The following is a 57,236-nucleotide window of genomic DNA, read 5'->3' as shown; positions in this document are numbered from 1 at the left end:
CGATGTAACCGATCTTGCGGGCAGCCTTGCCAACATTGGTATCGTTGAACTCGATTTTGTAGATGCGCTTGACCTTTGACGGAACGGCAAAGCAGTTAGTCTCAGGCTTCTTCGGGTCGGCGCAGGCCTTGTCGGCAGTACCGGCACCATTGTCACGCTCAATAACCAGAGCGGTGGTTTCGTCGAGCATGTTGAAGTCGCCGATCGCTTCGCCACCTTCGGCCAGCGGGTAAAGCCATGTGCGGCCTGTCCAGGACTTCGAGGCAACATCCAGCTCGATGATACGAAGGCCGGTTGCTCCGTCTTCGGTTTTTTCCACCTGGCCATCAGCGGTGTAGAGTGGGCCTTCCAGCATGCCGTACAGCTTGGAGCCGTCCTTGGACATGGCCATGCCTTCATAACCGCCTGAACGCTTCAGGTTGAAAGCAGGCATTTTCTGTGTCGGGTTACCCGGCAGGGTCAGGGTCGGATGGTCAGGCGACTTCACGTCGATCTCGCCAGCCTTGGTGGCGATGACATCGGTCAGCTTGCCGTCACGGGAGAACTTCAGGATATAAGGTCCGAATTCTTCACCAATCCAGAAACCGTCTGCAACAGGCTGGATGGACTCAACGTCAAAATCAGCGCCGGTCAGGTAACGCTTGTCGGAACCTTCCATGACGATTGGGAAGGGAGCCTTTCTGTCCGGGTCGGACAGGAACACGGTTCCAAGCGCATTCACCTTGCCTGCATCCCAATCGAAGGAAAGGTGGTGCAACATCAGCATGGAATCGCTGGAGTTGATCTTCGAACCGAAACCATTGTCGGAAAGGCTCCAGAAGGTGCCATCTTCCATCGCCTTGATGCCGGAAAAACCCTGCATGGCCTGACCGTTGAACGGCATGGAAAGGCCGGTTGGCCGCACGCCGTCCATGCCCGGAACCGTGTTAAGACCTTCAGCGCGCTTGCGGTCTGCTGTCGTGAACTTGGCAGATGTCTTGAGATGTTCAGGCGCATCTGCCGGTGCTGGGATAATGGTATTGGCAGGCAGAATGGCATGCGAAACGAGCTTGGCAGGGAATTCTTTTTCGGCGGCAATTGCCGAGAAGCCGGAGATCGCAAAAATAGCAACAGAAGTAAGAAGTATTTTGGTCATTAAATTCACCTGTCGGTTTGCACTAAAACTATGCTGTGTCGGGTACGCAGAGTTTGTGAAACTGAAGTGATGGGTGATTGAAGCTTTGGTGAAAGTTTTATGATGGCAACGTTATCATCGCCAAATGATGCGCTTTTAGTAAGCTGCTGGTTCTTTTAATAAAATTTATGACTTCACCAACGAGCAGACACCCAGTGTCTGGCCGCGGCCCTTCACGGCATGTTCGCCCAGATACTCGCTTTTGATGCCCTTTGGCAGCAAAAGGCGGTGAATGAGATCGGACGAGATCAGGATCGGGTGGCCAAGCATCTTGCTGAGGGATTCAAGACGGGCGGTGGTATTCACCGTGTCTCCGAAATAGGTGATCTTGTGATGGTCGACACCGATTTCAGCCGTGATGACAGGACCGCCATGCAGGGCAAAGCGCAACTTTGGCATGACGCCGAAGGTCTTCATCCAGAAGTCCTGCCGTCTTTCGATAGCGACCAGAATGTCGAAGACACATTTGATGCAGGCTGACTTCTTGATGGCATCCTGAAACGGCCATGTGATGATGGCGGCATCGCCGATGTAATCATCAATCGCCCCGTTATGCCGACGCACGGGTGCGGCATAGGTGGCGAAGATCTCGCGTAGGAATTCCTGCGCTTTCATATCGCCATGGGTTTCGGCAAATGTCGTGGAGCCAACAAGGTCGATAAAGATGAAAACGCGCTCTTCGCGCACGGGACGGCGATAACGGCCCAGCAGCAGATCCGTAAAAATGTCGCGGCCGAGCAGTTCTCTCACCCGCATCACGAAGACGATGATGCTGCAAACGATGCCTGTGAAAATCAACGTCTGCGGTTCGGCATGAACCGCGCGTTGCCAGTCGACCTTCAAAATGCCGGTTGCCCAAAGCAATGTTCCTCCCACGGCAAATCCGCAGAAAACCAGAACCGCATAGACGATCAGGCCTATTGCTATGTAGGCCGGCGTTGGCAGGAAACTGATGCGGTGCGAAAGCCGGGGCAGGATGTAGCCGCGCTCAAAGGCAAGAATAGGCGCACAGGCAAAGAGTGCATAGGTCGCGCCGATGAACGGACCGCCACCATATTCCAGAAAGGCATATGCGACGCCGCTGCCGGCAACTGCCAAAAACAGCAGCAGGTAGTCCAGCATTAAAAGGAGCTTTCGCATATGGTTCCGATACTTTCGATGAATTGCAGCCGCCGTCGAGGTCGGCGCGTTGGCTGCCTAGACTGCAACCGAGACTTTAATGTGGAAATCGATTTGCCAAAAGTGACGATTTGGAAAGGTGTTTCAAACGCTTTTTCACTGTTGCCGGATTGCACGTTTGGCGGGCTATCTTGGCCGGTTGGGCAATGACGACAAGACGTTTAACCCGTTTACTGGAAATGGCTCGCGCCTTTAAATCCGGTCTCCTCAGAGGCCGGATGGAAAAAGGGCGACGAGGAGACAGTCGATATTATTCAGTCGGCAGTTCGACCGCTTCAACCTTCTTGCCGGCAAAACGCAAGGCTACACCGCCATTGATGAGCTTCAATGCCACATCACCGAACAGTTCCTTGCGCCAGCCCGAGAGAGCGGCAACCTGGGCCTTTTCACCTTCGGAGGCAATCCTGTCGAGGTCATCGCTGTTGGCGATGATCTTGGCAGCGACGCCGTGCTTGTCTGCCGTCAGTTTCAATAGAACCTTGAGGAGTTCAACGGCGGCTCCTGAGCCTTCCGGCGAGTGGCTGTGACGTGGCGCTTGTGGCATCTCGGTCTTCGGCAGGGCAAGAGCGGCGTTAACGGTTTCGATGATGGCGGTGCCCGACGACGAGCGCTCCCAACCCTTTGGAATGGTGCGCAGGCGCGACAATGCCTCGCTATCCTTGGGCTGTTGCTGGGCAATCTCGAAAATCGCATCGTCTTTCAGAACGCGCGAACGCGGCACATTGCGGCTGCGCGCTTCACGCTCACGCCATGCGGCCACAAATTTGAGAATGGCAAGTTCGGTTGGCTTGCGCAGGCGCGACTTCAGACGCAACCATGCATCGTCAGGATGCAACTCATAGGTATCGCGCGACTCGAGGATGTTCATTTCCTCGGTCAGCCACAGCGAGCGGCCTTCGCGCTCAAGCTTGGCTTTCAGCGCCAGATAGACGTCGCGCAGATGGGTCACGTCGGCCAGCGCATAGTCCAGCTGCTTTTCGGACAGCGGACGACGGCTCCAGTCGGTGAAGCGCGACGACTTGTCGATCTGAACGGATTTGATTTTCTGGACAAGCTGGTCGTAGGAGATCGAGTCGCCGAAACCGCACACCATCGCGGCAACCTGCGTGTCGAAGATCGGGTGTGGAATAAGTCCACCAAGATGGTGGATGATTTCGATGTCCTGGCGGGCGGCATGGAAAACCTTCACCACATCAGGGTTTGCCATCAGTTCGAACAGCGGCGAAAGGTCGATGTCTTTCGCCATCGGGTCGACCAGCACTTCCAGTGTTGGGCTCGCCATTTGAACAAGACACAATTCAGGCCAGAATGTCGTCTCTCGCAGAAATTCCGTATCGATTGTGATGAAGTCCGATTTTGCAAGTTCCTTGCAGGCGTCGGCAAGTGCTGCTGTCGTTTCGATCATGTTCTTCTGGCCAGTACTGTAACGTATGCGTCTTACTTTCCCTTTGAGCACCGTATGTCAATACAAACTCGCCATTTCCCAGCCTTTGAGGGGCTGTTTTCCAGCACTCAGACGGCATCCTTGTCGTTTTTGTCACGACTTTTCGGTGGCTGTGCCGCCAGTTTGCTGAAATAGGCCGAGGTCCGCAAAAGGGCCCGAAAACGCCAGTTACGCTCTTCAACAGGCACGCCTGGACGCATCTGAAGGCGGTAGATGGTGTAGATGATAAACACGACCTGCACCGCGGCCGTATAGATAAATAGAGCCTTCGGCCCGTAGATATCAATCAGCACCGAGGCAAGCAACGGTCCGATGGTGGCGCCCAAGGACCAGAAGAACAACAGGCCGGATGCGACCATGGCATGTTCGCCTTCCTTGGCGTGGTCATTGCCGTGCGCCGAGCTCAGCGAATAGAGTGGCAGGGCAAAGGCACCAAAAACGAAGACGCCGATAATATTGGTCCATTCGTCCGTTCCACCGAAAAACACCAGGAACAGGCCGGTGATGACAGACCCGGCCGTGGTGGCGAGAATGACGATGCGGCGGTCATAACGGTCGGAATAGGCACCCAGCGGATATTGCAGCACCACGCCGCCAATAATGCCGGCACTCATGAAGGTGGCGATGGCGGTGACCGACATGCCGATCTGTTCGGCATAGATCGGACCGATATTTCGAAATGCTGCCATGCTGAGACCGACGGCCACGCAACCGACCACCGCCAAAGGCGAGATACGCCAGACGGCGGCCGGGTTGAACTTCATGGCATTGGGCGGGGCAGGGTTAGACTTGTCGGCCAGTGAAATCGGCACAAGCGACAATGTCAGTGCCATGCCGATCAGCGAAAATACCGTCGGTCCTTCAACGCCGGCCATCGGAATAATGTATTGCGCCAGCGTGACGGAGCCGAGGTCGACCAACCTGTAAATGGACAGGGCACGGGCACGGTTGGAATTGGTGACCTGTGCGTTGATCCAGCTTTCAATGATGGCAAACAGACCGGCAACCGCAATGCCGATGAGAAAACGCATCGCAAGCCAGAATAGCGGATGCGTGACCAGTGCCATGGAAATGGAGGCGGCTGATGAAATCGCGGCAAGGGCCGCGAAGGCCCTGATATGGCCAATTTTTCGCAACAGGCTGGTGACGTAAATGCAGCCGATTGCAAAGCCTAAGCTGTAACCGGCGCTGATCAGGCCGATGGTGCTGGGTGAAAAGCCCTCAGAGAGACCGCGCAACGCAATAAATGTGCCTTGCAGACCATTGCCACCGATCAGAATGCCGGCAGTTGCGAGAAGGGGAATCAGCGGGCGGATCTGGCTCATGGGGACGAATCATCGCAGGAGAATGAAAAAAGCGTCTAACGTTCCACAGTCTTAGTGGCATGTCGGCTTGAAGGACAGACGAGAACACGACATTCTTGTGCTTTGCCTTGACAAATCGGGCGAGCCATGCGCTTTTCCGGCCAAATTTGATCGTGCGGCAACAAGGCCGCAGCATGTTTCAGGATAACAAAATGCATCGTTACCGCAGCCACACCTGTGCCGCTCTTCGCAAGTCCGACGTCGGCGCGACTGTCCGCCTTTCCGGTTGGGTTCATCGCGTGCGAGATCATGGCGGCGTCTTGTTCATCGACCTTCGTGACCATTACGGCATCACGCAGGTTGTTGCCGATCCAGACAGCCCGGCGTTCAAAGCCGCTGAAACCGTGCGTGGCGAATGGGTCATCCGCATTGACGGTCTGGTCAAGGCCCGTTCGGAAGACACCGTCAACAAGGGCATGGCCACTGGCGAGATCGAACTTTACGCGCAGGAAATCGAAGTTCTCGGCGTTGCCAAGGAACTGCCGCTGCCGGTGTTTGGTGAACCTGAATATCCGGAAGACGTGCGCCTGAAGTACCGCTTCATTGATCTTCGTCGTGAAACACTGCACAAGAGCATCGTCAAGCGCACGCAGATCATCTCCTCCATGCGCAATGGCATGGCTCAGGCTGGTTTTGCCGAATACACCACACCAATCCTCACGGCATCGTCGCCGGAAGGTGCACGCGACTTCCTCGTGCCAAGCCGTATCCATGAAGGCAAGTTCTTCGCGCTGCCGCAGGCACCGCAGCAGTACAAGCAGCTTCTGATGGTTGCCGGTTTCGACCGCTACTTCCAGATCGCGCCTTGCTTCCGTGATGAAGATCCACGCGCTGACCGTCTGCCGGGCGAGTTCTACCAGCTCGACGTGGAAATGAGCTTCGTGACCCAGGAAGATGTCTGGGAAACCATGGAGCCGATGATGACGTCGGTGTTTGAACAGTTTGCCGAAGGCAAGCCAGTTACCAAGCAGTGGCCACGCATTCCTTACGATGAATCGATCCGCAAATACGGCTCCGACAAGCCGGACCTGCGTAACCCGATCGTCATGGAAGCCGTGACGGAGCATTTCGATGGCTCCGGCTTCAAGGTCTTCGCAAACATGATCGCCTCGAACCCGAAGGTTCAGGTATGGGCGATCCCGGCAAAGACTGGCGGCTCCAGAGCATTCTGCGACCGTATGAATGCATGGGCACAGTCACAGGGTCAGCCAGGCCTTGGCTACATCTTCTGGAAGGAAGAAGACGGCAAGGTTGGTGGTTCCGGTCCGCTCGCCAAGAACATTGGTGAAGAACGCACCGAGGCGCTGCGCGTGCAGCTCGGGCTCGAAGCTGGTGATGCCTGCTTCTTCGTGGCAGGTGACCCGGCCAAGTTCTACAAGTTCGCTGGTGAAGCACGTACCCGTGCCGCTGAAGAACTGAACCTGATCGACCGCGACCGCTTTGAAATGTGCTGGATCGTCGACTTCCCGTTCTTTGAATACAACGAAGAAGAAAAGAAGATCGACTTCGCGCACAACCCGTTCTCCATGCCACAGGGTGGTCTGGAAGCATTGGAAGGCCAGGACCCGCTGTCCATCAAGGCTTATCAGTATGACGCAGTCTGCAACGGTTTCGAAATCGCCTCCGGTTCCATCCGTAACCAGTCGCCTGAACTGATGGTCAAGGCGTTTGAAAAGGTTGGCCTGAGCCAGGCAGACGTTGAAGACCGCTTCGGTGGCCTTTACCGCGCGTTCCAGTACGGTGCACCTCCACACGGCGGTTGCGCATTCGGTATCGACCGCGTTGTCATGCTGCTCGTTGGCGCAAAGAACCTGCGTGAAATCACGCTGTTCCCGATGAACCAGCAGGCACAGGATCTGTTGATGAACGCACCGGCTCCTGCAACGCCAACACAGTTGCGCGAATTGGCACTGCGTGTTGTTCCAACACAGAAAAAAGACTGATTAAGTCTAAGATGTGCGGACCGTCACCCGGTTCGCACCGATCATTTGCAACGGCAGCCCTCGGGCTGCCGTTTTGCGTTTCAGCCTGTCTCAGGTCCGAATAGTCACTGAAATACTATGATGGGTTGATCGCTTAAAATTCGATTCAATTGCCTTTTGTGCGTCGCAAAAAATTCACGCGATTGTCACGCTGATTTCGGCATTTCTTAAACTTTGCAGGGGATTCCGTAGGCCAACGAAAGGGTCCCCTATGCCAGCTTTTTTTCCTGTTGCCTTGCGCATATCGCACCGTATTTCTCTTCTTGTCCTCGTGGCGCTGCTTGGGTTGGCGGTTGTGGTCGGCACGTTTCTGTTCCAGCGCCATCTTGAGGCCGGTTACAAACAATCAGCAGAGCGGGTGGAGGAGCGGCAGATCGTCGTTTCCGAGATCGTCTCGGACCTGCACGTCGCACAGCTTGAGGAAAAAGATTTCCTGCTGGCAAAACAGATGGCCGCTATCGAGCGTTTTGATAGAGTGGTGAAGGACACCGGCTCGCGGATCGAGACGCTGCGCGCTGACAACGATACCGGCGCGACCTCGAAGTTGGAAAGCCTGACCAATGCGCTTGGTATCTATTCCACCGCAGTTGCAAGTCTGGTTGCGAAAAACAAAGAGCTGGGGCTGGTTCCGTCTGATGGTCTTGAAGGCGCAATGCGCCGCGCCGTACACAATATCGAAAACCTGGTGTCAGGACTTGAAAACTCCAATATCCGCGCCAGCATGTTGATGATGCGTCGTCACGAGAAGGATTTTATCCTGCGCCAAGACCCTGCCTATGTGGCGAAGCACAGTGACGAGGTCGAAACCTTCAAGGCGGAAGTGAAGAAGGAGTTCCGCCCCGGTGCCGAACGTCAACGCATCATGGATGCGCTGGATATCTACACGGCATCTTTCCGCTTTTACGCCGAAGCGACGATTGTGGAGCAGGGGCTGCGCAAGGACGTCGATAACGCTTACGTCGCCATGCAACCTTTCGTCAGCGATGTCATGGCCTATTACACGGCTGAAAAGTCCCGCAATGCCAGCGACAATGCTGCGGCAGAACAATGGACGATCCGCATGGTGACGGGGCTGATTGCGCTAACCGTGTTCAGCCTGCTGGTCAGCGTCTATTTTATCGGACGGTCGATCAGCCGCCCTGTCGCTGCTATGACCGATGCGATGCGCAATCTGGCCGATGGTCAAACCTCGCTGGCCGTGCCGGGGCTAAGCCGCCGCGATGAATTCGGCGCCATGGCCAAGGCACTGGAGGTTTTCCGTCTGGCGGCGATCAGCAAACAGAAGCTGGAAGAAGAAGCGGCTCATGCACGCGCCCGTTCAGAGGCAGAACGCAAGCGCCTGCAGGAAGAGGCTGAAAGCCATGCACAGGCACGGCTGATGGAAGCGACGCAGGGGCTGGCATCGGCGCTGCAGCGTCTTGCCAAGGGTGATCTGTCCTTCCAGTTGACGGTTCCATTCTCGCAGGATTTCGAGGCGCTGCGTCATGATCTCAACCAGACCCTTTCACAGCTGAATGGTGCCATGGGCGGCATCGCCGAAGCTGGTTATTCGATTGACGGCGGCGCCCGTGAAATCAGCCAGAGCACCGACGATCTGGCGCGTCGGACAGAACAGCAGGCAGCCTCGCTGGAACAGACGGCCGCCGCACTGGATGAGTTGACCGCCAATGTGCGCCTGTCTGCGCAGCGTGCCGCACAGGCGCAGGACATCGCCACACAGGCTGGCAGTGAAGCCGAACAGACTAACCGCCTTCTCGAAGATACAATTAAGGCGGTTTCCCGCATCGAGCGGTCCTCCGAGCAGATTGGCAGCATTATCTCTGTCATCGACGAGATTGCCTTCCAGACCAACCTTCTGGCGCTTAATGCCGGTATTGAGGCGGCGCGTGCCGGCGAGGCAGGACGCGGTTTTGCTGTCGTGGCGCAGGAAGTGCGCGAACTGGCGCAACGCTCCGGCAAGGCGGCCGGTGAGATCAAGGCGCTCATCAACAACTCCGGCAGCGAGGTGCGCGAAGGCGGGCGTTTCGTGCGCGAAACCGGCGAAGCCCTGTCACGTATCGGCGGTTCGATTGTCGATATCCGTGAACACGTCAACGCCATTGCTGCGGCATCGCGCGAGCAGGCGATCGGTCTTGGTGAAATCAACAGCGCCATCAACCATCTTGATCAGGCAACGCAGAGCAACGCCGCCATGGTGGAAGAAAACAATGCAGCCGGTGCGGTTCTGTCACGTGAAGCTGGCCGCCTGAATGAACTGCTGCAAATGTTCCAGTTGCAAGAACAGACATCACATCAGCATGAGCGTGCGGTACCTCGCCGCGTCGCCTGATGACGCTTGGATCGGCATAAGTTCAGATCGTAAAAAAGCCCCGGCAAAACCGGGGCTTTTTGATGCTTGTCTCCAGAAGGTACTCGCCGCTTCAGGAGGCGAGGGCACGTTGGCAAGATTGAACCGCGCAACGTGCCGTGCAGGCAAACTTAGTCGTTTGCAGAAACCGTCACGCCAAGAACGGTTGGCAGCGTGTTTGGCGCACCCATGGCCGCACCGATGATCATCGGGAACGGAACCGGGTTCTCTGGAGCCGCAGAAATCGTAAAGTTCTTGGGGTCATCGACATAGGCGTTGACTGCGGCTGATACGGCGTTCTGCAGCTCAGGCAGGTTCAACTGTGCCATCATCAAAGGCGCCATGCCCTTGATGGTCTGGGCAAGCTGGTCGCTTGTCATGCCCTGCTTCTCGGCTGCAAAATCAAGTGCACGCTTGCTGATGCTGTCGTCGGTGAAGCTGATTTCGGCGTTGACGAAGCTAAGCTGCTGGGCAAGGCCGAGCATTGCAAGGCCAGCGGCCTGATCTGCCTGTTCCTTGTTCGGGTTTTCAGCTTGCGCCTTGACGGTTTCCTGCATCGACTTGATGAAATCGAGTGTGTAACCGGAGAAGCCAAACGCAAGGCTAAGGCTGCCGATATCATCCAGCTCCAAGGTGTAGTCGCTGATATCGACTTTGCCGGATGCCACTTCCCAGGTGCCTTCCATGCTCATCTGGCCGGCAAGAGACTTGATGGCGAGCTTGTCCAGAGCTTCTTTGCTGGCTGGGTCCTTGACGTCGCTCAGGTCGGCCTGGAAGCCGGTTGCACTCATGTCAAAGCTGATTTCGTTCTTGTCTTCGCTGATGTTCATGGTTGCGGTCGTCTCTTCGAGAGTGACCACGTCCTTGCCGTCAACCTTGACCTTGACTTCACCGCTATGGGCTTCGTCATAGAACAACAGGCCATCAATCGAGCCGGCGTTGGCCGCAGCAGGAATGGTGATGCCCTTCATGTACATGTCGGTAACGGTGATTGTTGTTTGTTTTTCGGTGAAGTTGATGTCGTCGAATTTTGCGGTGCCGACGTGGTATCCGCCATTGTTCTCTTCAACATCTTCGAACGTGATGTCGCCCAGAGGGAACTTCTGCTCTGCAACAGCTGTCGAACTGAATGCGGCGCCCTTGAAAACAACCGTCGAGCCGTTCGTTTCGACCGCATCGGCGGTGAGGCCTGCACCCTGCGTCTTATAGGACTCGTTGATCTTCTTCAGAAGGTCGTTACCGTCGAGCGCGAAAGCCGTACCGGAAAATGCCAGAACCGTTGAACTGGCAAGCAAAAGCGCCCGAAAATTGGTCTTCATGGTTGTTTCTTCCCTTTTGTGGTCTACTTTGAATCTAACGTTCGTCGCATTTATAGGTGCTTGCGGAATGCTGTCCACTCCCCAAACTCTTGGGGGGGTGAGGGCAGCAATGTCATTTCTCAATCAGCCTTAATGAATTGTTCAGATTTGGGCATCGCGCTTCAACGATTTTAACGCGGACTGTGTTCCATGTGCCGAATATCGATTGTTCTTCCCTTCATCCACAGGCGAAAGCCCCCGGATTCCTTGCTGGGAATCAGCATTTCGGCTAGTCAAGCAGCATGGGAAAAAATCTTGTTCCTCCGTCTGGCGGAGATGATAACATTCATCCGGTCGATCTCAAGGCTGCGCTCGAAGAGCGTTACCTTGCCTATGCGCTGTCGACCATCATGCACCGCGCGCTGCCGGATGTGCGCGATGGCCTGAAACCGGTGCACCGTCGCATCGTGCATGCCATGAGCGAAATGGGCATCCGCCCGAACTCGGCGTTCAAGAAGTGCGCACGTATCGTCGGTGACGTGATGGGTAAATTCCATCCGCACGGCGACGCCTCGATCTATGATGCGCTGGTTCGCCTGTCGCAGGATTTTGCGATCCGTTATCCGCTGGTCGATGGTCAGGGTAACTTCGGCAACATCGATGGCGATGGTGCAGCGGCGATGCGTTACACCGAAGCGCGCATGACCGAAGTCACCGCGCTGTTGCTGGAAGGTATCGACCAGGACGCGGTTGATTTTCGTCCCACCTATAATGAGGAAGACGAAGAGCCGATCGTTATGCCCGGCGCGTTTCCCAACCTTCTGGCAAATGGTGCGTCCGGTATTGCCGTGGGCATGGCAACGTCCATCCCGCCGCACAATGCCCATGAGATCTGTGATGCGGCGCTGCATCTGATCAAGCATCCCGATGCGCCCGTTGAAAAGCTTTTGGAATTTATGCCAGGTCCGGATTTGCCGACCGGTGGCATTATTGTCGAAAGCCGCGAGAACATTCTCGACGCCTACAAGACAGGTCGTGGTGGTTTCCGCGTTCGCGCAAAGTGGGAAGTCGAAGATCTTGGCCGTGGCGGCTACCAGATCGTCATCACCGAAATTCCCTATCAGGTGCAGAAATCGCGCCTGATTGAAAAGATCGCAGAACTGTTGATTGCCCGCAGACTTCCATTGCTGGAAGACATCCGCGACGAGTCTGCAGAAGACGTGCGTGTCGTGCTGGTTCCAAAGAACCGCACCGTTGACGCAACACTGCTGATGGAATCGCTGTTCAAGCTCACCGATCTTGAAAACCGCATTCCGCTTAACATGAACGTGTTGTCGCTCGGCAAAATCCCGAAGGTGATGGCACTGAATGAAGTGCTGCTGGAATGGCTCAGCCATCGCAAGGACGTGCTGGTCCGTCGTTCGCGCTTTCGTCTGGCTGCCATTGATCGCCGTCTGGAAATTCTCGGCGGCTTGCTGATTGCCTATCTCAATATTGATGAGATTATCCGCATCATCCGCGAGGAGGATGAACCGAAGCCGATCATGATGAAGCGCTTCGGGCTGACGGATATCCAGGCCGAAGCCATTCTCAACATGCGTTTGCGCTCCTTGCGCAAACTGGAAGAATTCGAAATCCGTACGGAATTCGATGCTCTGAGCAAGGAAAAGGCCGAGATCGAAGCGCTGCTGGCATCTGATGACAAACAGTGGCAGGTCGTTTCCTTTGAAATTGGCGAAGTGAAGAAAAAATACGCCAAGGCAACCGAACTCGGTCGCCGTCGTACGCAGTTCGCCGATGCACCGGATGCCGACCTCGAAGCCATCCATCAGTCCATGATTGAGAAAGAACCTGTCACGGTTGTTATCTCTGAGAAGGGTTGGATCAGGGCTCTGAAGGGACACATTTCCGACACGTCGTCGCTGACCTTCAAGGAAGGCGATGGTTTGAAGCTGGCATTCCCGGCACAGACCACCGACAAGTTGTTGCTGGTCACCACCGGCGGCAAAGCCTACACGCTGGGCGCTGACAAGCTGCCGGGTGGCCGTGGTCACGGTGAACCGGTTCGCATCATGGTCGATATGGAGAATGATCAGGACATCCTGACCGCCTTCGTACACGACCCGGCGCGCAAGTTGCTGCTGGCATCCACCGCCGGCAATGGCTTCATCGTCACTGAATCGGAAATGATCGCCAATACCCGTAAGGGCAAGCAGATCATGAATGTGTCGATGCCGGATGAAACAAAGCTCGTCGTGCCGGTTCCAGCCAACAGCGACTATGTTGCTGTTGTCGGCGAGAACCGCAAACTTCTGGCTTTCCCACTGGCACAGATGCCGGAAATGTCACGCGGTAAAGGCGTTCGCCTGCAGCGTTACAAGGACGGTGGCATTTCCGATGCGAAATGTTTTGTCTTTGCCGAAGGTCTGGCATGGGAAGACAGCGCAGGGCGCAGCTTCAGCAAGGTTGGCGACGAGCTCACCGAATGGATGGGCGACCGCGCAACCGCCGGCCGCACCGTGCCTAAGGGGTTCCCACGCAGCGGCAAGTTCAGCGGCTAAGTCGGAATTGAAAAACAACAAAAGCGGCGAAACAGACATCTGTTTCGCCGCTTTTTTATATCCGGACTTTGCCTTTAAAAACTGACGGCGGCCTTAAGGTTTTTCCGCACCGTCGTCCTGCTTGTGATCATAAATCTCCCAGCCGCGCGGCGTCAGATGTTCCTGCGGTTGGTAACGCGTCTTGTAGCCCATTTTCTGGGAGCCATTGACCCAGTAACCGAGATAGACATGCGGTAGGCCAAGATTGCGGGTGCGGGCAATATGATCAAGGATCATGAACGTGCCCAGCGACCGGCGCTCCATCTCGGGATTAAAGAACGAATAGACCATGGATAGGCCGTCACTCATGACGTCGCTCAGCGCCACGGCCAGCAATTCGCCACGCTTGGTGCTGTCAATGCCGGAACCGGGAACCCGCACGCGATATTCAATAACGCGGGTGTTCACATGGGTGTCTTCCACCATAACTGCATAATCCAGCGCCGACATGTCCGACATGCCGCCATCATGGTGGCGGCTGTCGAGGTAACGGCGAAACAGCGCAAACTGTTCGGTTGACGGTTCCGTCGTGTGGATGCTGGAGACAATATCGCTGTTGGTTGATAGAACCCGGCGCATCGAACGCGTCGGGGTAAAATGTTCGGCCAGAATACGAACGGACACGCAGGCGCGGCAGGTTTCACAGGCCGGGCGATAGGCAATGTTTTGCGAACGGCGAAAACCACCCTGGGTCAACAGGTCATTCATTTCGGCAGCACGCGGCCCGACAAGGTGTGTGAACACCTTGCGTTCAAGTTCGCCGGAAAGATAGGGACAAGTGGCCGGTGCCGTCAGGTAGAACTGCGGGGAAGGCGTTGTCTGGGTATTCATCGAACCTTGGTTGCTCCCTTCGCCTGTCGCATATTGTGACAGAATGGCAAAAACCGGAAAAACGTCAACTGGCCGATTATACTACCGTGTCATTTACTACTGAACTGTTTGCAACCGAACCTCGATTATGAGGTGCGGATCGCAACAGTGCCAAGCAAAAGGTCGTGGATCAGGCGTGAGCGATCGGTAAACAGGCCCACCAGAAGAATAAGTGGCGTCAGTACCGAGTTCAGCACCCAGAACAGCACGATGTGCGCAGTCGCAATCAGGAAGTCAATTTGACGGCCATCCGTGCGTGCCATGGCAATGCCCATGGCTTTCATGCCCGGAGATGCCTGCGATGAACCGCCAAGCGTCATGCCGAAATAGAGCAGTGCGACAATAATATAGAGGGCTGGGTAGAGGATCCACGCCAGACCCAGTGTGATAACGCCAAGGAAAAACACCAGGACCGCTGCTGGCACCCACAACACGGCAATCAACAGGTAGTCGATGCAGAACGCAAAAACACGACGGCTCAACACGCCGCTATAAGCGCGCCAGTCCTGCGGCACTGCATAGGTGTTGTTTGGCTCAATACTCATCGCGTTTCTCCTGTTTGCTTTTGATATGGTGAGAAACGCGCGAGTTTCAATCTGTTTCCCTGGCGTTTGCGTCATTTCCCTTTGGCGAGCGCGCGAGCGACTTCAACGGCGAAGTAGGTCAGGATGCCATCGCAGCCAGCGCGTTTGAAACACAGAAGCGTTTCCATCATCACCCGGTCGCCATCGATCCAACCCTGCATGGCGGCAGCCTTGATCTGGGTGTATTCGCCAGACACCTGATACGCGAAAGTCGGCAAACCGAATGCCTCCTTCAGACGCCAGCAAATATCGAGATAGGGCAGACCCGGCTTGACCATCAGCATATCGGCGCCTTCCTCGACATCGAGGGCTGCGTCACGCACCGCTTCTGTGCCGTTGGCCGGGTTGATGTAATAGCTGTTCTTGTCGCCCTTCAGCAGACCGCCGGTGCTGATCGCTTCGCGGTAGGGGCCGTAAAAACCCGAGGAGAATTTGGTGGCATAGGACATGATGCCAACATTCTGGTGACCGGCGGCATCAAGGCCGCGCCTGATAGCACCAATACGTCCGTCCATCATTTCCGAAGGGGCAATAATGTCGGAGCCGGCATCGGCCTGCAGAATGGCCGCCTTGACGACATGATCTACTGTCTCGTCATTGACAATATCATTACCGCGCAAAATGCCGTCATGGCCGTGGCTGGTGAACGGATCAAGCGCCACGTCAGTAATCATGCCAATATTTGGCACGGCTTTCTTGACGGCGGCAGTTGCCAGATTGATGAGGTTATTGGCCTCAAGAACCTGGGAGCCCGTTTCGTCACGCAGGTTCATTTCTATATTCGGAAAGGTGGCAATTGCCGGAATGCCGAGATCGGCCGCTTCACGTGCAGCCTCGACAAGACGGTCCACACTCATGCGGTTGACACCGGGCATGGCAGGGATCGGATCGGTAATGCCGGTGCCCGGCACCACAAATACCGGCCAGATGAGGTCATCAACGGTCAGTCTCGATTCCTGAACGAGACGGCGTGTCCAGTCTGCCTTGCGATTGCGCCGCATGCGGCGGTGTCCGGTTACATCATCAACGAGGTGTGTCTTGTCATTCATAATAATCGTCCTTCCTGCCTGCCATCAGCGGATGGCAGGTATGATGAGAGCCTCATTAACATGCTTGCCCAGACTTGACGAATGTACGCTTCGCCGCACCCTCGAAAAATATGCGATAAAATTCTTGGATAGGACCAGTGACCGGAAACAAGCCGCTGGTCGCTTGCAACGGTTCGACGTATCGTCCCGCCATGGAACATGATTCTTCGCCCGTGCTGAAAAGATCGCTGACGGAAATCCTTTTCGTGGGTTTCCTGCGGCTGGTCGCCATCTCCTGTTTCTGGTTCGGTTTGCAATATTGGGCGATGTTGACTGGCTATTCGTTGGGTGGGCGCGGGCGCTTTGATATGCTCAACCTGCCATGGCGTGTTGCCGGCAGTGGTCTGGCCGTACTGTTCCCTGTTGCCGCACTTGGATTATGGGTCGGTGCATCCTGGGGTGCCGTCATCTGGGTTATCGGCGCCGGTGCGCAGGTTGCCATGTATCGGATTTGGCCAGATATCTTCGGACACAACACAATTGTCCCAATTATGCACGGGCTTGTTGCGGCCGTTTATGCCCTGTTTCGGGCCTCTTTCTGGTTCGATAACCGCCAGAATGAGGATCGGGTAAGGTCTGATTTACCATGATAATAAAGCTTTCAAGGCCGAAATCGTTCAAATTTTAATGTTTAGACCATTGATTTAATTGAGTTATTTTTGGATGCCCTGCTATTGGTCAAAAGGCCATCCACAATGGGAAATGTTCGGTAAGGATTTGTTAAGCCTGCATTTTAAGTAGAATTTTATGCGCATTCGATAGGTTCTCACTCAAGGCGGAACACAAAACAAAAACCGCCAAACAAAAACAGTGAGGCAGTCATGATCAATAGCAAAGTAAAGCCACAGGCAGCAGTTTCGGATGTACAGGAAGAATCAATCCGTTCGCTCTACATGGAATCGCTGCACCTCGTAGAACGTCTTCACCGTCGTCTTCTTGATGTTATCAAGGACGAGTTCGACCGTCAGGGTCGTGATGACGTCAATGCCGTTCAGGCACTTCTGCTCTTCAACATCGGCAACTCTGAACTGACCGCCGGTGAGCTGCGTTCGCGCGGTTACTACCTCGGTTCCAACGTTTCCTACAACGTCAAGAAGCTGGTTGACCTTGGCTTCATCAACCACCAGCGCTCGCGCATCGACCGTCGTTCGGTTCGCATCAGCCTGACGGACAAGGGCCAGCAGATCGCTGAAACCGTTGCCCGCCTCTACGAGCGCCACATCGGTTCGATTGAAAAGGTCGGCGGCATCGGCACCGGCGAGTTCTCTGAAATGAACCGTCTGCTGCAGCGTCTGGACCGTTTCTGGAACGACTCGATCGCTTACCGCCTGTAACAGGTCTCAAAAATTCTGCACTCAAAACCGGATGCGGCTGACGTCGCGTCCGGTTTTGTCGTTATTGGCGTGTTGCAGCAACGCCTCGCCACAATTTTTGCTTGTCACACAGCTTCGTGAGCAAAGGGTTGGTGACACGAATTGGCCATATTGATATGAGACCGCAAATTCACACTAAACCGGTGGTTTGTCTGGCGTTGCGGCCCTTTTGGTCCAGCGATTTCGGTGAGCGTATTTGCCGACCGGTTCACGCTGTGAGCGTGTTTGTTAAACATATGGCTTTAGGCATTGTTCATAGTGCCTCTAGAATGGCTGGTAGGGTAAATATGACAAAGAAGATCGGAACTGAAGTTCTCTCCCGCCGTACGCTGCTGCGTTCGGCTGTTTCTGTCGGGGCGGCGGCTCTAGCTGCACCAGCTCTGGCGCAGACCGCAATCGATGATCTGATCGGTGCACCGCGTCGCGGCAATTGGGATGATCAGTTCGACGCACAGGCATCGCGTGCGTCAGTTGGTGTTGTGTCCAACAGCCCGGTCCTCGGCCTTGATGCGCCGATGAATATCCAGCAGGCCATTCTTGTCCACCAGAACATCGTTTCCAATGGTGGCTGGCCGCAGGTCAATGCAGGCCAGCAGCGCCTTCAGCTTGGCGTTACCGACGCTGCGGTGCAGGATCTGCGTCGCCGTCTGGTGATCTCTGGCGACCTTGACCAGTCTGCCGGCATGTCCAGCTCCTTCGATAGCTATGTTGACGGTTCTGTGAAGCGTTTTCAGGCTCGCCATGGTCTGCCGGCCGATGGTGTGATTGGCGAGTTTACGCTGAAGGCGATGAACGTACCCGCCCAGACGCGTCTTTCGCAGTTGCAGACCAACCTGGTGCGCATCCAGTCCAGATCGGGTGATCTTGGCCAGCGTTACGTGATGGTCAACATTCCGGCTGCCTATATTGAAGCGGTTGAAAATGATCGCGTTGTTCTGCGCAACACGGCTGTCGTGGGTCGTGCAAGCCGCCCAACGCACGTCATCAACTCCAAGATCTATGAGGTTATCCTCAACCCTTACTGGACCTCGCCACGCTCCATCATCGAAAAGGACATCGTTCCTTTGATGCAGAAGGATCCGACCTATCTTGAGCGGAACAATATCCGCCTCATCGATGGCAAGGGCCAAGAGGTTTCGCCGACGACAGTTGACTGGTTTGCGCCAAAGGCACCGAACCTGATGTTCCGTCAGGACCCGGGCAAGAACAACGCAATGTCCTCGACGAAGATCAACTTCCATAACCCGAACAATGAATATATGCACGACACGCCGCAGCAGGGGCTTTTCAACAAGCTGATGCGCTTCGAATCGTCAGGCTGTGTTCGCGTTCAGAACGTTCGCGATCTGACGAGCTGGATGCTGCGTGACACGCCCGGTTGGTCGCGTCAGGAAATCGAACGGGTTATTTCCACCCGCCAGAACACGCCGATCAAGCTGGCGCAGGAACTGCCGGTTTATTTCGTTTACATCACAGCATGGTCCGCAAAGGACGGCGTTGTGCAGTTCCGTGATGATATCTACGGCAATGATGGCAATGCGGAACTGGCGCTGAACACCACCAGCGGCATGGAACAGCCATCCGGTTCGATCGATGACGATCTCGTGCCGCGTAACTGATCGGTACTGAAAGCCTTAAATGAAAGCCGCGTTCTTCATGGACGCGGCTTTTTTGTTTTCCAAAGAATGTCTCCTCAAAACAGCCGCCGATTTTGAATGAAAAACGCATCATGCAGCAAAGATTTGAAGCGCATTGTATGAGGGTGATTAAGCGCGACGTATTTTAATGGCAGTACGTGACGATTTTTTCGTCAAACGTCGCAGTTTGACGGGCAAATCTCGTTGCCTGTATTGCTCTTGAAAGGGCAGGGCGTTAAGACGCCATCGCATTACTGTTTCAGGAGCTTCCATCATGTCGAACACAGATGCCTTCTTCTCTCGCCCACTAGCCGAAGTCGATCCGGATATTTTCGGTGCGATCGAGAAGGAGCTTGGTCGCCAACGTCACGAAATCGAATTGATCGCCTCGGAAAACATTGTTTCCCGCGCTGTACTTGAAGCGCAGGGCTCGATCATGACCAACAAATATGCCGAGGGATATCCGGGCAAGCGCTACTACGGTGGCTGCCAGTTCGTGGATATCGCTGAAGACCTCGCCATCGAGCGTGCCAAGAAGCTGTTCGGCGTCAACTTCGCCAACGTTCAGCCAAACTCCGGTTCGCAGATGAACCAGGCCGTGTTCCTGGCGCTCTTGCAGCCGGGCGATACCTTCATGGGTCTTGACCTGAACTCAGGAGGTCACTTGACCCACGGTTCGCCGGTCAACATGTCCGGCAAGTGGTTCAACGTTGTGTCCTACGGCGTTCGCGAAGGCGACAACCTGCTGGATATGGACGAAGTTGAGCGCAAGGCCAAGGAAACCAAGCCGAAGCTCATTCTGGCTGGCGGCACGGCTTACTCCCGCATCTGGGACTGGAAGCGTTTCCGCGAGATTGCTGACGAAGTTGGCGCTTACCTGATGGTCGACATGGCGCACATTGCTGGTCTCGTTGCCGGTGGTCAGCACCCATCGCCATTCCCGCATTGCCACGTTGCCACCACCACCACGCACAAGTCGCTGCGCGGCCCACGTGGCGGCATGATCCTTACCAATGACGAGGATCTGGCCAAGAAGTTCAACTCGGCTGTATTCCCTGGTCTCCAGGGCGGCCCGCTGATGCACGTCATCGCCGCCAAGGCTGTTGCCTTCGGTGAAGCCCTGCAGCCTGAGTTCAAGGATTATGCAGCGCAGGTCGTCAAGAACGCCAAGGCTCTGTCCGAAACGCTGATCGAAGGCGGTCTGGATGTTGTTTCCGGCGGTACCGACAACCACCTGATGCTGGTTGACCTTCGCAAGAAGAACGCCACCGGCAAGCGTGCAGAGGCTGCTCTCGGCCGCGCTTACATCACCTGCAACAAGAACGGCATTCCATTCGACCCTGAAAAGCCTTTCGTCACTTCCGGCGTGCGCCTCGGCACACCAGCCGGCACGACGCGCGGCTTCAAGGAAGCGGAATTCCGTGAAATCGGCAAGCTGATCGTTGAGACGCTGGATGGCCTGAAGGTCGCCAATTCCGACGAAGGCAATGCTGCCGTCGAAGCTGCAGTTCGTGAAAAGGTCGTCGCACTGACCGGCCGTTTCCCGATGTACCCGTATATGTAAGGAAGAATAGCTGATGCGTTGCCCTTTTTGCGGTTCGGAAGACACGCAGGTCAAGGACTCTCGACCCGCGGAGGATAATACCTCCATCCGCCGGCGGCGCATCTGCCCTGATTGCGGCGGTCGCTTTACCACCTATGAACGCGTGCAGTTGCGCGAGTTGATGGTGCTGAAAAAGAGCGGCCGCAAGCTGCCGTTCGACCGGGACAAGCTGGTGCGGTCTTTCGAGATCGCGCTGCGCAAGCGCCCGGTTGATCGTGACCGGATTGAACGCGCCGTTTCCGGCATCGTTCGCAGGCTGGAAAGTTCTGGCGAGACGGAAATTCCGTCGGAAGAAATTGGCCTGCAGGTTCTCGAGGCTTTGAAAAGCCTCGATGACGTGGCTTTCGTGCGTTACGCATCGGTCTATCGTGATTTCTCCCATGCGGAGGACTTCGAGAACGTTATTGCCGAGATCAACGCTAAGATTGCCCGTGATACGGATGCGGGGGCCTAAGCGTGACCAGCCCTGCCGATGATGAGAAATTCATGGCGCGGGCAATTGAGGTTGCGCGCCGCCATCTCGGTCTAACCGATACAAATCCCTCTGTTGGCTGTGTTATCGTCAAGGACGGCAACATCGTTGCCGAAGCATCGACATCTGTGAGCGGTCGCCCGCATGCCGAGCGCAACGCGCTGGCGCTGGCCGGCGAAGCTGCCCTCGGCGCAACCGCCTATGTGACGCTGGAGCCCTGTTCACACTACGGAAAGACACCGCCCTGTGCCAATGCATTGGTTGAAGCCGGTGTGGCACGCGTCGTGGTGGCGGTAGATGATCCCGATGAACGTGTGTCGGGCCGTGGGTACCAGATCCTGCGTGATGCTGGTATTCAGGTGGAAACCGGATTGCTGCGTGACGAGGCGCAGCGCGGGCTTGCCGGATACCTCATCCGCAAAACGAAGAACCGCCCGCAGGTGATTCTGAAACTTGCCGTTTCCTCGGATGGCAAAATAGGCAGGGAAGGTGAGGGGCAGATTGCCATCACCGGACCAGAGGCACGTCAGGCCGTGCAGACCCTGCGCGCTGAATGTGATGCCATCCTTGTCGGTATTGGCACCGTTCTGGCCGATGACCCTGAACTGACTGTGCGTATTCCAGGCATGGAAGACCGTTCTCCTATTCGCGTCGTGCTGGACCGCAATTTGCAAATCCCAACGTCGTCGAAGCTGGTTCGCACGGCACGTGACGTGCCCGTCATCGTGGTGACGAGCAACCAGACCGCACGGGCAGATGAAGCCTGGCATCTGATGCAGGGCGGGCTTTTGGCCGGTGTCGGTGTTGAACTTCTCGATGCTGTTGGCCTCGCCAGCCTTTTGCACTCGCTTGGTGAGCGCGGCATGTCCAACCTTCTGGTGGAAGGCGGTGCGGCTGTTGCCCGCTCATTCCTGGAAGCCGGACTGGTCGATCGTATCCTGCTGTTTGAAGGGCCTGACGCGATCGGTGCCGGTGGGGTTGAAACACCGCTTGCGCGCAACGATATGCCCAAGGAATTTACGTTCGTCGGTGAGACGGCCTTTGGGGCCGACCGCTGCTTTGAATATGAAAGGCCGCTTTGATGTTTACCGGAATTGTCACCGATGTTGGAACTGTTGCTGAACTCTCGGAACTGCCGGAAGGTGTGCGTCTGCGGGTCTCGACCAATTACGACCCCAAGACAATCGACATGGGTGCATCCATTTCCCACGGCGGCATCTGCCTGACCGTGACCAAACTGCCGGATGAAGGCAGCAATGAACGCTGGTATGAGGTGGAAGCCTGGGAGGAAGCCCTGCGCCTGACCACCATTGCAAGCTGGCAGAAGGGCGCGAAGGTCAATTTGGAGCGCGCCTTGAAGATTGGTGATGAGCTCGGCGGCCACATCGTGTCCGGCCATGTCGATGGCAAGGCTGAAATCCTGTCGGTTGAGTCGGAAGGCGAAGCGGTTCGCATTCGCCTGCGGGCACCGGAAAACCTTGCACGTTTTGTTGCGCCCAAGGGCTCCGTGGCGCTGGATGGAACCTCGCTCACCGTCAACGCCGTTGAAGGGACCGATTTCGATGTTCTGCTCATCCGTCACACGCTGGCCGTCACCACATGGGGCGAGCGCAAGGCTGGTGACTTCGTGAATTTTGAAGTCGATACCATGGCCCGTTATGCCGCTAGGCTGGCTGAGTTCCCGGCCGCGACAGCACAATAACCTCTCCGTGGTATTCACTCCGGGCAAATTCCTGAAAGCCCAGCTTTGCCGCCAATTTTAGGGAAGGCTGGTTTTCAGGGTTTATGATCGCCGTCATGGTCATGGCGGGAAAACTCTGCTCGCCCCAGGCGATCAAGGCTTGAAGTGCTTCAAGCGCATAGCCCTTGCCATGTTGGTCGGGCGACAACAGCCAACCTGTTTCCAATGTGCCTTCAATGGACGGTTTCATATCGCGTTTGGCTTCATGGAAACCGGCTTCACCAATTACCCTGCTACTGTGCTTTTCTTCAATGATCAGAAAACCGAAGCGGAAATGGTGCCAATGACCGGAAGCACGCAGCAGCCGTGCCCATGTCTGTTCCGACGTTGAGGGCGAGCCGCCAATATAACGCACCACGTCTTCATTTCCCCAAAGCGCAGCATAGGTCTCGAAATCCTCAAGCCGGTGCGCGCGCAAAGTCAGGCGTGGTGTTTCCAGTGTCGGGATAGGGATCATGGTGTCTGCGCCTGCAATTTTTGGTTTCATGGGACGTGCTCTTTAGAGCCGGTTCTATGAGCGCTGACAAAATAAAAACACTTGCCCCTTTTGCCAAACGGGTATTTTTGTTTCGGCTACAAAATGAATTCTGCTGCACCTACGGTCGAAAGGAAAAATCATGCCGTCTTATGAACTGCTGATCACCTTTTTCATAACGACTGTTGTGTTTGCCTATATTCCGGGGCCCGCCATGCTTTATGCGGCGGCTCAAACCATGGCGCGGGGACGTGCCTCTGGCCTGATGTCGGTTCTCGGTATTCATGTCGGTTGTTATGTGCACATCATCGCCGCCGCTGCCGGCATGTCCGTGCTGTTTCAAGCTGTTCCCTGGCTTTATATGGTCGTCAAACTTTGCGGCGCTGCCTATCTGATCTGGCTTGGTTTTTCGATGCTGCGCACAAAGGTTGCCGGTGGCGAGGTCAATCTGGCGATCGCGCCGAAATCAGCCAAGCGTGCCTTTTTCGACAGCATTATCGTGGATGTGCTGAACCCGAAGACAGCTCTGTTCTTCCTGGCATTTCTGCCGCAATTCGTGGATCCTGCGGCTGCCTTTCCTGTATGGCTGCAGTTCCTGATCCTCGGCTTTCTGGTCAATGTCATTTTTTCGTCTGCCGATCTGGTCTGCGTGCTTTTGGCGGGTGCAATGTTGGGCAGGTTGCAGCGTTCTGGTTCCATGCAGCGGCTTGCTCGACGTGCCGCCGGCACGGTGTTGATGGGGCTTGGTGTGCATCTGGCCTTGCAAAGAAGCTGATTTGAATTTGCATTTTTGCAGATAAGATAGAGCACCGCTGAGGCGGCTAGTTAGAGTTTCGCATACGAAAATGCTTGCTAAACCACGCAAGCCATGGTTTGACCGCGCAAAAAGCCGGAATGTTTTCGGCAAAACCTTTTCAGGAAATCTCCCATGTCCAACCCACACCTTCTGATCGTCGAAGCCCGTTTTTACGACGATATGGCCGATGCGCTTCTCGAAGGCGCGAAGTTCGCACTCGACGAAGCCGGTGCGACCTACGATATCATCACCGTTCCAGGCGCACTCGAAATCCCGGCGGCAATTGCCATGGCGCTGGATGGTGCAGACAATGACGGCACTGAATATGACGGTTTCGTTGCTCTTGGTATGGTGATCCGTGGTGAAACCTACCACTTCGATATCGTTTCCAACGAATCTTCGCGCGCGCTGATGGACCTTGCCGTCAGTGAATCGCTGCCAATCGGCAACGGTATCATGACCGTCGAGAACGAAGAGCAGGCCTGGGCACGCGTGCGTCGCTCGGACAAGGACAAGGGCGGTTTTGCTGCCCGTGCAGCCCTGACGATGATCGAACTTAAAAAGAAACTGGGTGGCTGAGGCATGTCGAATACTGAAAACAGCTCCGAGCCTCGTCAGCCATCCAGCAAGCCTGTGAACCAGCGTGGCGCTGCGCGCCTTGCTGCCGTTCAGGCACTGTACCAGATGGATGTCGGTGGCACAGGCGTGATGGAAGTTGTTGCCGAATATGAGGCACATCGTCTTGGTCAGGAAGTGGACGGCGACACCTACCTCAAGGCTGACCCATCGTGGTTCCGCTCCATCGTATCGGGCGTTGTGCGTGATCAGACCAAGATCGACCCGCTGGTTCGCTCAGCTTTGCAGGAAGACTGGCCGCTGTCGCGCCTCGACGCCACTGTCCGCGCCATTTTGCGTGCAGGCACGTTCGAAGTGCTGGAGCGCAAGGATGTTCCAACGGCAGTTATCGTTACCGAATATGTCGAGATCGCCCGCGCTTTCTTCGAGCATGATGAGCCAAAGCTGGTGAATGCGGTATTAGACCGCATTGCCAAACAGGTACGCGGCGAGACAAAGCGTAGCTGATGATGTGAATTGGGGTGAAAGACATGAGTGGCGCAGTTGTTCCGGGGCTTGAAAATCAACTCAGCCAGGCAAAGCGCAATGTCTTTCTCCTCACCATGGCGCAAGCCATTCTTGCGTCCGCACCGCCGATTGTCTTTTCGGTTGGTGCATTGGCAGGCTACCAGTTGTTGGGAGCCGACAAATCTCTGGCAACGGCACCACTGACCGGCTTTAACGTCGGCGTCGCATTTGGTGCCATTGCCGTGGCCATGGCCTCGCGTTTCCTTGGTCGCAAAGCCAGCTTCATGCTTGGTGCCTTGCTCTGCTCGATCGGTGGCGGTATCGCCGCAATTGGGCTTTTCCGCATTGATTTCTGGCTGTTTGTCACTGGCTTCCTGCTAATTGGTCTGGCTGGCGGCTTTACCCAGAAAATCCGCTTTGCCGCGGCAGATGCATCGCCATCCTTCTACAAGCCGCGTGCCATTTCCTGGATTCTTGCCGGTGGCATCATCTCGGCAATGCTTGGGCCGCAAATTGCCATCTTCACCAAGGACATGTTCTTCCCGGTGCTGTTTGCTGGGGCCTTCATCGCCATCATCCCGCTTGGGCTTGTGGCGGTGGCGATCTTCGCATTCCTTGATCTGCCGGAAGTCAATACCAAGCAGGCGACGGATGAGCCGGCCCGCCCGCTAATGGACATCGTGGCGACACCACGTTTTGCAACCGGCATGATCTGCGGCATCGGTTCCTACGCGCTGATGACCTTCATGATGACCGGTGCACCGCTCGCCATGGTGATTGGCTGCGGTTTCCCCTCGGAAATGGCGACGCTTGGCATCCAGTGGCATGTGCTGGCAATGTTTGCGCCGAGTTTCTTCACCGGCATTCTGATTGCCCGCTATGGCGCAGAAACAATCGTCGCTGCCGGTCTGGTCATCCTGATGGCCTGCGGTGTAGTTGCCCATATGGGCATCGAGCTGTGGAACTTCTGGGGTGCGCTCATTCTGCTTGGCGTCGGCTGGAATTTCGGATTTATCGGCGCGACAGCCATCGTCACCTCCAGTTACCGCCCGCATGAAGCGGACAAGGTGCAGGGTTTCCACGATATCATCCTGTTCAGCACCGTTGCACTGGCATCCTTTGCCTCCGGTCAGGTGTTTACCGCCTGGGGCTGGAATGTCATGAACCTGATGATCTGGCCGATTGCAGGCCTCTGCCTCATTATGGTTCTGTTTCTCATAGTGAAAAACCGTAAGACCGTAGCCGCCCTAGGCTAAACAGTAACCGTCACTGTTCGTCATTTTAGCAGAATCGACCTAACGTAAGGTATGGGGCTTGACGCGAAGCCATCCGGCAACGCAATCTTGACGCAGATGGCTTTTGCCCTTGGGAGGGGGCGAGGAAGCCAATGCGAAATCGCCAGTAAAGCGATTATACCCCGCTCATCGGTCGAGCGGGCAAGGGACTGTACTGCATGACTCCTTAAATCGTACCCGATTTAAGGCAACGATTATGCAGCAATTTAAAATGTTAAAGCGTCCTTTGTGCGCTTTCTAAAACGCACGGCACTTTAAGACAGATCTTTTGTTCTTCTCAGAAGGGCCAGCAGGTCTGTTGCTATACATGAAACGCAATTCCTTTCGGAAAACCGTTCAGAACTTTTCCGGGAATCGCTCGAAGCCACGTTGAAACGGGTCATGCCCGCCAGGCGTGTTTTCTCTTGGTTTTGTCGCATGTCTTGTTCCCAAAACTCTTTGCCACGTTCGGGAGACATGCTCTAGGGGAGGTAAGTGTGAATGACTGTAATTCCCGTTGTAATAGCATGCGGACTGCTTTCTATCATTTATGCCATCTGGGCCACCAGAAGCGTTCTAGCTGCCGATCAGGGCACGGAGCGCATGCGCGAAATTGCCGGTTACATTAGAGAGGGTGCCCAGGCATATCTGGCACGGCAGTACCTGACGATCTTTATCGTCGGCCTTATCGTGGCGGTTCTCACATGGCTGCTTCTGTCCACCGCGGCGGCCATTGGTTTTATCATTGGTGCCGTTCTGTCAGGCGTTGCAGGCTTCATCGGCATGCATGTCTCGGTCCGCGCCAATGTGCGTACCGCACAGGCTGCCTCGCATAGCCTTTCTGCCGGTCTGGATATTGCTTTCAAATCCGGTGCAATAACGGGAATGCTGGTTGCTGGCCTCGCACTGCTGGGTGTGTCGCTTTATTATTTCATTCTCACTGCTGGCCTTGGCCATGAAAGCGGTTCCCGCGAGGTCATCGATGCGCTGGTCGCGCTCGGTTTCGGCGCTTCGCTGATTTCGATCTTCGCACGTCTCGGCGGCGGCATCTTCACCAAGGGCGCAGACGTCGGCGGCGACCTCGTCGGCAAGGTGGAGGCGGGTATTCCGGAAGATGATCCACGCAATCCGGCAACCATTGCCGATAACGTCGGTGACAATGTCGGGGACTGCGCCGGCATGGCGGCCGACCTGTTTGAAACCTACGCCGTATCCGTCGTGGCAACCATGGTGCTTGCCGCGATTTTCTTCGCCGGGACGCCCGTCCTGTCTGACGTCATGGTTTATCCTCTGGCGATTTGTGCTGTATGTATCGTTACCTCGATTGCCGGTACCTTTTTCGTCAAACTTGGCTCAAACAACTCCATTATGGGTGCGCTCTATAAGGGCCTGATTGCAACGGGTGTGCTGTCAATCGGCGGCCTTGCCCTTGCCACCTCCATGACCATTGGCTGGGGCTCTATCGGCACCGTTGCAGGTATGGATATCACCGGTGCCAACCTGTTTATCTGCGGGTTGATCGGTCTCGTCGTCACCGCGTTGATCGTGGTGATTACCGAATATTACACCGGCACTAACAAACGCCCGGTCAACTCCATCGCTCAGGCCTCGGTAACCGGCCACGGCACCAACGTTATCCAGGGTCTGGCTGTTTCGCTGGAATCAACCGCGCTGCCCGCCATCGTCATCGTTGGCGGCATTATCGGTACCTACCAGTTCGCTGGTCTTTTTGGCACGGGTATTGCCGTAACCGCCATGCTTGGCCTGGCGGGTATGATCGTGGCACTCGATGCATTTGGTCCCGTTACCGACAATGCCGGTGGCATTGCCGAGATGGCGGGCCTTGACCCAGAGGTCAGAAAAGCCACCGACGCGCTGGATGCAGTAGGCAACACCACCAAGGCCGTGACCAAGGGTTACGCGATCGGTTCTGCCGGTCTCGGCGCTCTGGTGCTGTTTGCCGCCTATTCCAACGATCTGGCTTACTTCGCAAGCAATGGCGACAAGTACCCTTACTTCGCCGATGTCGGCGAGATTTCCTTCAGCCTTGCTAACCCATATGTCGTGGCCGGCCTGCTGTTTGGTGGTCTCATTCCATATCTGTTCGGTGGTATCGCCATGACGGCGGTTGGCCGCGCAGCTGGCGCAATTGTGGAAGAGGTCCGTCGCCAGTTCCGCGAAAAGCCCGGTATCATGGCAGGCACCGAAAAGCCCGATTACGGCAGGGCGGTCGATCTGCTGACCAAGGCCGCTATTCGTGAAATGATCATTCCGTCGCTTCTGCCTGTGCTGGCACCGGTGGTGGTCTATTTCGGCGTGCTGCTGTTGTCCGGCTCCAAGGCATCAGCATTCGCGGCCCTGGGTGCCTCGCTGCTGGGCGTGATCATCAACGGTCTGTTCGTGGCCATTTCCATGACGTCAGGTGGCGGTGCATGGGACAATGCCAAGAAGAGCTTTGAAGATGGTTTCGTTGATAAGGATGGCCAACGCCATATGAAGGGTTCCGATGCGCACAAGGCATCTGTCACCGGCGATACGGTTGGCGATCCCTACAAGGATACAGCTGGCCCGGCGGTAAACCCGGCCATCAAGATCACCAACATCGTTGCGCTGTTGCTCCTGGCCGTTCTTGCAGCCTGATACGCAAAGTGCCGAAACCAAAAAAGCCCGCGGACATCTCCGCGGGCTTTTTCTTTGGGTGTTTCCAAAGCTCTTAGAAGCCGAGTGGATCGCTGCCGCCACCAAGCAGGTTGCGGGCTGCGTTCGCGCCGCTGGCGCCACCGGTAAGAAGCTGCTGCAAGAAGGTGAGGTCGCGGCCACCGGTCGGTGTCGTACGCGAGATCGTGTCGAAGACCTTGCCATCCTGCATGGTGTAGTTGGCTTTTTTGTCGACCACGCCATCCTTGCTGAAATAGATCGCCAGAATGTTCTGCTCAACCAGCTTCGGCTTCATGAAGGCGGCTTTGCGCTCACGCTTCTGGGAAATGTAATAGAACACTTCGTTGTCGAAGGTCGCAGTTGTCGAAGGGGTGCCCATGGTCAGCAAGACCTGTTCACGGCTGGAACCAACCGGAATCAGCTGCAACGATTGCTCATCGACCACGTAACCATTGTGGAAAATGTCCGTTGTGCTGGAGCAAGCCGAAAGCAGGCTGGACGCGATGACGATGGCAATAGCAGTTTTGCCGAGAAATTTGACCCTCTTGGTGGATTCCTGGTTGCTCAACGATGTTTCCCCGACTGCAATCATAAGGCACCTTCCGGCATAGCATGCTGCACAGCTTCTGTGCACACGATTATGTCTTTCCGGGGACAACCGCCCACGGATGTAGCGATATTTACATACTATTACGGGAACTCATTCCGGGAAACATATGCTGACATGTGTTTCACACCGAGACTGAACGTGACCGCAACGGCATTGCAATTCGCGACTGCTTCGGTAAACCAGCTTTCATAATCATGCAACAAGGGCAACGGGATCAAGGCGATTTACTTCGCTCATATCCGGGAAAATTCATGATCTTCCGACTGTTCAAAAAGAAAAACAGCAATCAGGCCATTGTCGACCGGCAATATGCGGCCTTGACCTCCGCCGCACGCCAGCCAGGTTTTTATCTGCATATGGGCGTGCCGGACACCGTCATGGGCCGTTTCGAGATGTTGTCGGCGGTCATGATCCTTTATTTCCGTCGCACCCGCACGTCGGACACCAGCGGGCAGGAAATCGCCCAGGAAATTGTCGATGCGTTTTTTCAGGATCTGGATCATTCTATCCGCGAACTGGGCATTGGCGATCAGGGCGTGCCAAAACGCATGAAGAAGCTTGCTGGCATGTTTTACGGACGGCTGGAATCCTATGCAGGGGCTCTCGATGGGGATGATGCGCAGGCACTTGCGGCTGCCCTCAAGCGCAATATATATCCGCAGGCAGATGCCGACACTCCTGACATGGAGATGCTTGCACAGTGGATGATTATGGCTTCGGCATCGCTTGTCGATCAGTCCGAAGAAATTGTGGCGACCGGCACTGTTACCCTGCCGTCTCCTGCCGAATAGAGGTTCTCATGAGCGACTACAGACCTGACAACGACGACGCGCCATTTTCCTACCCCGTCAAGGTTGGCCATATTTCTGCCAATCCGGTCAGGATTGCTCTGGAGGCGGACAAGGATGAGCTGAAGGCGCTTGCCAAGTCGTGGAACGTATTGTCTGTGGAAGCGCTGAAGGCCGAATTGCAGGTTTCTCGCTGGAAGAAGGACGGAATAAAAATATTCGGTTCTGTTCAGGCGACCATCACACAGGCTTGCATTGTTACGCTGGAGCCGATCACCAGCCGCATCGATGAACAGGTCGAGCAGATCTTCGTTCCCGAAGGTTCCAAACTGGCCCGGATCATCACCAATGACGAAGGTGAAATGGTTCTGGACCCGGATGGCCCTGACATTCCCGAGCAGTTTACCGGTGATACGGTGGATGCAGGCGAGGTCGTGGCCGAGTTTGTTGCGCTTGCAATCGATCCCTATCCCCGCAAGGAGGGCGCAGAGTTTGCCGGTTTCGGTGAGAAGGAAACGCAGGAAGAGCGCAAACCTTCGCCATTTGCCATGTTGAAAGACTGGAAAAAGGACTAGGCGAGCCGCCACGTGAAAGAAATTGGTTGTAACGGAAGGCGGAAACGGTATTTTCCCCGGCAATCCCGCCGCAGCGGCGGCCAGAAGGATCAGTGACGAGTGATCAGAATTTCAATTGACGTCATGGGTGGTGATTTCGGCCCTGATGTTGCCATTCCAGGTGCCGCAAAAGCACTGGAGCGGCACAATGACGTGACATTTATATTGTATGGCCAGAAGGAACGGTGTGAACCGATTTTGGCGCAATATCCCAAACTGCGCGAGCGGTCTGTTTTCCATCATTGCGAAGTTTCTGTCGCTATGGATGAGAAGCCAAGTCAGGCCTTGCGGCGCGGACGTTACGTCTCCAGCATGTGGCAGTCCATTGAAGCGGTGAAGGCAGGCGAGGCGGATGTTGTCGTTTCTGCCGGCAATACCGGTGCACTGATGGCCATGGCGAAATTCTGCCTGCGGACCATGGCGCGTATTGAGCGGCCTGCGATTGCCGGCATCTGGCCTACTCTGAAAGGCGAAAGCATCGTTCTGGACGTCGGTGCAACGATTGGTGCGGATTCGCAGCAGTTGCTCGATTTTGCCCTGATGGGCGGCGCCATGGCGCGCGCGCTGTTTGATATTGACCGTCCGACCGTTGGTCTTCTCAATGTTGGCGTTGAAGAGGTCAAAGGTCAGGACGAGGTACGCGAAGCAGGACGCCTTATTCGCGAAGCAGACCTCGGTACAATCGATTATCGTGGTTTCGTTGAAGGCAATGACATCGGCAAGGGTACCGTCGACGTGGTGGTGACTGAAGGTTTCACTGGCAATATTGCCCTGAAGACAGCTGAGGGAACCGCACGCCAGATTTCGACATTGTTGAAGGAAGCGATTTCCCGCAGTTTCATCGCCAAGATTGGCTATGTGCTGGCAAAAAGCGCTTTTGATGTGCTGCGTGAGAAGATGGATCCGCGCAAGGTCAATGGCGGCGTGTTCCTTGGTCTCAACGGCATTGTCATTAAAAGCCATGGGAGTACCGACGCTCTCGGTTTCGCGTCTGCTATCGATGTCGGTTATGACATGGTTCATAACGGACTGAACGCGAAGATAGAAAACGATCTCAAGATTTACCACGCGAGACGCTTGCCGCCACCTGGCCCCGAAGCGACCGTGGATGATGAGGAATAATAAAATGATCCGTTCAATCGTTCGCGGTTTCGGGGCGGCACTTCCAAAACGTGTCATGACTAACCAGGAAATCGAAGGCGTTGTCGAAACCACCGATGAGTGGATCGTGCAGCGCACCGGTATCCGTCAGCGCTACATTGCAGGCGAGGGTGAAACCACCGCATCGCTAGGCGAAGCAGCTGCCCGTGCAGCACTTGCCAATGCCGGCATTGAAGCCGACCAGATCGACATGATCATCGTGGCGACCTCTACGCCCGACAATACGTTTCCGGCCACCGCCGTCAACATCCAGAACCGCCTGGGCATATCAGGCGGTTTTGCCTTTGACGTGCAGGCTGTCTGTTCCGGCTTCGTCTATGCGATGACCACGGCGGATGCCTATATCCGCGGCGGCATGGCAAAGCGCGTTCTGGTGATCGGCGCGGAAACCTTCTCGCGTATTCTCGACTGGAAAGACCGCACCACCTGCGTTCTGTTCGGTGATGGCGCTGGTGCCGTTGTGCTGGAAGCAGGCGAGGGCGAGGGTAAAACCTCCGATCGCGGCATTCTCGCATCGCAGCTTCGCTCCGACGGCACACACAAGGACAAGCTCTATGTGGATGGTGGCCCGTCTTCGACAGGTACAGTCGGCCATCTGCGCATGGAAGGCCGTGAAGTCTTCAAACACGCCGTTGGCATGATTACTGACGTTATCGAGGCTGCATTCGATGCCACCGGCACGACGGCTGACGATCTCGACTGGCTGGTGCCACACCAGGCCAATAAGCGCATTATCGACGGATCCGCCAAGAAGTTGGGTATTCCGCTGGAGAAGGTGGTCATCACCGTTGACCAGCACGGCAACACCTCTGCGGCGTCCATTCCGCTGGCACTTGCCGTTGCCGCCGGTGACGGACGTATCAAGAAGGGCGACCTCGTCATGCTCGAAGCCATGGGTGGCGGTTTCACCTGGGGCGCGGTATTGCTGCGCTGGTAAGATGCTTGCAAGGCGTTGTAATTTCTTCGCCTTGCAATTATACCCTTAGACGTCGTTTCGAAGAGATAAAACAGATTCAAAAACAACCGCTTGACCGGTCGTCTTTAGAGAAATAATCTCTGGCGGCTTCATTGAGACCATATAAATTTTTGTGCGGGGAAAAATGGCCGGGAAGACAGTTACGCGTGCAGATCTTGCAGAGTCGGTTTTTCGAAAGGTCGGGTTATCCCGTACGGAATCCGCAGAGCTGGTCGAAACGGTTATCGATGAAATTTGTAATGCGATCACCCGCGGGGAAGTCGTAAAACTTTCGTCCTTCGCCACGTTCCAGATCCGTGAAAAGAACGAACGTATCGGTCGCAATCCAAAGACCGGTGAAGAAGTTCCGATCTCTCCGCGTCGCGTCATGACCTTCAAGGCGTCCAACGTTTTGAAGCAGCGCATTCTCAAGGCACATGCCTCCAGAAAAGCAAAACAGAAGCCGCAAAATCCCGGTAACTGAAGATTTTTGTGACGACATAAATGGGAGCTTGGCTCCCATTGCGCGTTCTTATTGTGAAAACGCATGAATTATGCGCTTCAAGCCATTGAAATAAGTACGACTCACATCATAATCCCACACATGTTTTCAACTTGCTGCTCTATTGCTGATTCTGTTGTCGGCAATCTGTGAGCTTGGCTAAGGCACTCGCCATCCTGTTGAGTGTTGTGAGCCCTGTATATGCCGTTTGGGCGGTTTGGATGGAGTGAAGTTTGGACAAGAGCCCTGACGCCTTTAGAACCATTAGTGAGGTGGCTGACGACCTTGATCTGCCGCAGCACGTATTGCGTTTCTGGGAGACACGGTTTCCGCAAATCAAACCAATGAAACGCGGCGGTGGCCGCCGTTATTATCGGCCTGATGATGTGGACCTGCTCAAGGGCATCCGCCATCTGCTGTATGATCATGGCTACACCATCAAAGGCGTTCAGAAGCTTCTGAAAGCCAATGGCAACCGTTTTGTTGCTGCCATCGCTTCCGGTGATATGGCGACGATGGAAGCCATCATGGCGGCAAGCGGCGAGAAGGAAACTGCCGAACCGCGCGTTGCACATCCTGACGATGATGAAGTTGTCGGCCGTCCCAAGGCAAAACCAAGTGGCCGTTTTTTTGGCTTTGGCGGTGGTTCGACCAACAGCGATACGCCGGAAATCTCGATCGGCAAGTCCAGCATCACCAAGGATGACCAGGCGCTGCTGCAGGAGGCGCTTTTTGACCTTCTGGAATGCAAGCGCTTGCTGGATCAGGTTCGCTGACACCAGTTTTCATTCTGTTCTCAACAGAAAAAAGCAGCTGAAATCAGCAACTCGGTTGGCATAATGCCATTTGCCAACCTTTTGGAAACCCCTTTTGCCGACAATGCGAATCGGACAAAAAGGGGTGTTTCGCGTGAGCAGCACAAAAAGCAGAACCCGCCGTAAGCCGGCAAAAAAGCAATCCGGACAGAGCCTGTGGCCTTTGCTCGGTGTCTGCGCGCTCGTTGTGGGCGGAATTCAGGTTTACGAACATCGTGACAATCTTCTGCCGTCGTCAACCCGTACGACAAAGGCCAGCAGCAACCAGACCGCCGCTGCATCGAAAAAAGAAGTCTCTTCTTTCAAGACGGCAGCTATTCCGCCAAAGCCCGTGAGGCCGGAAAGCCCTGTTGCCAAGGTACAAAAGCAGGCTGCCAATGAGGTGCCTGTGCCACCGCGCGCCGTTCCGATGCCGGTTGCCCTTAATGCGACCGTGCCAGCGTCTCGGCCAGCCGAGGTTAAGTCTGAAGACAGCAAGGATATCCAGAAGGCTGCAAAGGCATCCTTCGCTTTTTGTGGCATGTCAGGTCTCAACAACTGTGTGGCCAGCGGCGATACATTCTGGTTGAAGGGCACCAAGGTGCGAATCGCTGGTATCGTCGTGCCGCAGACTGACAATGCCCGCTGCCTGAATGAGCGCCAGCGGGGCTTTGCTGCCAAGGTTAGGCTGCGCGACATGCTGAATCACGGCGCATTCGATGTTGCCCCAGGGGCGGCAGATGGCAAGGTTATCAGCCGTTCCGGCGCCTCCTTCGGAGAGCAACTGATCCGGGAAGGGCTGGCACGTCCGGCCAATGCAAAAAATCAGTCATGGTGCTGAAAAGCAGGAGTTGACCAGAATGCGTGTGGCTGTGTAGATGAAGCCGCAAGCAGACGTGGCGAAATCGGTATACGCAGCAGACTTAAAATCTGCCGACCTCGGTCTTGCGGGTTCAAGTCCCGCCGTCTGCACCAAACACCGCTTGATGTCGGTCATAACGTTCCCCGTGTATTTTACTGTTCGTCGACGTGTCTTGCTACCAGCCGGAAGTCACTGGTCGTTGCCGAGATCTTCGAAATCAGGGAACTTGTGGTAAGCGCAACCACCTATCGAGTAATAAGCCAGCGACTCACCCAAATCTTGGCGAGATAGTTCCCACTCAAAGCTGTCGTGGCCTTCAAGCCCATATAAAAGTGCCATCATAGCCAGTTCTTTAAATGGCCCGGGTGAAAAGCTTGTGCCGTAAACAACGACTGCTTTTTGTTCAAGACTGCCTTTTATAACGCGTTCTATTTCAAATTCGGCTTTTACGGCTTGTATTGGAAGTTTGTCTTCATCCAGCAAACCTGATGGACTTATTGAAAGTGACCTAATGCGGGCCTCAACAATCGTTTTTGCGTAAGCTTTAAGTTCGTCTTGCGGAGGGCAGGGCCTAAGCGCAAAAGATGAACTTGCGTTCACTGCCAACAAAACAAGGCTTGTGACGCAGAGTGTGAGACGAGACGACATCAATAACAGCCTCTGGAAACGAATTGGTTGAGCTTATGCGTAAAAGCCAACTATTGCGCGAGGCTGAGTTTATCAAAGCCATTGTTGGGCGGATGCCGTCCGTCAGTTCTTCCAGAAAATCGGCATCATGATCACCAGCACTGTCAGGATTTCCAGACGGCCCATCAACATCATGGCTGACAGCACGTAAAGGGCAGGGTCGGTGATGGTCGAGAAGTTACCAACCGGACCGATGATCGGGCCGATACCGGGGCCGACATTGGCCAGTGATGTGGCAACGGCAGAGGTTGCGGTCAGGAAGTCATAGCCCATGGCGCTGAGCGCCAGGCTGCCAACGATCCACAGAGCGATGAAGCAACTGAGGAAGAGGAACACGGTGCGAATGGTTTCAGGGTCAACCACCTGATCGCCATACCGCACCGAGTAGACCGCATTGGGGTAGATCAGCTTTTTCAGGCCGGTTTTAGCAACGTTAAAGATGATGACGAATCGATAGGCCTTGATGCCACCAGCGGTCGAGCCTGAGCAGCCGCCCATGAAGGTGGCAAAGAAGGCAACTACCACCACAAACGGTCCCCACAGCGTGTAGTCGTCGCTGGCAAAGCCGCCGGTGGAGAGGATCGAGGTGACGTTGAAGAAGGAATGGCTGAGCGCCGAATCCAGCGGCACACCGTTGCGCAGGTGGTGATAAACGCCAACCGCGATGGAAATGACCGTGAGGTAACCGAGAAACACCGCAATCTGCGGATCGCGCACAATGTTCAGACGTCGTTTGACGGCCAGCAAAATCATGATCGAGAAGGGCAGGCTGCCGAGAACCAGAAAGATCGTTGCGATCCACAACAGGGCGATACTGTCGAAATAGGCAAAGGACGCATCATGTGTCGAGAAACCACCGGTTGCCACTGTCGACATGGCGTGGTTTAGCGCATCAAAATGGCTCATGCCGGCCATGTCATAGGCAATCGTGCAGGTCAGCGTCATCAGCATGTAGATGCCGACAAACGCCCGCGTAAAATGCGCGAGGCGCGCAAAGGGCCGATCATTGCCGGTATCGGATGATTCCATGCGAAAGAAGGTCATGCCACCAACCCGCAGCAGCGGCAGGATGAACAGCCCAAGCGCCACGATACCGATACCACCGAGCCAGCACAGCAGCGAACGCCACATCAAGATGCCCTGTGGTGCTGTGTCCAGACCGGAAATGACGGTGGAGCCAGTGGTGGTGATGGCAGAAACGGATTCAAATACCGCCTGAGCAAAGGTCAGGTCCAGTTCGGAGAGATAAAAAGGGATCGCACCGACCAGGGAGAAAACCAACCACAACACGTTAACCAGCAGAAAGCCGAAACGTTTGTTGAATTGTGGTGTCTGTCCACGGGTTGCCAGCGCGCAGGCGAGGAAGAAGCCGCCGCACATGAAGCCGGACAGGGCAAACACCGACCAGTCGTTATTTTTATAATAGAGATCCGCCATGGCCGGAATGAACATGGCAGTGGCCATGTAAAGCCCGAAAATGGACGCGACATACATCACCGAGCGCAGCAGATTTGTATTCAAAAAAGTCGCCTCGGTTGGTTGTTTTGCAAAGAGTCTTTGTCTCTGACGTTCGCATATGGCATAGCGGGTGCCATCGTGAATTTCAATGGAACGATAATCGTGGATAAGAAGCATGTCGAGGAAGCACGGCAGGCGGTAAGGGCACTATTTCCTGAAACGCCGCTGCAACTGAATGAATATCTTAGCAATCGCTACGGCGCCCGAATTTGGCTCAAGCGTGAAGACCTGACGCCTGTTCGCTCCTACAAGATTAGAGGCGCGTTCAACTTTCTGCGCAAGGCCATGCAGAATGATGACGCGGGGAACAACAAGATATTCGTTTGCGCTTCCGCGGGTAACCACGCGCAAGGCTTTGCTTTTGCCTGCCGCCATTTCGGCGTTCAGGGCGTGGTGTTCATGCCGGTTACCACACCGCAACAGAAAATCGACAAGACCCGCGCCTTTGGTGGCGAGTTCATCACCATTCGTCTGATCGGCGATATCTTTGACCAGTGCTATGCGGCCGCCCGTGAGCATGTCGAAGTGATCGGTGGCTGCATGGTGCCGCCATTCGACCATGAAGACATCATTGAAGGGCAGGCGACTGTTGCCGATGAAATCCTTCAGCAGCTGCCTGAGGGCACCGTGCCGGATCTGGTTGTACTTCCCGTTGGCGGCGGCGGCCTTGCTGCCGGCATCACCGGTTATTTCGCTGACCTGATCCCGCAGAGCGGCTTCCTGTTTACCGAGCCGGAAGGTGCGCCAAGCCTCAAGAAAAGCCTTGAGGCCGGCCAGCCGATTACGCTCAACAAGGTAGACAACTTTGTGGATGGTGCAGCCGTTGCCCGTATCGGCGACCTCAACTTCGAAGCATTGAAGCATTTCCCGTCCGAACAGGTTCACCTGATGCCGGAAAACGCCATCTGCGTCACCATTTCCGAAATGTTGAACGTTGAAGGTGTGGTTCTCGAGCCTGCCGGTGCGCTCTCCATTACGGCACTGGAAACGCTGGGTCGTGAAAAGCTGGAAGGCAAGACAGTGGTTGCTGTCGTGTCCGGTGGCAACTTCGACTTCGAGCGCCTGCCTGACGTCAAGGAACGCGCCATGCGCTATCGTGGTGTGAAGAAGTATTTCATTCTTCGCCTGCCACAGCGCCCGGGTGCCCTGCGTGACTTCCTGGATTTGCTGGGACCGGACGATGACGTTGCCCGTTTCGAATATCTCAAGAAGTCGGCGCGTAACTTTGGTTCGATCCTGATTGGTATCGAAACCAGTTCGCGGGAAAACTTTACCGGTCTGCTCGAGCGTTTTGAGCAGGCGGGCCTAGGCTATGAGGATATCACTGAAAACGATATACTCGCGAACCTGATTATCTGACGAAACATCTGTGCAGGCGACGAAGGCTCGCCGTCTGCACAATTGCTGCGAAAGTGAAAGACATATGGCTGGCTTCTTCTCGAAACTCTTTTCGGCGTTTGGTTCGGGCAATTCGGATGCTGCAGCACCTGCTGCATCTACTGCTGAACCGGAAATCTATGGCGACTTCGCCATCTATCCGACACCGTTGAAGGAAGGCGCACAGTTTCGCCTTGCAGGCCGTATCGAGAAAACCGTCAATGGTGAAGTTTTGAGCCACAAATTCGTGCGCGCCGATGTCTTCACATCGCTTGATGATGCCAACGAATTCACCATTCGCAAGGCCAAGGTAATTATCGACCAGAGCGGTGCCACCCTGTTTTCAAACAACTAGGCATCTCAAAGCGTAAATGCCCTCAAATTCCATCTTAATAATCCGTTTGCCATCCTGCGTTAGGCTGCGCGGGCGCGATGTTTGCGTAACACGAACTGGCTGAACAGTTCTCAGGATGGCTGGCGATGGAATTCATTAATCTGGCGCTTTTCCTCGTCGAGGCCGTCTTTTATTTCTCCGTCATGACCTGCTTCCTGCATTTTCGCAACAAGCTGGGGCTTGGGGTGTTTTTGACAGCGCTTGGTGTCATGCACTTCATGGAAACCTATCTGGCAGCGGTGTTTTACATCCAGCTGCCGTTTGGCGTGGCATCTCCAGGGTCTTCCATCCTGTTTGCCGGCAAGCTGATGATGATCCTCATGCTGTACATGAAGGAAGATGCCGCCATTGTTCGTCAGCCGATCTATGGCCTGTTTCTCGGTAACCTGCTGACCGTTGCCATCGCCCAGCTCGTAAAATTCCATCATGTTTCCACCCTGACACCGGGTCAGCCGATCAACACCGGTTTTCTCGATGAAATGGGCATCCTGATGGTGTGGGGAACAGCATTCCTCTACCTCGATTCCATTGGCATCATTCTGCTGTACGAAAAGCTTGGGACCTTTCTGCGCCGTCGCATTGTGTTGCGCTTTGCTATCTGTGGTGCCGTTATCCTGACGTTCGATCAGGCCGGTTTTTACGCCGGTTTATACTATCTCTATGATGCTCCGGCGCAGGTGTTCTTTGACGGATGGCAGGCCAAGCTGCTGGCAGTCTGCCTCTATACGATGATGTTTGCGGTCTATCAGAATGTCACGACCACCAGGGCCTTTGCCAGCAACAACCGCAATGTCGGCGACGTGTTCAACGACCTGACCTTTCGCGAACGGTATGAAGATCTGCTGTCGCGGTCCGGCGTGGATGTGCTGACAGGTGTGCCCGACCGGGCCCGCATGGAAGCGGAAATTCCAAAGGCGCTGGATGCCAGCCTGCGCGACGATACCCCTGCCAGCCTGCTGATCATTGATATCGACCGGTTCAAATCGATCAATGACAGTTTTGGTCACCTAAAAGGCGACGAGGTGTTGAAGGCCGTCGCTGCCGTTCTGTCACGCAAGACGGAGGCCTTCGGCCGGCTGTACCGGTTTGGCGGGGAGGAGTTCGTTATCTTCCTGCCATCGACCAATCACGACAAGGCCATGGCCTTTGCCCGTTCCGTCCAAAGCAGTTTTTATGAAGGGGTCAGGCGCCCCGATGGCACCTTGCTCACACTCAGTATTGGTGTTGCAACCTCGCAGGAAGATGGCTTGAGCTTCAACACGCTGCTCGCCCAGGCTGACGTACGTCTCTATGAGGCAAAAAATAACGGCCGCGATCAGGTTCGCGGCCGTTATGAAGTCTTGCAGGACTGAATATCTTTTCAAAAGAAAGATTTGGAGCGCGCCGCTGAATCAATCAGGCAAGAAACGCTCACAAAATTATCAGGCAGCCTTTGCCAGCTCTTCAACCTTTGCCTGAGCAGAGGAGAGTGCCTTTTCAACGGCTTCAGGGCCGAAAGCCAAGCCTTCAACGTAAACAACTTCAACGTCGGTCATGCCCATGAAACCAAGAACGGTCTTCAGGTAGGGAACAGCGTGGTTCATGGAAACGGCTGGGCCTTCGGAGTAAACGCCAGCAGCAGCGAGAACGACATAAACCTTCTTGCCGGTTGCCAGGCCAACAGGGCCGCTTTCTGTGTAACGGAAGGTCTGGCCAGCACGTGCAACGTTGTCGATCCAGGACTTCAGGCCGGAATAGATGTTGAAGTTGATGAGGCCGGTGCCGATAACGACGGTGTCAGCAGCCATCAGCTCTGCAACCAGCTTGTCGGAGAAATCGGCAGCAACAGCCTCTTCCTGCGAACGGGCTTCAGCAGGCTTACGGATAGCGTTGGTGGTCACGGTATCAAGGTGCGGGATTGGCTCGGCAGCCAGGTCGCGGCGCACGATGTTGTTGCCGGACTGTGCCTTCAGCTTTTCAGCCAGGTCTGTCGCAACCTTGTTGGAAACGGAATCTTCGCCACGTGGGCTCGATGTGATCAGCAGAATATTAGACATGTCATTTCCTTCGAATAAGCCTTGGGAGGTCAGAGCGGGCAGGGAGAACCGTTCTGTTTGAGCCATATATTGTTGAATGGAGCCATCGAAAAAACTGTGATAATATAGATTTGAATTATCGATGAAATGGATAAGACATGGACGCCAATCCAACACTCGACCAATTGCAGGTGTTTTTGACGGTGGCAGAAACCGGAAGCTTTTCAGCAGCTTCGCGTGCCCTGAACCGCGCCCAGTCGGTTATCAGCTACACCATTGCCAATCTTGAAGCGCAACTGGAGGTCAACCTGTTCGAACGCAATGGCGTTCGCCAGCCAAAACTGACCGATGCGGGCAAGGCGATGATCGAGGACGCCCGGCGTATCGTCTCCGATCTTCAGGTCATGCGGGCCCGCGCCAAAGGCTTGCGTCAGGGCTTGGAGGCCGAAGTTTCGGTTGCCATCAGCACCATGGTTCCGAATCGTGCTGTTGTCGAAGTCTTGCGTGAGTTTCGGGATGAATACCCCTCCGTTTCGCTGCGCCTCAATGTCGGCGAACTGGGAATGGTCACCGACATGGTGGCCAGCGGGCAGGCGACGATCGGCCTTGGTGGAGCGGCAATCAAACCGCAGGACGATATCTTCTCGGAAAAGGTCGGCCATTCCTTCATGTTGCCGGTGGCCGCGCCGAACCACCCGCTTGTGTTGCTGGGCCGTCCACTGACCTTGGCGGATGTGCGCGACGAGGTGCAGTTGGTGGTCACTGATGCGTCGGGCCTGACAGGTAGCCGCCAGTTCAATGTGCTGTCCTACAAGATATGGCGTGTCAGCGACATTGCCACCAAACACAACCTCATTCTTGGTGGTCTGGGGTGGGGTGGCTTGCCGGCCTCCGTGTTGCAGGATGATCTGGCCGCCGGTCGTTTGGTCCACCTGCAGCTTGAAGCCTATGAGCAGGGCGAGTACCCGCTTTATGCTATGCGCAAGGTCTCGACCCCTCTTGGGCCTGCCTCAAGTTGGATGGTGGAAGCGTTCCGCCAGCGGCTTGGAATGTGCCTCAACCATCAGGATTTCACCAAGATGATCAGCCGCACAAAACCGGCAGTCAGGGTGGTGGCTGCCGAATAGGCGCTGCCCCCAAGGAAAGGCGTTTCCTCAGGAAACCGCGCAAATAAAAAGGCAGAGCAACATCAATTGCTCTGCCTCTTTTGTTTTATGCACTCACCTTAATCAGAGGATCAGGCGGAACTTCGCAAAACCTTCTGCGCCGTCGCCGGCTTCCTCGATCTTTGCACCTTTCACGTGGTCCGCATACTGACGGCCCTTCGGGCCGGTTTCGAACGTTGCGGTGGTGTTGGCAACAGGCGCAAACGACCAGTTGGCATCAGCCTCAGGGTTGATTGTTCCCTGGTCAACGATGTAACGCACGATCACATCGCGGTTGGTATCCGGTGCCTCGAAGATGATCTTGTCTGTGGCGATGTCAGGGAACTTGCCGCCGCCGCTGGCGCGGTAGTTGTTGGTCGCAACCACGAACTTCTGCTCGGGATCGATGGGCTTGCCGTTGAACTGCAGGTTGACGATACGATTGCTTTCAGGCGTTACCGCCTTGCCATCCTTGTCGTATTTTGCGGGTTTCGAGACATCGATCTGGTAGGTCACGCCGTCAATGACGTCGTAATTATAGGACGGGAATTCCGGGTTGAGCAGCGGAGCGTCCTTGGAACCCACTTCAACCGTGTTGAACATGCCCGCAGACATTTCCAGCCAGTTCTTGACCTGCGCACCGGTAATCAGCACGGCCTGCACCGTATTAGGATAGAGGTAGAGATCGGCCACATTTTTGATGGCGATATCACCCGCTGCAACATCCGTATAATATTCTGCACCACCACGACCGCCAGCCTTGAACGGCGCGGCTGCGGAAAGAACCGGATAATCCTTGTATTCCGTCTCTTTCAGCATGTCTTTGATGTACCAGGTCTGCGCATTGGAAACGATCTGCACAGATGGATCATCCGCAACCAGTGCGAAATAGGAGTAGAGCGGAGCAGAGGTCTTGCCAACCGGACGGCGCACATAATCAAGTGTCGCTTCATGGTCGGCTTTTACGGCGTCCAGAACCGCCTGTTTGCTTTCGACATCCGCAACGATCTTGCGTTTGTCATCGCGATGGTAGATCGGGCGCGCTTCCGTTGTGAAGTCGACGATCTTCCATGCCTTGCCGTCTTTTTCAAGCAGCAGGTCGATCAGGCCCAGATGCGAACCCCAGAAGCCGCCCATGACGGTTGGCTTGCCCATCAGCGTTCCCTTGACGGGATCAACGCCTTCAATGCCGTCCCAGGTCTTGGGGCCGGGGAAGACCAGATGCTGGTGACCGGTGAAGATGGCATCGATACCTTCAACGCCAGCCAGATAGAGTGACGCATTTTCCATGCGCTCGGTCTGGCCCTTACCGTCAATACCGGAGTGCGACAGCGCGATGATGATGTCGGCGCCTTCTTCCTTCATGGCAGGAACCCAGGCCTTGGCAGCTTCCACGATATCGCGGGTCTGCGCCTTGCCCTCAAGGTTCTTGGCATCCCACTGCATGATCTGTGGTGGAACGAAACCGATAATGCCAATCTTGATCGGGCTTTCCTTGCCAGCGCCGTCCTTGATCTTTTTTTCAAGAATGACATAGGGCTTGAAGAACAGGTCATCCTGCTTCGGATCGCTGGCCAGCTGACCTTTGGTCACGTTGGCGCAGACATAAGGGAAATTCGCACCCGCCAGTGTGTTGGACATGTAGTCCAGGCCGTAATTGAACTCATGATTGCCCAGCGTGCCACAATCGTAACCCAGAACATTCATGGCGTTGATGACAGGGTGCTTGTCGCCCGCCTTCATACCACGCTCATAGGCGATAAAGTCGCCAAGCGGGTTACCCTGCAGGAAGTCACCATTGTCGACCAGCATGGAGTTGCCAGCTTCGGCACGGATCGAATCCATGATCGTGGCCGTACGTGCAAGGCCCATCGTGTCATTCGGCTTGTCGGCATAATAGTCATACGGGAACACATGGACGTGAATATCCGTGGTTTCCATAATGCGCAGATGAGCCTGATTACCCTGCGCACGTGCTGCAAACGGGTGCAGCATGACGAGCGCGGAGGAGGCAGCTATACCTCCCAGTAGCGACCTCCGTGTGATGGGATGAAGCGCGAACAGCGACGAAGACATGGGAACTCCTTGATATGATCTTGGGCTGACCTGAAACCAGCCTAAGGCCATTCTCAGATGAGTGCATCAGGAAAATGACGAAACGTCTTTTTCCCGAAATTTTTAAATGTGCATAATGTCTTTGTGCAACTAACGGGCGAGGGTCGGCTTGACCTCCTGATGGAAGAACCGGAAATAAGACGAAACCTGCGCCAGCGTGTTGGTGGACATTTTTAATTGAACACCCAGCCGGTTCATGTGATGCCACTGTACTTCACCCTCGATGAAACCCAGATCGTCACTCTGGATTTTCACCCGGCTGCCTTTGGATGCCGTAAATGGCCCCTGCAATTCAATGGCGATACCTGTTGCCGACAGGTCGACGACGCGCCCGGCAACGGATTGGTTGAAATAATGCACCGTGGCATAGATGCGGGTTTGCTCGCGCTTTGCACTGCGCGTCTGCATCGTCATGTTACCTGTCATAGTGTCTACCCGACCCAGTTTAAGCTACGGGTATCATTGCAGATAATTCTTACATGCCATTTAGAACGATGCGTAAAATTAAACCTAACCGCGATCTATTCGGCACTGGTAACAATTGTTGCGGGCCGAACGGACATGCACATAGGCAATCTCCGGCCGTTCAAACAGGCTGGCGGCACGTTGTGAAATCTCCGGTGTCGGTGTCACTGCGCCGGTGCCGTACACGATGCGGTCATCAGGGCCATAACCGCGCACGATATAGTCAGCACTTTCAAGTATTGGCGGCAAAACCTCGCTTGCCTCGTAGCGAGGGCATGACCGCTCGTGGATAAAGATCGGGCCGGTCTCGGCATAGGGCTGAAGGTCGATAAACGGCCGGTAGGCCAGGAGGAGCATCGCTTCTCCTTCAGCAATTTCACCAAGGCAATGGCGGCAGGGCATGCCGCCTGATGAGACCGAGCGTTCGGCGGGGTTGCCATAGGCATCATTGCGCCCGGCCCGAAATGCATCAGCCTCTTCAGTCGGCATGGCGGTAAACAGAATTGTGTTCATGTCAGTGGCTCCAAATGCGTTGCTGCTTTGTCGCTATGCGCCGCAAAGCAACGCCCGGCCACCCGATTCTTGTGTGTGACCGGGAAAAGCCCATTGTCAGACTCATGTGCTTTGATGCTCTATTTGCGAAACTTTCATGCACGGCCCGGAGCGCCTTATGCCGCACAGTATTTTTGCGTTTTTTATTTCTGCGTTGGTGGCTGTATTTCCCGCATGGAACGTTTCGGCACAGGATAGTCCCGACTTCGAAAAGCTGACGGATCAGCAGATCGAGGAAATGGTACAGTTCGTTGTCGGCAACGGTATCTTTATTCTCTACCACGAAGCCGGCCACATGCTGGTTTCCGAGTTTGACCTGCCTGTGCTGGGTCGAGAGGAAGACGCGGTTGATAACCTGTCATCGATCCTGATGCTGGAGGCTGATGATGACCTGCTTGATCAGGCCATTATCGATGCAGCCGATGGCTGGTTCCTGTCGAGCGAAGCGGCAGCGGATGCTGAAGAGGAGCAGGCTTTCTGGGGCGCCCACGGTTTGGACGAACAGCGTGGCTGGGCCATTGCCTGCTCGATGGCCGGCCACGACTACAAGAACTTCAAGGAATTTATTGATTCTCTGGAGTTTCCTGAGGACCGCCGCGAGGAGTGCATCTCGGAATATCCGCAGAAAGTACGCAGCTGGAATACGCTTCTGAAGCCGCATGAGGCGACAGCCAATGCCAGCACGAAGTTCGAAGTCACCTATGAGCCGATCACCGACCCAAGCCTTGAGTTGTTTCAAACCATCGTCAAGGAATCGAAACTGCTGGAATTGATCGGTAACTCCTTTTCCGGCCTCTATAATATCAAGGACGGTATCAAGTTGACCGCGAAACAATGCGGTCAGGCGAATGCCTTCTGGTCGGCAAAAGACCGCGAGATCACCTTTTGTTATGAGTTCGCCAAGTTCCACGGCGAACTGGTCGCCAATTACTTCTTGAACAATGCCGCTGACGAAACCCAGCCGCAAAGTGAAACCGAAAGCGATGACGCGACTGTCGTTGGTCTCACCAGACAATAAAATAATGCGTCACGCATATGAGGCATGCCCATATGCGTGACGCTCATCCTGATGGGATTAGCGCAGGAATTCGTCGATACGACGCAGCGTAACGCGACGGTTGCGCCATTCCTCAAACTGCGTGTTAACAAGCAGATAGCTTTCGCCATAACCCACGGTTTCCAGCGCCCGTGGCGGTACACGGAATTCCTGCACCAGCAGCCATTTTAGTGATTCTGCGCGACGTTCCGACAGGACCTGGTTGGACGCCTCAGAACCAACTGCGTCTGTGTGACCCTCAATAAGGAAACGTGCTCCGCGACGGCGGCGAAGGATCTGTTCCAGAGCAACGCCGATCTCGCGTACTTTACGATATTCCGAACGGGGAATTTCAGCCGAACCGAAGGCGAAATTGATGGACTGAATGTCGATGGAAGGGGCGCTGCGGCGCAGTTCCGGCCGGCGTTTGAATTCCTGGATGGTCACGCGCTCTTCCGGACGCATGCGACGCGACGGTGCTGCCTCAAGACGGCGCATGATGGTGCCGGAAGATGGAGTTTCCTGCGCACTGGCAACTGCCGGAACAAACGCTGTGGCAGCAAGTGCAGTCAGGAAAGATCGACGGTTCATGGCTGGTTTCCTTTACCTCGTTATTGTCGCGGGCAAACTGCCACGCACAACCTGAAGGAAACCTGAACCGGCGGTTGCCGCCGGTTCAAACTGATTAATGGTGCAATCCGCCGTCAGTGATCAGTTCTGAACGGCGATATTGAGCAATTCCGCCTCGCTCAACGGCTGAACCCAGGCCTGATAGGTGCCGACAGGCGAGAAGCCCATCATCTGATAAAGCTGCAGCGCACGCGGGTGGTCGAGTGTGTTGGTGGTAACGGTGACTTTTTTCGGATTGTCCTGCCAGGCGGCATAGAGTGCCTGCAACAGGAACCATTTGCCGATGCCAGCGCCAATCGCTTCTTCGAACAGGCCGAAATAGGAAAGCTGGGTTACGTCATCGTCGCGCCTGTATAGCTCGAAGAAACCGGCAGGCGAGCCGTTCATATACAGCACGCAGACGCTGTTTTTCGGGTCGCTCAAAACAGCGCCAAGTTCCGCGTCGCTCATGCGCATGCGTTTTTGCCAGTGCCAGCGTTTGCCGACCCGCCAGTACAGGTAGCGGTAAAAATGCAGCGGGATGTTCGGGGCACGCATGATCGCGGTTTGGATGTTGACCGGAACCGCAATGCTGATCTTTGGCGCAGCTGTCATTTCAAGCTGCGTGACATGGGCTTTTAGCGGATCAGTATCTCGGGGCGCGATGGGCTCGGCAGGGCCGGTGACCACAGGCGTGTCTTCAAGGCTGCCCCACTGCGACCAGGAGCCATCGAACAGGCTGTTGGTCTTGTGGCCAAGCGATTCAAGCGCCAGCGTGATAACCGCTGCCGTCACGCCAGAACCACAGCTGGTGACAACCGGCTTGGAAAGATCGATGCCGGCTTCCGTCATCATCTTGCGCAGCGTCGCCAGATCCTTGAAGTGACCGTTTTCCGAAAATGCCGTGGCAGGCAGGCTGCGGGCGCCCGGCATATGGCCAGAGCGCATGCCTGCACGCGGTTCGGCCTCGTCGCCGGTAAAGCGGCCAGCGCCACGCGCGTCGGCAATCTGCTTGCTGCCGGCGTCGACAACACTACGCATTTCGTCCAGTGACGTGACACGATTTTTCTGGAAGTGCGGGATAAAGCTGACGACTGGCGGTTCTGGCAGGTCGGTTTCAAGCGGCAGGTTTTGCGCTTTCCAGCCGTCGAGGCCACCATCCAGCACGTAAACGCTTTCGGCACCCATCACACGCAGCATCCACCATACACGCGGTGCAGAGAAGAATCCGGGGCCATCGTAAACGACGATCGTATCGGTTTCCTGGATGCCAAGTTTGCCAACCTGCTCGGCAAAATATTCCGGCGAGGGCAGGGAATGCGGCAGGCCAGTGGTGTGATCCGCAATCACGTCTTGATCGAAAAACACGGCACCGGGAATATGGCCCTTGGCATATTCGTCGGCACCATTGCGCTTGTGGGCTGGAAGATACCAGGATGCGTCGACGACACGGAACTCAGGTGCCCCAAGCTGTTTGTTCACCCAGTCCGCCGACACGACGAAACGACTTTTTTCGTTGCTCACGATCTAGTCTCCCTGCTGTTCAGGCTGCGGAATCGGGCGCACCGAAACGGATGCGAAAACGCCGGTTTTCCTTGCCCTTCTTTTCTATCTTGGCGATGTGTATTTCACCGACTTCATGTGTCTTGGAGACATGTGTTCCACCGCAGGGCTGGCTGTCAATTGCCGAGTTCTCACCTATGCACACAAGACTGACACGGCCGAGACCAACGGGTGGGCGCACATTCTTGGATTTGACGATGCCGGGATTGGCCTGCAATTCCTCGTCGGTGATCCACTGCAGGAAAACCGGATGGTCGGCATTGACCAGTTCCATTAGCTTGGCCGATACCTCGTCCTTGTCGATGGTTTCCGACATGTCGAAGTCAACACGCGATTCGTCTTCGCCAACTGCGGCACCAGTAATCGGCCATTGGCAGACAACGGACAGAAGATGACAGGCGGTATGCATCCGCATCAGCTTGTATCGGCGCTCCCAGTCCACATGCAGCACGACCTTTTCACCGGGTGCCACACTTTCCTGTCCTTCAAGCGGAACGTGGATAATAATGCTCTTGTCCTGACCGTGTCTGGTTTGCCCAAGCTGAATTCTGGAGCCGTCAGCACGCTCCAGAAAACCGGTGTCGCCAGGTTGACCGCCAGAGGTGGCGTAAAAGCAGGTCTGGTCCAGCTCAATGCCCCCGTCTTCGTGAATGTCTGTTACCGTTGCCTCGCAGGTGGAAAGGTAAAAATCATCACGAAAGAGGGCATTCACTGGCATAGTCTAGGCACCTTATGTGGTTTCATACGGGACAGATATATCGCTTTTCCCTGTGAGCCAGGCCGGAACAGGAAGCCCTTTGGACCGCAGGAATGCGGGATTGTAGAGCTTCGACTGGTAACGGTTACCGTAGTCACACAGAATGGTGACGATTGTATGCCCCGGACCGAGGTCTCGGGCAAGGCGAATTGCACCGGCAATGTTAATGCCGGTTGAACCACCAAGGCACAGGCCTTCCTTGGTGACGAGATCAAACAACACGGGCAGGGCTTCCGCATCCGAAATTCGGTAGGCGAAATCCGGTGTGAAGTCCTGCAGGTTGGCGGTGATGCGGCCCTGACCGATGCCTTCGGTAATGGAGTTGCCTTCAGATTTCAGGGTGCCGTTTTTGTAATATTCATAAAGTGCCGCACCATCAGGGTCGGCAATGCCGATCTTGATGTCAGGGTTGAAATCACGAAGACCATCGGCAACGCCAGCCAGCGTGCCGCCGGAGCCAACAGCGCAGATAAAGCCATCAACCTTACCATCCGTCTGGTCCCAGATTTCAGGCGCGGTGGTTTCGATATGGGCCTGACGGTTGGCGATGTTGTCGAATTGGTTTGCCCATACGGCGCCGTTCGGATCGGTTTCAGCAAGCTGCTTGGCCAGACGTCCGGACACCTTCACATAATTGTTCGGGTTAGAGTAGGGGGCAGCTGGCACTTCCACCAGTTCCGCACCCAGCAGTTTTAGCGCGTCCTTCTTTTCCTGGCTTTGTGTTTCAGGAATGACGATAACAGTGCGGTATCCAAGCGCTCTGGCAACAAGCGTCAGGCCAATGCCGGTATTGCCGGCCGTGCCCTCAACAATTGTACCACCAGGGCGCAGCAGACCGCGTTTTTCAGCATCGCGAATAATGTACAGCGCCGCACGGTCCTTGACGGACTGGCCGGGGTTGAGAAACTCGGCCTTGCCAAGAATTTCGCACCCTGTTGCCTCGGATGCAGCATTCAGACGAATGAGTGGCGTGTTTCCAATGGCTGTCAAAACAGAGGTATGTATCGTCATGGGTCGACCTTCTTTCGGACGCGTATGATTACCGTTGCTTTGAGCGGATTGACCCCTGTTGTGGCAAGAAATTCTGTTTCTGTGAATGCCTCAAACGGGCAAAATTCATCTTATGGGCGAGGTTTTCATCCTGTCGGCTCCATCAGCGGTAGGCGGATCGACGCTTAACGGAACAGTGAGAGCAGGCTCTCGCTATTGGAGTTGGAGATGGAGAGAGCCTGTACGGCAAGCTGCTGCTGTGTCTGCTGCGCTTTCAGGCGTGTCGAAGCTTCATTCATGTCGGCATCAACCAGACGGCCAATGCCGCTGTCGATGGAATCGCCAAGTTTGGAGGCAAAATCCAGCTGCAGATCGATGCGCGTCTGAATTGATCCGAGAAGCGAGGCGGCACTGACAACCTTTTTCGTCATGCCTTCGATCACTCTTATATAGCGGTCGAGATCGACCGACGGCGTGGTGATGTCCATGTCGACGAGGTTCACATCCGGCGGGTTGCCGATATTGTCCCAGACACCGGAAATCTTTATGGATGAGCGATACCCCATGTCCGGATACATGCTCTGGTCAATGTCGAGTGTGATACGCGAGCCGCTTGAGGTGACGCTGGATATGCCCTTGCCGGTCAGCACATGCTGAAGCACGGTTGCCATATCGGCCGCATTGTTCACTTCGCCTGTCGTGATACCCAGTGCCGTATCGACGTCATCCTTGGTCACCTTTATCATCTGCGGTGTTCCACGGTTCAGTGAAAGGTCGAAATAGAATTCGACATCGGTTTTCATTTGAAAGCTGTCGCCGAAATTGAAACCGAAATCCGCGTATTCGCCGTCGGTAACACCGGTGGGGGCATTCAGACCGAATGCGTAACCGCCCGCCAACGTCGACGTGACATTGCTCATTCTGACCGAAGAGCCGGGCAGACCTTCCATTTCTCCAGAAAAGAAACCGTAGGTTTGCATAACGCCACCGATATTATGGGCCTGTCCGAAGCCACTGCCGCGGCTCGGATCGGAAGGCGGAGGTGAGCTCCATGTCGCTCTTGAAATAACCACCATCCAGTCGCGCACCGTGCCGATATAACCATTGGCGCCTGCACCCAATGCGTCATTGACGGTGCTTCGGTCGATTGTCAGCGTATAGGTCGTTCCGGCTCCGAGCGCGCTACCATCTGCCGTGTAATCGAATGTTATGACGTCTGCGGCGCCAAAGGTGGCGCTGTGCGGAAAGTTGAAATATTGCCAGCCGGACATTTCATAGCTTTCCCAGTCCACATCGCGCAGACCGCCGATATCCCCAATGGCGCGTGAGTCGACTTGCAGCAAGCCGTCACCAGTCGTGTTGAACAAGGTGAGTTTGGACACGTCGACATCGGTTGTTTTTACGCTGACGCCGCCATTGCTGTTTCGGACAAAGGACGAAACGACGGAGTCCATTGACTGGGCTTTGTCAAAGATGTCGTCGAAATCCGTATTCAGCCAGTTTTGGCCGCTGAAGCTCGCCGATTCGGAGACGCTTTTGGCCTGATCGATAAGCTGCGCCAGCTCTTCCTGAACCTTGGTTCGGTCGACGCTGTCTTCTTTTGCCGTGACGAGTTTTGCCTTGAACTGTTTGAGAATGTCGACGGTCGATTCCAGACCCTCATAGGCCGTATCGACCTTGGCTGCCCCAAGGTTCAACGCATCGGTCACGGCGTCAATGGCCATGGTGTCGGAACGCATGGTGGTGGAAATGGACCAGTAAGCCGCATTGTCTGCTGCTGTCTGTACACGAAGGCCGGAACTGACTTGATTTTGCGTTCGGTTCAGATTTGAGCCGATCGTACGCAGGGTCTGAAGCGCAGAAGTCGCTCCAGCGTTCGTGAGAATGCTGGTCATAGGTATGCTCTGTTGGGGAATTCAGACGCTCATCATGAGCATGAAAATGTAGCCCACATAGAGCCCCAGTTATGGTTAATAGATGGTTTATTACAATTGTCAGAAATAACGATCTTCCGATTTTTCGCGATGGAAAAACAAGGGATTATCGACTGTACGGAGAGTCGCGGGCAGAACGCTGCACTGTCATCTAAAAAATGAAAACAGCAGGAACCAATCAGCACTGACATCGTTATGTCATCAAGCTACGCTAATGGTAGTACCAGTTGACGTCTTTGACCGCGGATGTACCGGCACTGACAGGATCAACGGACGAGAAGGTCGGCACTCCGTGTCCGGCCTTTTTTGTTGGCTTTGCAACTATGCTTGTTTTCGCCAGGGATCGGGCAGGGCAACCCCGACCGGGAATATTGGCTGGAGGTGGCATCAGGCGGAGATCTCCGCCTGCAAGCACTAAGCAGCCTATAGGGGCTTAGTGAACAGACGGCTCTTCTTCGCCATCCAGGAAGCTGCGAATGCCATCCTTTTCACAGGTCGCCAAAAACTCTTCCCAGGCGTCCTTGTCGGTCGCAAACGGCTCGTCCCAAGTCGTGACGTCGTCCTGCTCGCTGATGACCTCGAGTGTCCAGTCCCCCTGTGTGCCTTCAGGGCGGAAGATATCGACCAGGACGGTGATGCCGTCGTCTTCAAACTCACCGGCAAACTCGGAGTGTTCCATTTTTTGTTTTTTTGTCATTCCGCGATTCTCCGCTTCTGATGTGATGAACCCGCCACTCGGGCCGCTTGCCGCGTTTTACGCTCTGTCGTTGGTGTTTAGCCAGCCAGCGACTCAAACGCAAAAATCGCCTGCCGATAATAATGACAAAGCGTGTCAGTTACCGTTGCAAGATTTTCACAAAAGGAAAATAAGTTTTCCAGAATGCGGATATGAAGGTGAGGTAGTTTTCAGCGATATTGTGTTCTATAAAGAACAACCATTTAAGAGATAAATGGCTCCCCGGGCCGGATTCGAACCGGCGACCTGTCGATTAACAGTCGAATGCTCTACCGCTGAGCTACCAGGGAATGTCCACCGCTTGTCGTGGTGTGAGCGGGGTAATACAAATGCTTTTCCCATTTGCCAAGTGCTTTTTTCAAAAAAAATGCATTCGTCTTGTTTTATTCACAAAAGGTCCCATTTTGCAGGGGATGTTGAGCGAAAATAATTTTGGATGTTTTGGCCAAATGAGGCTGAGAGAAGTGATACGTCGATGAAATTTGGAATCGATTCCAGAAATGGCAAACTGAATCTCGGAAAAATCAGCATCTCAATGCCAAGATCCCGTTATGGGCGCATCACGGCGGGCTCTCTGCTCATCGTCGGCGGTGTGTTGGGGTTTTTGCCAATATTGGGATTCTGGATGTTGCCGCTTGGCGTAATCGTGTTGTCGCATGATTTGCACATCGTGCGCAGAGGCAGGCGCCGCGTCACCATATGGTGGGCGCGGCGCAAAGGTTCACCAGTGCCTGTAAAAGATCTGCAGCCTATTCAGCCAAAAGACCACCAAGCCCCTGGCCAGCAATAAACGCCAGATAAGCGAGAACAGAAAAATAGACGACGGTCAGCACGAGGAAGGCATAACCGCCGACCACGAAGAATCCGTCACGCTGGATCATGCCCGCCGAAAACAGCAGGATCGCCACAGCTGGCAGTGTATTGGAGAATGGAATGAGGCCGAGCGGCAACATCAGCAGAATGCCGGCCGCCATGATGGCAAGACCATTGATGCGGTTGGCAAACAGGCTGCCGGTTAGGGCAGGTAGGCGAGGGCGGATATAATTATCCAGCTTCGAGACGATTGAAACTCCCTTTTCCAGCGCAGGCAGCAGTTTTGACGTCTGCATCTGCTTGTCCAGAATGCGGGCAGGCAGCCAGGGCATGCGATTGAGTGTGATGGCAACGCTGATCATGATGATTGCCGCACCAAACACGGTGCTGACGCCCGGGATGGATACCGGAATGAGAAACGGCAGCGACGCAATGGCGCAAACCAGCAGCAATCCCTGTTCGCCGATAGAAGCCATCAATTCTCTGAGCGTAATCGTCTGGCCATCGAGTTTGCCGATCAGTTTTCTAAGCGTTGCGCTCAACTTCTCGGACGTATCGGTGAAGGTGAAATCGTTTGCCGTCATGTTTTATCCCGTAAATTAAAATCAGGGATTGATAACAGGTATGGCACGAATTGCCTACGAGAAAGCAGGCGCAACAAAGCTCCCGCCATTCACATGGCCGCGATTTTACCGGATGTCTGCCTCAAACTGTTCGCGATTTAATGCGAAACCCATTTGGTATAGGCGCCCGCTACCAAAACAATCATCAGCACGCCAATGATGAATGGATTAAGCGATGTGAACAGACCTAAGATGTCCATGACATTTCCTCCTCAGTTCTCCCACTGACAACTATATGACAATTTTGGAATATATGCCAGAAAAACAATGTTTTGGTTGCGATGCAGCATTGACTTTTCTAAAAGGTTCGCGGTTTTGCGCTTGCGCATGTCTGGATGCGTAAAGGGGCCTGCGCTAAATGGCGCATGGCATGACGAATGAATATTTGAGTGTTTTGGGCCGGCGAAAACGCCCGGTTTCATCTTTTGATTTTCAGGAAGGTATGGAAAATGCTGCGTGGTTTATATGACTGGACCATGGCGCTTGCGCGTCGCAAGACCGCCGTATGGTGGCTGGCAATCGTCGCCTTCGTGGAAAGCTCAGTGTTTCTGGTTCCCGCCGACGTGCTGTTCCTGCCAATGGTTCTGGCAAAGCCACACCGCGCCATGCACTACGCATTTGTGGCCACGCTGTTTTCGGTGCTCGGTGGTATCGCAGGGTGGTTCCTTGGCCATTACGCCTTTGAAAGCATCGCCCGTCCGGTGCTGGAGTTTTACGGTAAACTGCATGCATTTGAAGAGCTGCAGGCGACCGTCAACTACGAAACCATTGTACTGTTGCTGATCACATCCGGTCTGGCGCATCTGCCGCCAATCAAGGTCGTGACGATCCTGTCGGGTGCTGCCAATATCAGCCTTAGCCTGTTTATCATCTCTGCGGTCATCACCCGTGGCGCACGCTTCTTCATTCTGGCCGGTCTGCTGCGGAAATATGGCGAGGACATCCGCCACTTCATCGAAAAGCGCCTTGGCCTGATCAGCGCTGTGGCTGCAGCCGCACTGATTGCCGTTTATGCGGCTTACGTTTTTCTGAAGTGAGGTTTTGTCAGGAAAATCAATCACATCAATGGGGATGTGATTGAGGAAATGGTCGGAGCGACAGGATTTGAACCTGCGACCCCTTGCCCCCCAGGCAAGTGCGCTACCGAGCTGCGCTACGCTCCGAACTGCCTAAAAAGGCTTGGTTCGATTAATCTTTTTAAAATACCGATGCAAGCTTAAAATCATTCGGTGAATATAAAAGTGCGGGGCGGGCGGCACCTCGCACGCTGCAAATCAGATGCTCATCCGGGCTCTAGCCATTCACCCATTCCCCACCATGCAATCGACCAGTTTTTCCTTGGAGACACTGCCGACAGGTCGTCCCTGCGAGCAGACGATATTGACGACCGATGCGCCGGCCTTGGTCAGCTCCCGCAGCGACTGTTCGACAGTCAGATCTTCCGACAGTTGCAGGGAAGGGCCGACAGACCTGGTCTGCTCGGCGACCGCGCTCAGGCGGATCACGCGACCACGGTTCACCTCCTTGACGAAGGATTCAATATAGGCGTCGGCCGGGTTGAGCACGATGTCTGCCGGCGTACCCTGTTGAATAACCTCACCGTCGCGCAGGATGGCAATCTTGTCGCCCAGTCGAAGTGCCTCATCCAGATCATGGGTGATAAAGACGACAGTCTTTTTGAGTTCCTTTTGCAGTTCCAGCAGCACGCCCTGCATGTCGACGCGGATCAGCGGATCAAGCGCTGAATAGGCTTCGTCCATCAACAGGATTTCAGCATTGTGGGTCAGCGCGCGGGCGAGACCGACACGTTGCTGCATGCCACCGGACAGCTGATTGGGGTAGTGGTTGGCAAAACCTTCCAGCCCCACACGCTTGATCCAGATCTGGGCGCGTTCTTCGCGCTCTTCCTTTGCCGTCCCCTGAATTTCAAGCCCGTAGACGGTGTTCTGCAACGCGTTGCGGTGGGGCAGAAGGGCAAATTTCTGGAACACCATTGCCGTCTTGTGACGGCGAAACTCCCGCAATTCGTCCTGGCTCATGCGACAGACATCATCGCCGCCGTACAGAACTTCGCCTGCTGTTGGCTCGATAAGGCGGTTGATGTGGCGAATGAGCGTTGATTTGCCAGAGCCGGACAGGCCCATTATTACGGTAATGCCGCCGCCGGGAATGGTGATGTTGATGTCGCGCAAACCCAGGACATGGCCATGTTTCTGGTTCAGTTCGGTTTTTGTCATGCCATTGGCGACTGATTCAACAAAGTTTGCAGGCCGGGGTCCGAAAATCTTGTAAAGGTTCCGGATCTCAATCGATTGACTAGTCATGCGTAATTTCCCGGTGCTTTTGCAGGCGCAGGCCATAGGCTTGGCTGATACGGTCAAAAATGATGGCGATGCCAACAATGGCCAGCCCGTTAAAAATGCCGAGGGTAAAATACTGGTTGGCAATGGCTTTCAGCACCGGTTGCCCCAGACCCTGCACGCCAATCATCGAGGCAATCACCACCATGGCCAGTGCCATCATGATGGTCTGGTTTATGCCGGCCATGATGGTGGGCAGGGCAAGCGGCAGCTGCACGT

Annotated in this window: 53 protein-coding genes, 3 tRNA genes and 2 pseudogenes (2 of these 58 only partly in view); 30 read left to right on the top strand and 28 right to left on the bottom strand. The window is 55.0% G+C overall.

Going from position 1 to position 57,236, the window contains the following annotated elements:
• From M2418_RS05675 to M2418_RS05660, 4 genes are all read right to left on the bottom strand, one after another.
• Positions 1–1,135, bottom strand: the 5' portion of a protein-coding gene (locus M2418_RS05675; protein ID WP_259145370.1) for an esterase-like activity of phytase family protein. Its footprint begins 227 nt before the window's first position; only the first 1,135 of its 1,362 coding nucleotides appear in the window; it begins with the start codon at positions 1,133–1,135; its stop codon lies off the left edge, out of view.
• Between the two features lie 165 nt (positions 1,136–1,300).
• Complete coding sequence (locus M2418_RS05670) at positions 1,301–2,314, bottom strand: adenylate/guanylate cyclase domain-containing protein (protein ID WP_259145369.1); 1,014 nt, start codon at positions 2,312–2,314, stop codon at positions 1,301–1,303.
• 289 nt (positions 2,315–2,603) lie between these two features.
• Positions 2,604–3,758 (bottom strand): ribonuclease D, encoded by a 1,155-nt coding sequence (gene rnd / locus M2418_RS05665; protein ID WP_250982920.1) that lies wholly within the window; start codon positions 3,756–3,758, stop codon positions 2,604–2,606.
• A 107-nt stretch (positions 3,759–3,865) separates the two neighbouring features.
• A complete protein-coding gene (locus M2418_RS05660; RefSeq protein WP_259145368.1) occupies positions 3,866–5,122 on the bottom strand; it encodes an MFS transporter in 1,257 nt (418 codons plus the stop codon).
• A 191-nt stretch (positions 5,123–5,313) separates the two neighbouring features.
• On the opposite strand from M2418_RS05660, the gene aspS reads away from it, so the two are divergent.
• Entirely contained in the window at positions 5,314–7,104 is a 1,791-nt protein-coding gene (gene aspS / locus M2418_RS05655) for an aspartate--tRNA ligase (RefSeq protein WP_259145367.1), read from the top strand.
• A gap of 250 nt (positions 7,105–7,354) precedes the next feature.
• Positions 7,355–9,472 (top strand): methyl-accepting chemotaxis protein, encoded by a 2,118-nt coding sequence (locus M2418_RS05650; RefSeq protein WP_259145365.1) that lies wholly within the window; start codon positions 7,355–7,357, stop codon positions 9,470–9,472.
• A 149-nt stretch (positions 9,473–9,621) separates the two neighbouring features.
• Here M2418_RS05650 and M2418_RS05645 read toward each other — a convergent pair whose 3' ends face one another.
• Positions 9,622–10,809, bottom strand: a complete 1,188-nt coding sequence (locus M2418_RS05645) for a hypothetical protein (RefSeq protein ID WP_259145362.1) — start codon at positions 10,807–10,809, stop codon at positions 9,622–9,624.
• 281 nt (positions 10,810–11,090) lie between these two features.
• Here M2418_RS05645 and parC point away from each other — a divergent pair, with 281 nt between their 5' ends.
• Complete coding sequence (gene parC, locus M2418_RS05640) at positions 11,091–13,349, top strand: DNA topoisomerase IV subunit A (protein WP_259145361.1); 2,259 nt, start codon at positions 11,091–11,093, stop codon at positions 13,347–13,349.
• Positions 13,350–13,442: 93 nt separating this feature from the next.
• On the opposite strand, the gene M2418_RS05635 is transcribed toward parC, so the two are convergent.
• From M2418_RS05635 to hemB, 3 genes are all read right to left on the bottom strand, one after another.
• Complete coding sequence (locus M2418_RS05635) at positions 13,443–14,219, bottom strand: arginyltransferase (protein ID WP_259145360.1); 777 nt, start codon at positions 14,217–14,219, stop codon at positions 13,443–13,445.
• Between the two features lie 125 nt (positions 14,220–14,344).
• On the bottom strand, positions 14,345–14,803 hold the full coding sequence (locus tag M2418_RS05630; RefSeq protein ID WP_259145359.1) for an RDD family protein: 459 nt from the start codon (positions 14,801–14,803) through the stop codon (positions 14,345–14,347).
• Positions 14,804–14,874: 71 nt separating this feature from the next.
• Positions 14,875–15,891, bottom strand: a complete 1,017-nt coding sequence (gene hemB, locus M2418_RS05625) for a porphobilinogen synthase (RefSeq protein WP_192487484.1) — start codon at positions 15,889–15,891, stop codon at positions 14,875–14,877.
• Positions 15,892–16,082: 191 nt separating this feature from the next.
• Between hemB and M2418_RS05620 the strand changes: the two genes are divergently transcribed.
• The 7 genes from M2418_RS05620 (at position 16,083) to M2418_RS05590 (ending at position 22,717) form a co-directional block, all read left to right on the top strand.
• Positions 16,083–16,520: a DUF6163 family protein gene (locus M2418_RS05620; RefSeq protein WP_192487882.1), complete on the top strand. Its 438-nt coding sequence runs from the start codon at positions 16,083–16,085 to the stop codon at positions 16,518–16,520.
• Between the two features lie 234 nt (positions 16,521–16,754).
• Entirely contained in the window at positions 16,755–17,264 is a 510-nt protein-coding gene (ldtR, locus tag M2418_RS05615) for a transcriptional regulator LdtR (protein WP_192487883.1), read from the top strand.
• 326 nt (positions 17,265–17,590) lie between these two features.
• Positions 17,591–18,922, top strand: a complete 1,332-nt coding sequence (locus tag M2418_RS05610; RefSeq protein ID WP_259145358.1) for a murein L,D-transpeptidase — start codon at positions 17,591–17,593, stop codon at positions 18,920–18,922.
• A gap of 292 nt (positions 18,923–19,214) precedes the next feature.
• Positions 19,215–20,504: a serine hydroxymethyltransferase gene (gene glyA / locus M2418_RS05605; RefSeq protein WP_192487486.1), complete on the top strand. Its 1,290-nt coding sequence runs from the start codon at positions 19,215–19,217 to the stop codon at positions 20,502–20,504.
• Between the two features lie 13 nt (positions 20,505–20,517).
• Complete coding sequence (gene nrdR / locus M2418_RS05600) at positions 20,518–20,997, top strand: transcriptional regulator NrdR (RefSeq protein WP_192487487.1); 480 nt, start codon at positions 20,518–20,520, stop codon at positions 20,995–20,997.
• A gap of 2 nt (positions 20,998–20,999) precedes the next feature.
• Entirely contained in the window at positions 21,000–22,097 is a 1,098-nt protein-coding gene (gene ribD / locus M2418_RS05595; RefSeq protein ID WP_259145356.1) for a bifunctional diaminohydroxyphosphoribosylaminopyrimidine deaminase/5-amino-6-(5-phosphoribosylamino)uracil reductase RibD, read from the top strand.
• Positions 22,097–22,717: a riboflavin synthase gene (locus tag M2418_RS05590; protein ID WP_250982908.1), complete on the top strand. Its 621-nt coding sequence runs from the start codon at positions 22,097–22,099 to the stop codon at positions 22,715–22,717. The genes ribD and M2418_RS05590 overlap by 1 nt, the downstream gene beginning before the upstream one ends.
• On the opposite strand, the gene M2418_RS05585 is transcribed toward M2418_RS05590, so the two are convergent.
• Positions 22,680–23,213, bottom strand: coding sequence for a GNAT family N-acetyltransferase (locus M2418_RS05585; protein WP_259145894.1), 534 nt, complete (start codon positions 23,211–23,213; stop codon positions 22,680–22,682). The two genes, M2418_RS05590 and M2418_RS05585, sit on opposite strands and share 38 nt — an antisense overlap.
• Positions 23,214–23,373: 160 nt before the next feature.
• Here M2418_RS05585 and M2418_RS05580 point away from each other — a divergent pair, with 160 nt between their 5' ends.
• The 5 genes from M2418_RS05580 (at position 23,374) to M2418_RS05560 (ending at position 29,024) form a co-directional block, all read left to right on the top strand.
• Positions 23,374–24,006 (top strand): LysE family translocator, encoded by a 633-nt coding sequence (locus M2418_RS05580; protein ID WP_259145355.1) that lies wholly within the window; start codon positions 23,374–23,376, stop codon positions 24,004–24,006.
• Between the two features lie 153 nt (positions 24,007–24,159).
• Positions 24,160–24,606 carry a 6,7-dimethyl-8-ribityllumazine synthase gene (ribH, locus tag M2418_RS05575; protein ID WP_192487490.1) on the top strand — a complete coding sequence of 149 codons (447 nt, stop codon included), beginning with the start codon at positions 24,160–24,162 and terminating at the stop codon, positions 24,604–24,606.
• Positions 24,607–24,609: 3 nt separating this feature from the next.
• Positions 24,610–25,110, top strand: coding sequence for a transcription antitermination factor NusB (nusB, locus tag M2418_RS05570; RefSeq protein WP_192487491.1), 501 nt, complete (start codon positions 24,610–24,612; stop codon positions 25,108–25,110).
• A 23-nt stretch (positions 25,111–25,133) separates the two neighbouring features.
• Positions 25,134–26,366 carry an MFS transporter gene (locus M2418_RS05565; RefSeq protein WP_259145352.1) on the top strand — a complete coding sequence of 411 codons (1,233 nt, stop codon included), beginning with the start codon at positions 25,134–25,136 and terminating at the stop codon, positions 26,364–26,366.
• Between the two features lie 519 nt (positions 26,367–26,885).
• Positions 26,886–29,024, top strand: a complete 2,139-nt coding sequence (locus M2418_RS05560; RefSeq protein WP_259145351.1) for a sodium-translocating pyrophosphatase — start codon at positions 26,886–26,888, stop codon at positions 29,022–29,024.
• Between the two features lie 73 nt (positions 29,025–29,097).
• Here the strand turns inward: M2418_RS05560 and M2418_RS05555 are convergent, their stop codons facing one another.
• Entirely contained in the window at positions 29,098–29,634 is a 537-nt protein-coding gene (locus M2418_RS05555) for an outer membrane protein assembly factor BamE (protein ID WP_192487494.1), read from the bottom strand.
• A 212-nt stretch (positions 29,635–29,846) separates the two neighbouring features.
• On the opposite strand from M2418_RS05555, the gene M2418_RS05550 reads away from it, so the two are divergent.
• The 8 genes from M2418_RS05550 (at position 29,847) to M2418_RS05515 (ending at position 35,441) form a co-directional block, all read left to right on the top strand.
• Positions 29,847–30,443 (top strand): ubiquinol-cytochrome C chaperone family protein, encoded by a 597-nt coding sequence (locus M2418_RS05550; RefSeq protein ID WP_259145350.1) that lies wholly within the window; start codon positions 29,847–29,849, stop codon positions 30,441–30,443.
• Between the two features lie 8 nt (positions 30,444–30,451).
• Positions 30,452–31,015: a DUF177 domain-containing protein gene (locus M2418_RS05545; protein WP_259145348.1), complete on the top strand. Its 564-nt coding sequence runs from the start codon at positions 30,452–30,454 to the stop codon at positions 31,013–31,015.
• A 99-nt stretch (positions 31,016–31,114) separates the two neighbouring features.
• Positions 31,115–32,176 (top strand): phosphate acyltransferase PlsX, encoded by a 1,062-nt coding sequence (gene plsX / locus M2418_RS05540; protein WP_192487497.1) that lies wholly within the window; start codon positions 31,115–31,117, stop codon positions 32,174–32,176.
• A 4-nt stretch (positions 32,177–32,180) separates the two neighbouring features.
• Entirely contained in the window at positions 32,181–33,152 is a 972-nt protein-coding gene (locus M2418_RS05535; protein ID WP_192487498.1) for a beta-ketoacyl-ACP synthase III, read from the top strand.
• A gap of 163 nt (positions 33,153–33,315) precedes the next feature.
• Positions 33,316–33,654 carry an integration host factor subunit alpha gene (locus M2418_RS05530; protein ID WP_192487499.1) on the top strand — a complete coding sequence of 113 codons (339 nt, stop codon included), beginning with the start codon at positions 33,316–33,318 and terminating at the stop codon, positions 33,652–33,654.
• 251 nt (positions 33,655–33,905) lie between these two features.
• Complete coding sequence (locus M2418_RS05525) at positions 33,906–34,448, top strand: MerR family transcriptional regulator (protein ID WP_250982900.1); 543 nt, start codon at positions 33,906–33,908, stop codon at positions 34,446–34,448.
• Positions 34,449–34,581: 133 nt separating this feature from the next.
• Positions 34,582–35,307: a thermonuclease family protein gene (locus M2418_RS05520; protein ID WP_259145338.1), complete on the top strand. Its 726-nt coding sequence runs from the start codon at positions 34,582–34,584 to the stop codon at positions 35,305–35,307.
• Positions 35,308–35,356: 49 nt separating this feature from the next.
• Positions 35,357–35,441 (top strand) — tRNA-Leu (locus M2418_RS05515).
• 76 nt (positions 35,442–35,517) lie between these two features.
• On the opposite strand, the gene M2418_RS05510 is transcribed toward M2418_RS05515, so the two are convergent.
• Together M2418_RS05510 and M2418_RS05505 are read right to left on the bottom strand one after the other, a co-directional pair.
• Entirely contained in the window at positions 35,518–35,976 is a 459-nt protein-coding gene (locus tag M2418_RS05510) for a hypothetical protein (RefSeq protein WP_259145336.1), read from the bottom strand.
• A 102-nt stretch (positions 35,977–36,078) separates the two neighbouring features.
• Positions 36,079–37,536 carry a TrkH family potassium uptake protein gene (locus M2418_RS05505; protein WP_259145335.1) on the bottom strand — a complete coding sequence of 486 codons (1,458 nt, stop codon included), beginning with the start codon at positions 37,534–37,536 and terminating at the stop codon, positions 36,079–36,081.
• Between the two features lie 75 nt (positions 37,537–37,611).
• Here M2418_RS05505 and ilvA point away from each other — a divergent pair, with 75 nt between their 5' ends.
• The 3 genes from ilvA (at position 37,612) to M2418_RS05490 (ending at position 40,656) form a co-directional block, all read left to right on the top strand.
• A complete protein-coding gene (gene ilvA, locus M2418_RS05500) occupies positions 37,612–38,892 on the top strand; it encodes a threonine ammonia-lyase (protein WP_405049380.1) in 1,281 nt (426 codons plus the stop codon).
• Between the two features lie 64 nt (positions 38,893–38,956).
• Entirely contained in the window at positions 38,957–39,265 is a 309-nt protein-coding gene (locus M2418_RS05495; RefSeq protein WP_250982896.1) for an HlyU family transcriptional regulator, read from the top strand.
• Between the two features lie 125 nt (positions 39,266–39,390).
• The gene (locus M2418_RS05490) at positions 39,391–40,656 is read left to right on the top strand and encodes a GGDEF domain-containing protein (protein WP_259145332.1); all 1,266 of its coding nucleotides are present in this window, start codon (positions 39,391–39,393) and stop codon (positions 40,654–40,656) included.
• Positions 40,657–40,725: 69 nt separating this feature from the next.
• Here M2418_RS05490 and M2418_RS05485 read toward each other — a convergent pair whose 3' ends face one another.
• The gene (locus tag M2418_RS05485) at positions 40,726–41,340 is read right to left on the bottom strand and encodes an FMN-dependent NADH-azoreductase (RefSeq protein WP_259145331.1); all 615 of its coding nucleotides are present in this window, start codon (positions 41,338–41,340) and stop codon (positions 40,726–40,728) included.
• A 137-nt stretch (positions 41,341–41,477) separates the two neighbouring features.
• On the opposite strand from M2418_RS05485, the gene M2418_RS05480 reads away from it, so the two are divergent.
• Positions 41,478–42,446 (top strand): LysR family transcriptional regulator, encoded by a 969-nt coding sequence (locus M2418_RS05480; protein ID WP_250982893.1) that lies wholly within the window; start codon positions 41,478–41,480, stop codon positions 42,444–42,446.
• A 102-nt stretch (positions 42,447–42,548) separates the two neighbouring features.
• On the opposite strand, the gene M2418_RS05475 is transcribed toward M2418_RS05480, so the two are convergent.
• The 3 genes from M2418_RS05475 to M2418_RS05465 form a co-directional block, all read right to left on the bottom strand.
• Positions 42,549–44,540 (bottom strand): bifunctional 2',3'-cyclic-nucleotide 2'-phosphodiesterase/3'-nucleotidase, encoded by a 1,992-nt coding sequence (locus tag M2418_RS05475; RefSeq protein ID WP_259145328.1) that lies wholly within the window; start codon positions 44,538–44,540, stop codon positions 42,549–42,551.
• Between the two features lie 129 nt (positions 44,541–44,669).
• The gene (locus tag M2418_RS05470; RefSeq protein ID WP_192487509.1) at positions 44,670–45,005 is read right to left on the bottom strand and encodes a PilZ domain-containing protein; all 336 of its coding nucleotides are present in this window, start codon (positions 45,003–45,005) and stop codon (positions 44,670–44,672) included.
• Positions 45,006–45,089: 84 nt separating this feature from the next.
• On the bottom strand, positions 45,090–45,557 hold the full coding sequence (locus tag M2418_RS05465) for a DUF1203 domain-containing protein (RefSeq protein ID WP_259145323.1): 468 nt from the start codon (positions 45,555–45,557) through the stop codon (positions 45,090–45,092).
• Between the two features lie 157 nt (positions 45,558–45,714).
• Here M2418_RS05465 and M2418_RS05460 point away from each other — a divergent pair, with 157 nt between their 5' ends.
• On the top strand, positions 45,715–46,614 hold the full coding sequence (locus M2418_RS05460; RefSeq protein ID WP_259145322.1) for a DUF4344 domain-containing metallopeptidase: 900 nt from the start codon (positions 45,715–45,717) through the stop codon (positions 46,612–46,614).
• 57 nt (positions 46,615–46,671) lie between these two features.
• On the opposite strand, the gene M2418_RS05455 is transcribed toward M2418_RS05460, so the two are convergent.
• The 8 genes and pseudogenes from M2418_RS05455 to M2418_RS05420 form a co-directional block, all read right to left on the bottom strand.
• On the bottom strand, positions 46,672–47,223 hold the full coding sequence (locus M2418_RS05455; protein ID WP_250982889.1) for an OmpA family protein: 552 nt from the start codon (positions 47,221–47,223) through the stop codon (positions 46,672–46,674).
• A gap of 120 nt (positions 47,224–47,343) precedes the next feature.
• The gene (sseA, locus tag M2418_RS05450; RefSeq protein ID WP_259145320.1) at positions 47,344–48,765 is read right to left on the bottom strand and encodes a 3-mercaptopyruvate sulfurtransferase; all 1,422 of its coding nucleotides are present in this window, start codon (positions 48,763–48,765) and stop codon (positions 47,344–47,346) included.
• A 19-nt stretch (positions 48,766–48,784) separates the two neighbouring features.
• The gene (locus M2418_RS05445; RefSeq protein WP_259145316.1) at positions 48,785–49,522 is read right to left on the bottom strand and encodes an alanyl-tRNA editing protein; all 738 of its coding nucleotides are present in this window, start codon (positions 49,520–49,522) and stop codon (positions 48,785–48,787) included.
• Positions 49,523–49,534: 12 nt separating this feature from the next.
• Positions 49,535–50,572, bottom strand: a complete 1,038-nt coding sequence (locus M2418_RS05440; protein WP_192487515.1) for a cysteine synthase A — start codon at positions 50,570–50,572, stop codon at positions 49,535–49,537.
• 164 nt (positions 50,573–50,736) lie between these two features.
• A pseudogene (locus M2418_RS05435) lies at positions 50,737–51,051 on the bottom strand (flagellin); the annotation flags it as partial.
• A gap of 999 nt (positions 51,052–52,050) precedes the next feature.
• A pseudogene (locus tag M2418_RS05430) lies at positions 52,051–52,446 on the bottom strand (flagellin); the annotation flags it as partial.
• A gap of 472 nt (positions 52,447–52,918) precedes the next feature.
• On the bottom strand, positions 52,919–53,182 hold the full coding sequence (locus M2418_RS05425; RefSeq protein ID WP_192487516.1) for a hypothetical protein: 264 nt from the start codon (positions 53,180–53,182) through the stop codon (positions 52,919–52,921).
• A 254-nt stretch (positions 53,183–53,436) separates the two neighbouring features.
• A tRNA-Asn gene (locus tag M2418_RS05420) sits at positions 53,437–53,511 on the bottom strand.
• Between the two features lie 185 nt (positions 53,512–53,696).
• Between M2418_RS05420 and M2418_RS05415 the strand changes: the two genes are divergently transcribed.
• The gene (locus M2418_RS05415; RefSeq protein WP_250982828.1) at positions 53,697–54,011 is read left to right on the top strand and encodes a hypothetical protein; all 315 of its coding nucleotides are present in this window, start codon (positions 53,697–53,699) and stop codon (positions 54,009–54,011) included.
• Here M2418_RS05415 and M2418_RS05410 read toward each other — a convergent pair.
• A complete protein-coding gene (locus tag M2418_RS05410; protein ID WP_259145314.1) occupies positions 53,971–54,618 on the bottom strand; it encodes an exopolysaccharide biosynthesis protein in 648 nt (215 codons plus the stop codon). The genes M2418_RS05415 and M2418_RS05410 overlap by 41 nt on opposite strands.
• A gap of 488 nt (positions 54,619–55,106) precedes the next feature.
• Between M2418_RS05410 and M2418_RS05405 the strand changes: the two genes are divergently transcribed.
• Positions 55,107–55,694, top strand: a complete 588-nt coding sequence (locus M2418_RS05405; RefSeq protein ID WP_259145312.1) for a YqaA family protein — start codon at positions 55,107–55,109, stop codon at positions 55,692–55,694.
• A gap of 49 nt (positions 55,695–55,743) precedes the next feature.
• Here the strand turns inward: M2418_RS05405 and M2418_RS05400 are convergent.
• From M2418_RS05400 to M2418_RS05390, 3 genes are all read right to left on the bottom strand, one after another.
• Positions 55,744–55,820 (bottom strand) — tRNA-Pro (locus M2418_RS05400).
• Positions 55,821–55,958: 138 nt separating this feature from the next.
• Complete coding sequence (locus M2418_RS05395) at positions 55,959–56,981, bottom strand: glycine betaine/L-proline ABC transporter ATP-binding protein (protein ID WP_259145306.1); 1,023 nt, start codon at positions 56,979–56,981, stop codon at positions 55,959–55,961.
• On the bottom strand, positions 56,974–57,236 hold the 3' end of the coding sequence (locus tag M2418_RS05390) for a proline/glycine betaine ABC transporter permease (RefSeq protein ID WP_259145304.1). It continues 625 nt past the right edge of the window; 263 of the gene's 888 nt are visible here — the last part of the coding sequence; the start codon falls outside the window, past its right edge; its stop codon occupies positions 56,974–56,976. The genes M2418_RS05395 and M2418_RS05390 overlap by 8 nt, the downstream gene beginning before the upstream one ends.

The organism is Rhizobium sp. BIGb0125 (assembly GCF_024810055.1).
GTDB lineage: Bacteria > Pseudomonadota > Alphaproteobacteria > Rhizobiales > Rhizobiaceae > Agrobacterium.
The sequence above is the reverse complement of the archived record's forward strand: the minus strand, read 5'-3'. Positions and strand labels throughout refer to the sequence as shown.

Excerpts from the sequence above, each read along its gene's own strand:
- hemB (WP_192487484.1), bottom strand. The coding sequence starts at position 15,891 with ATGAATGACAAGACACACCTCGTTGATGATGTAACCGGACACCGCCGC.
- M2418_RS05585 (WP_259145894.1), bottom strand. The coding sequence starts at position 23,213 with ATGATCCCTATCCCGACACTGGAAACACCACGCCTGACTTTGCGCGCG.
- M2418_RS05440 (WP_192487515.1), bottom strand. The coding sequence starts at position 50,572 with ATGACGATACATACCTCTGTTTTGACAGCCATTGGAAACACGCCACTC.
- M2418_RS05465 (WP_259145323.1), bottom strand. The coding sequence starts at position 45,557 with ATGAACACAATTCTGTTTACCGCCATGCCGACTGAAGAGGCTGATGCA.
- ribH (WP_192487490.1), top strand. The coding sequence starts at position 24,160 with ATGTCCAACCCACACCTTCTGATCGTCGAAGCCCGTTTTTACGACGAT.
- M2418_RS05490 (WP_259145332.1), top strand. The coding sequence starts at position 39,391 with ATGGAATTCATTAATCTGGCGCTTTTCCTCGTCGAGGCCGTCTTTTAT.
- M2418_RS05495 (WP_250982896.1), top strand. The coding sequence starts at position 38,957 with ATGGCTGGCTTCTTCTCGAAACTCTTTTCGGCGTTTGGTTCGGGCAAT.
- M2418_RS05650 (WP_259145365.1), top strand. The coding sequence starts at position 7,355 with ATGCCAGCTTTTTTTCCTGTTGCCTTGCGCATATCGCACCGTATTTCT.
- M2418_RS05425 (WP_192487516.1), bottom strand. The coding sequence starts at position 53,182 with ATGACAAAAAAACAAAAAATGGAACACTCCGAGTTTGCCGGTGAGTTT.
- M2418_RS05565 (WP_259145352.1), top strand. The coding sequence starts at position 25,134 with ATGAGTGGCGCAGTTGTTCCGGGGCTTGAAAATCAACTCAGCCAGGCA.
- M2418_RS05645 (WP_259145362.1), bottom strand. The coding sequence starts at position 10,809 with ATGAAGACCAATTTTCGGGCGCTTTTGCTTGCCAGTTCAACGGTTCTG.
- M2418_RS05630 (WP_259145359.1), bottom strand. The coding sequence starts at position 14,803 with ATGAGTATTGAGCCAAACAACACCTATGCAGTGCCGCAGGACTGGCGC.
- M2418_RS05620 (WP_192487882.1), top strand. The coding sequence starts at position 16,083 with ATGGAACATGATTCTTCGCCCGTGCTGAAAAGATCGCTGACGGAAATC.
- M2418_RS05580 (WP_259145355.1), top strand. The coding sequence starts at position 23,374 with ATGCCGTCTTATGAACTGCTGATCACCTTTTTCATAACGACTGTTGTG.
- M2418_RS05460 (WP_259145322.1), top strand. The coding sequence starts at position 45,715 with ATGCCGCACAGTATTTTTGCGTTTTTTATTTCTGCGTTGGTGGCTGTA.
- glyA (WP_192487486.1), top strand. The coding sequence starts at position 19,215 with ATGTCGAACACAGATGCCTTCTTCTCTCGCCCACTAGCCGAAGTCGAT.
- M2418_RS05475 (WP_259145328.1), bottom strand. The coding sequence starts at position 44,540 with ATGTCTTCGTCGCTGTTCGCGCTTCATCCCATCACACGGAGGTCGCTA.
- M2418_RS05550 (WP_259145350.1), top strand. The coding sequence starts at position 29,847 with ATGCAACAAGGGCAACGGGATCAAGGCGATTTACTTCGCTCATATCCG.
- rnd (WP_250982920.1), bottom strand. The coding sequence starts at position 3,758 with ATGATCGAAACGACAGCAGCACTTGCCGACGCCTGCAAGGAACTTGCA.
- M2418_RS05560 (WP_259145351.1), top strand. The coding sequence starts at position 26,886 with ATGACTGTAATTCCCGTTGTAATAGCATGCGGACTGCTTTCTATCATT.
- M2418_RS05670 (WP_259145369.1), bottom strand. The coding sequence starts at position 2,314 with ATGCGAAAGCTCCTTTTAATGCTGGACTACCTGCTGCTGTTTTTGGCA.
- M2418_RS05610 (WP_259145358.1), top strand. The coding sequence starts at position 17,591 with ATGACAAAGAAGATCGGAACTGAAGTTCTCTCCCGCCGTACGCTGCTG.
- M2418_RS05405 (WP_259145312.1), top strand. The coding sequence starts at position 55,107 with ATGCTGCGTGGTTTATATGACTGGACCATGGCGCTTGCGCGTCGCAAG.
- M2418_RS05480 (WP_250982893.1), top strand. The coding sequence starts at position 41,478 with ATGGACGCCAATCCAACACTCGACCAATTGCAGGTGTTTTTGACGGTG.
- M2418_RS05545 (WP_259145348.1), top strand. The coding sequence starts at position 30,452 with ATGAGCGACTACAGACCTGACAACGACGACGCGCCATTTTCCTACCCC.
- nusB (WP_192487491.1), top strand. The coding sequence starts at position 24,610 with ATGTCGAATACTGAAAACAGCTCCGAGCCTCGTCAGCCATCCAGCAAG.
- M2418_RS05530 (WP_192487499.1), top strand. The coding sequence starts at position 33,316 with ATGGCCGGGAAGACAGTTACGCGTGCAGATCTTGCAGAGTCGGTTTTT.
- M2418_RS05470 (WP_192487509.1), bottom strand. The coding sequence starts at position 45,005 with ATGACAGGTAACATGACGATGCAGACGCGCAGTGCAAAGCGCGAGCAA.
- parC (WP_259145361.1), top strand. The coding sequence starts at position 11,091 with ATGGGAAAAAATCTTGTTCCTCCGTCTGGCGGAGATGATAACATTCAT.
- M2418_RS05455 (WP_250982889.1), bottom strand. The coding sequence starts at position 47,223 with ATGAACCGTCGATCTTTCCTGACTGCACTTGCTGCCACAGCGTTTGTT.
- M2418_RS05415 (WP_250982828.1), top strand. The coding sequence starts at position 53,697 with ATGAAATTTGGAATCGATTCCAGAAATGGCAAACTGAATCTCGGAAAA.
- nrdR (WP_192487487.1), top strand. The coding sequence starts at position 20,518 with ATGCGTTGCCCTTTTTGCGGTTCGGAAGACACGCAGGTCAAGGACTCT.
- M2418_RS05445 (WP_259145316.1), bottom strand. The coding sequence starts at position 49,522 with ATGCCAGTGAATGCCCTCTTTCGTGATGATTTTTACCTTTCCACCTGC.
- M2418_RS05510 (WP_259145336.1), bottom strand. The coding sequence starts at position 35,976 with ATGTCGTCTCGTCTCACACTCTGCGTCACAAGCCTTGTTTTGTTGGCA.
- aspS (WP_259145367.1), top strand. The coding sequence starts at position 5,314 with ATGCATCGTTACCGCAGCCACACCTGTGCCGCTCTTCGCAAGTCCGAC.
- M2418_RS05635 (WP_259145360.1), bottom strand. The coding sequence starts at position 14,219 with ATGAATACCCAGACAACGCCTTCCCCGCAGTTCTACCTGACGGCACCG.
- M2418_RS05660 (WP_259145368.1), bottom strand. The coding sequence starts at position 5,122 with ATGAGCCAGATCCGCCCGCTGATTCCCCTTCTCGCAACTGCCGGCATT.
- M2418_RS05535 (WP_192487498.1), top strand. The coding sequence starts at position 32,181 with ATGATCCGTTCAATCGTTCGCGGTTTCGGGGCGGCACTTCCAAAACGT.
- M2418_RS05485 (WP_259145331.1), bottom strand. The coding sequence starts at position 41,340 with ATGTCTAATATTCTGCTGATCACATCGAGCCCACGTGGCGAAGATTCC.
- M2418_RS05410 (WP_259145314.1), bottom strand. The coding sequence starts at position 54,618 with ATGACGGCAAACGATTTCACCTTCACCGATACGTCCGAGAAGTTGAGC.
- M2418_RS05555 (WP_192487494.1), bottom strand. The coding sequence starts at position 29,634 with ATGATTGCAGTCGGGGAAACATCGTTGAGCAACCAGGAATCCACCAAG.
- M2418_RS05590 (WP_250982908.1), top strand. The coding sequence starts at position 22,097 with ATGTTTACCGGAATTGTCACCGATGTTGGAACTGTTGCTGAACTCTCG.
- M2418_RS05395 (WP_259145306.1), bottom strand. The coding sequence starts at position 56,981 with ATGACTAGTCAATCGATTGAGATCCGGAACCTTTACAAGATTTTCGGA.